At 70.5% G+C, this 52,498-nt stretch carries 63 protein-coding genes and 1 tRNA gene (1 of these 64 running past the window's edge); 31 read left to right on the top strand and 33 right to left on the bottom strand.

What is annotated here, in order from left to right; all coding sequences use genetic code 11:
* A protein-coding gene (gene ccoN, locus A2790_RS07270) for a cytochrome-c oxidase, cbb3-type subunit I (RefSeq protein ID WP_293389310.1) crosses the window boundary here: on the bottom strand, positions 1 to 368 show its beginning. 1,120 nt of this gene lie to the left of the window's left edge; 368 of the gene's 1,488 nt are visible here — the first part of the coding sequence; it begins with the start codon at positions 366 to 368; its stop codon lies beyond the left edge, outside the window.
* A gap of 308 nt (positions 369 to 676) precedes the next feature.
* On the opposite strand from ccoN, the gene A2790_RS07265 reads away from it, so the two are divergent.
* The 5 genes from A2790_RS07265 to A2790_RS07245 all read left to right on the top strand — a co-directional run bounded on the left by A2790_RS07265 (position 677) and on the right by A2790_RS07245 (position 3,565).
* On the top strand, positions 677 to 952 hold the full coding sequence (locus A2790_RS07265; protein ID WP_293389288.1) for a hypothetical protein: 276 nt from the start codon (positions 677 to 679) through the stop codon (positions 950 to 952).
* Between the two features lie 58 nt (positions 953 to 1,010).
* Complete coding sequence (locus A2790_RS07260) at positions 1,011 to 1,658, top strand: OmpW family outer membrane protein (protein ID WP_293389286.1); 648 nt, start codon at positions 1,011 to 1,013, stop codon at positions 1,656 to 1,658.
* Positions 1,659 to 1,728: 70 nt separating this feature from the next.
* The gene (locus A2790_RS07255; protein WP_293389284.1) at positions 1,729 to 2,496 is read left to right on the top strand and encodes a glucose 1-dehydrogenase; all 768 of its coding nucleotides are present in this window, start codon (positions 1,729 to 1,731) and stop codon (positions 2,494 to 2,496) included.
* Positions 2,497 to 2,504: 8 nt separating this feature from the next.
* Positions 2,505 to 2,960, top strand: coding sequence for a hypothetical protein (locus A2790_RS07250; protein ID WP_293389282.1), 456 nt, complete (start codon positions 2,505 to 2,507; stop codon positions 2,958 to 2,960).
* Positions 2,957 to 3,565, top strand: a complete 609-nt coding sequence (locus A2790_RS07245) for an NAD(P)H-dependent oxidoreductase (RefSeq protein ID WP_293389280.1) — start codon at positions 2,957 to 2,959, stop codon at positions 3,563 to 3,565. The genes A2790_RS07250 and A2790_RS07245 overlap by 4 nt, the downstream gene beginning before the upstream one ends.
* A 213-nt stretch (positions 3,566 to 3,778) precedes the next feature.
* Here the strand turns inward: A2790_RS07245 and A2790_RS07240 are convergent, their stop codons facing one another.
* A complete protein-coding gene (locus tag A2790_RS07240) occupies positions 3,779 to 5,209 on the bottom strand; it encodes a L,D-transpeptidase family protein (protein ID WP_293389278.1) in 1,431 nt (476 codons plus the stop codon).
* An 81-nt stretch (positions 5,210 to 5,290) separates the two neighbouring features.
* On the opposite strand from A2790_RS07240, the gene A2790_RS07235 reads away from it, so the two are divergent.
* The 3 genes from A2790_RS07235 to A2790_RS07225 all read left to right on the top strand — a co-directional run bounded on the left by A2790_RS07235 (position 5,291) and on the right by A2790_RS07225 (position 8,801).
* Entirely contained in the window at positions 5,291 to 7,984 is a 2,694-nt protein-coding gene (locus A2790_RS07235; RefSeq protein ID WP_293389276.1) for a GNAT family N-acetyltransferase, read from the top strand.
* A 69-nt stretch (positions 7,985 to 8,053) separates the two neighbouring features.
* Positions 8,054 to 8,368, top strand: coding sequence for a hypothetical protein (locus A2790_RS07230; RefSeq protein ID WP_293389274.1), 315 nt, complete (start codon positions 8,054 to 8,056; stop codon positions 8,366 to 8,368).
* 4 nt (positions 8,369 to 8,372) lie between these two features.
* Complete coding sequence (locus A2790_RS07225; protein WP_293389272.1) at positions 8,373 to 8,801, top strand: ATP-binding protein; 429 nt, start codon at positions 8,373 to 8,375, stop codon at positions 8,799 to 8,801.
* A gap of 6 nt (positions 8,802 to 8,807) precedes the next feature.
* Here the strand turns inward: A2790_RS07225 and A2790_RS07220 are convergent, their stop codons facing one another.
* Both A2790_RS07220 and A2790_RS07215 read right to left on the bottom strand, forming a co-directional pair.
* Positions 8,808 to 9,797 (bottom strand): zinc-dependent alcohol dehydrogenase family protein, encoded by a 990-nt coding sequence (locus A2790_RS07220; RefSeq protein WP_293389270.1) that lies wholly within the window; start codon positions 9,795 to 9,797, stop codon positions 8,808 to 8,810.
* Positions 9,798 to 9,810: 13 nt separating this feature from the next.
* Positions 9,811 to 10,290 carry a GNAT family N-acetyltransferase gene (locus A2790_RS07215; protein ID WP_293389268.1) on the bottom strand — a complete coding sequence of 160 codons (480 nt, stop codon included), beginning with the start codon at positions 10,288 to 10,290 and terminating at the stop codon, positions 9,811 to 9,813.
* A gap of 177 nt (positions 10,291 to 10,467) precedes the next feature.
* Here A2790_RS07215 and A2790_RS07210 point away from each other — a divergent pair, with 177 nt between their 5' ends.
* On the top strand, positions 10,468 to 11,067 hold the full coding sequence (locus A2790_RS07210) for an FxDxF family PEP-CTERM protein (RefSeq protein WP_293389266.1): 600 nt from the start codon (positions 10,468 to 10,470) through the stop codon (positions 11,065 to 11,067).
* Positions 11,068 to 11,276: 209 nt separating this feature from the next.
* On the opposite strand, the gene A2790_RS07205 is transcribed toward A2790_RS07210, so the two are convergent.
* From A2790_RS07205 to A2790_RS07195, 3 genes are all read right to left on the bottom strand, one after another.
* Positions 11,277 to 11,519, bottom strand: a complete 243-nt coding sequence (locus tag A2790_RS07205; RefSeq protein WP_293389264.1) for a helix-turn-helix transcriptional regulator — start codon at positions 11,517 to 11,519, stop codon at positions 11,277 to 11,279.
* Positions 11,520 to 11,619: 100 nt separating this feature from the next.
* Complete coding sequence (gene argS, locus A2790_RS07200; protein WP_293389262.1) at positions 11,620 to 13,392, bottom strand: arginine--tRNA ligase; 1,773 nt, start codon at positions 13,390 to 13,392, stop codon at positions 11,620 to 11,622.
* Positions 13,389 to 14,069, bottom strand: a complete 681-nt coding sequence (locus A2790_RS07195; protein ID WP_293389260.1) for a Tat pathway signal sequence domain protein — start codon at positions 14,067 to 14,069, stop codon at positions 13,389 to 13,391. Before A2790_RS07195 ends, argS begins: the two co-directional genes overlap by 4 nt.
* Positions 14,070 to 14,192: 123 nt before the next feature.
* Between A2790_RS07195 and ispH the strand changes: the two genes are divergently transcribed.
* The gene (gene ispH / locus A2790_RS07190; RefSeq protein WP_293389258.1) at positions 14,193 to 15,134 is read left to right on the top strand and encodes a 4-hydroxy-3-methylbut-2-enyl diphosphate reductase; all 942 of its coding nucleotides are present in this window, start codon (positions 14,193 to 14,195) and stop codon (positions 15,132 to 15,134) included.
* On the opposite strand, the gene A2790_RS07185 is transcribed toward ispH, so the two are convergent.
* Genes A2790_RS07185 through A2790_RS07175 form a run of 3 tightly spaced genes read right to left on the bottom strand, consistent with a single transcriptional unit; the run spans position 15,131 to position 16,051 of the window.
* Positions 15,131 to 15,535, bottom strand: coding sequence for a type II toxin-antitoxin system death-on-curing family toxin (locus A2790_RS07185; protein ID WP_293389256.1), 405 nt, complete (start codon positions 15,533 to 15,535; stop codon positions 15,131 to 15,133). The two genes, ispH and A2790_RS07185, sit on opposite strands and share 4 nt — an antisense overlap.
* A 4-nt stretch (positions 15,536 to 15,539) precedes the next feature.
* On the bottom strand, positions 15,540 to 15,767 hold the full coding sequence (locus A2790_RS07180; RefSeq protein ID WP_293389254.1) for a hypothetical protein: 228 nt from the start codon (positions 15,765 to 15,767) through the stop codon (positions 15,540 to 15,542).
* Between the two features lie 56 nt (positions 15,768 to 15,823).
* Positions 15,824 to 16,051, bottom strand: coding sequence for a hypothetical protein (locus A2790_RS07175; RefSeq protein WP_293389252.1), 228 nt, complete (start codon positions 16,049 to 16,051; stop codon positions 15,824 to 15,826).
* Between the two features lie 106 nt (positions 16,052 to 16,157).
* On the opposite strand from A2790_RS07175, the gene thrB reads away from it, so the two are divergent.
* Together thrB and rnhA are read left to right on the top strand one after the other, a co-directional pair.
* A complete protein-coding gene (thrB, locus tag A2790_RS07170) occupies positions 16,158 to 17,129 on the top strand; it encodes a homoserine kinase (RefSeq protein WP_293389250.1) in 972 nt (323 codons plus the stop codon).
* Entirely contained in the window at positions 17,126 to 17,581 is a 456-nt protein-coding gene (rnhA, locus tag A2790_RS07165; protein ID WP_068876137.1) for a ribonuclease HI, read from the top strand. Before thrB ends, rnhA begins: the two co-directional genes overlap by 4 nt.
* A 7-nt stretch (positions 17,582 to 17,588) precedes the next feature.
* On the opposite strand, the gene A2790_RS07160 is transcribed toward rnhA, so the two are convergent.
* Positions 17,589 to 18,128, bottom strand: a complete 540-nt coding sequence (locus A2790_RS07160; RefSeq protein ID WP_293389247.1) for a carboxymuconolactone decarboxylase family protein — start codon at positions 18,126 to 18,128, stop codon at positions 17,589 to 17,591.
* A gap of 66 nt (positions 18,129 to 18,194) precedes the next feature.
* On the opposite strand from A2790_RS07160, the gene A2790_RS07155 reads away from it, so the two are divergent.
* The 5 genes from A2790_RS07155 to A2790_RS07135 all read left to right on the top strand — a co-directional run bounded on the left by A2790_RS07155 (position 18,195) and on the right by A2790_RS07135 (position 21,902).
* Positions 18,195 to 18,533: a helix-turn-helix domain-containing protein gene (locus tag A2790_RS07155; RefSeq protein ID WP_293389244.1), complete on the top strand. Its 339-nt coding sequence runs from the start codon at positions 18,195 to 18,197 to the stop codon at positions 18,531 to 18,533.
* A 79-nt stretch (positions 18,534 to 18,612) separates the two neighbouring features.
* On the top strand, positions 18,613 to 18,897 hold the full coding sequence (locus A2790_RS07150; protein WP_293389242.1) for a hypothetical protein: 285 nt from the start codon (positions 18,613 to 18,615) through the stop codon (positions 18,895 to 18,897).
* Between the two features lie 231 nt (positions 18,898 to 19,128).
* Positions 19,129 to 19,665, top strand: a complete 537-nt coding sequence (locus tag A2790_RS07145; protein ID WP_293389240.1) for a Spy/CpxP family protein refolding chaperone — start codon at positions 19,129 to 19,131, stop codon at positions 19,663 to 19,665.
* 81 nt (positions 19,666 to 19,746) lie between these two features.
* Positions 19,747 to 20,478: a response regulator gene (locus tag A2790_RS07140; protein WP_293389238.1), complete on the top strand. Its 732-nt coding sequence runs from the start codon at positions 19,747 to 19,749 to the stop codon at positions 20,476 to 20,478.
* Positions 20,475 to 21,902: an ATP-binding protein gene (locus tag A2790_RS07135; RefSeq protein WP_293389236.1), complete on the top strand. Its 1,428-nt coding sequence runs from the start codon at positions 20,475 to 20,477 to the stop codon at positions 21,900 to 21,902. The genes A2790_RS07140 and A2790_RS07135 overlap by 4 nt, the downstream gene beginning before the upstream one ends.
* Here the strand turns inward: A2790_RS07135 and A2790_RS07130 are convergent.
* Both A2790_RS07130 and A2790_RS07125 read right to left on the bottom strand, forming a co-directional pair.
* Positions 21,899 to 22,654, bottom strand: a complete 756-nt coding sequence (locus A2790_RS07130; protein WP_293389234.1) for a Crp/Fnr family transcriptional regulator — start codon at positions 22,652 to 22,654, stop codon at positions 21,899 to 21,901. The genes A2790_RS07135 and A2790_RS07130 overlap by 4 nt on opposite strands.
* Positions 22,655 to 22,731: 77 nt before the next feature.
* Complete coding sequence (locus A2790_RS07125; RefSeq protein ID WP_293389232.1) at positions 22,732 to 23,454, bottom strand: Crp/Fnr family transcriptional regulator; 723 nt, start codon at positions 23,452 to 23,454, stop codon at positions 22,732 to 22,734.
* Between the two features lie 128 nt (positions 23,455 to 23,582).
* On the opposite strand from A2790_RS07125, the gene A2790_RS07120 reads away from it, so the two are divergent.
* Complete coding sequence (locus tag A2790_RS07120; RefSeq protein WP_293389230.1) at positions 23,583 to 25,262, top strand: sulfatase-like hydrolase/transferase; 1,680 nt, start codon at positions 23,583 to 23,585, stop codon at positions 25,260 to 25,262.
* A 4-nt stretch (positions 25,263 to 25,266) separates the two neighbouring features.
* Here the strand turns inward: A2790_RS07120 and A2790_RS07115 are convergent, their stop codons facing one another.
* From A2790_RS07115 to A2790_RS07105, 3 genes are all read right to left on the bottom strand, one after another.
* Positions 25,267 to 25,776 (bottom strand): hypothetical protein, encoded by a 510-nt coding sequence (locus A2790_RS07115; RefSeq protein WP_293389228.1) that lies wholly within the window; start codon positions 25,774 to 25,776, stop codon positions 25,267 to 25,269.
* A gap of 111 nt (positions 25,777 to 25,887) precedes the next feature.
* On the bottom strand, positions 25,888 to 26,304 hold the full coding sequence (locus A2790_RS07110) for a DUF1330 domain-containing protein (RefSeq protein WP_293389227.1): 417 nt from the start codon (positions 26,302 to 26,304) through the stop codon (positions 25,888 to 25,890).
* Positions 26,301 to 27,206, bottom strand: coding sequence for a haloalkane dehalogenase (locus A2790_RS07105; RefSeq protein ID WP_293389226.1), 906 nt, complete (start codon positions 27,204 to 27,206; stop codon positions 26,301 to 26,303). Before A2790_RS07105 ends, A2790_RS07110 begins: the two co-directional genes overlap by 4 nt.
* Positions 27,207 to 27,304: 98 nt before the next feature.
* Here A2790_RS07105 and A2790_RS07100 point away from each other — a divergent pair, with 98 nt between their 5' ends.
* The 4 genes from A2790_RS07100 to A2790_RS07085 all read left to right on the top strand — a co-directional run bounded on the left by A2790_RS07100 (position 27,305) and on the right by A2790_RS07085 (position 29,654).
* On the top strand, positions 27,305 to 27,901 hold the full coding sequence (locus A2790_RS07100) for a TetR/AcrR family transcriptional regulator (protein ID WP_293389225.1): 597 nt from the start codon (positions 27,305 to 27,307) through the stop codon (positions 27,899 to 27,901).
* 47 nt (positions 27,902 to 27,948) lie between these two features.
* The gene (locus A2790_RS07095) at positions 27,949 to 28,146 is read left to right on the top strand and encodes a hypothetical protein (protein WP_293389224.1); all 198 of its coding nucleotides are present in this window, start codon (positions 27,949 to 27,951) and stop codon (positions 28,144 to 28,146) included.
* Between the two features lie 271 nt (positions 28,147 to 28,417).
* Complete coding sequence (locus tag A2790_RS07090) at positions 28,418 to 29,110, top strand: EF-hand domain-containing protein (protein WP_293389223.1); 693 nt, start codon at positions 28,418 to 28,420, stop codon at positions 29,108 to 29,110.
* A gap of 145 nt (positions 29,111 to 29,255) precedes the next feature.
* A complete protein-coding gene (locus A2790_RS07085; RefSeq protein ID WP_293389222.1) occupies positions 29,256 to 29,654 on the top strand; it encodes a hypothetical protein in 399 nt (132 codons plus the stop codon).
* 922 nt (positions 29,655 to 30,576) lie between these two features.
* On the opposite strand, the gene A2790_RS07080 is transcribed toward A2790_RS07085, so the two are convergent.
* On the bottom strand, positions 30,577 to 31,137 hold the full coding sequence (locus tag A2790_RS07080; protein ID WP_293389221.1) for a hypothetical protein: 561 nt from the start codon (positions 31,135 to 31,137) through the stop codon (positions 30,577 to 30,579).
* Complete coding sequence (locus A2790_RS07075; RefSeq protein ID WP_363080541.1) at positions 31,134 to 31,367, bottom strand: hypothetical protein; 234 nt, start codon at positions 31,365 to 31,367, stop codon at positions 31,134 to 31,136. The genes A2790_RS07080 and A2790_RS07075 overlap by 4 nt, the downstream gene beginning before the upstream one ends.
* 403 nt (positions 31,368 to 31,770) lie before the next feature.
* On the opposite strand from A2790_RS07075, the gene A2790_RS07070 reads away from it, so the two are divergent.
* Positions 31,771 to 32,391, top strand: coding sequence for a glutathione S-transferase family protein (locus A2790_RS07070; protein ID WP_293389219.1), 621 nt, complete (start codon positions 31,771 to 31,773; stop codon positions 32,389 to 32,391).
* A 158-nt stretch (positions 32,392 to 32,549) separates the two neighbouring features.
* A complete protein-coding gene (locus A2790_RS07065; protein WP_293389217.1) occupies positions 32,550 to 33,368 on the top strand; it encodes a hypothetical protein in 819 nt (272 codons plus the stop codon).
* 42 nt (positions 33,369 to 33,410) lie between these two features.
* On the opposite strand, the gene A2790_RS07060 is transcribed toward A2790_RS07065, so the two are convergent.
* The 3 genes from A2790_RS07060 to A2790_RS07050 form a co-directional block, all read right to left on the bottom strand.
* Positions 33,411 to 33,487 (bottom strand) — tRNA-Arg (locus A2790_RS07060).
* A gap of 96 nt (positions 33,488 to 33,583) precedes the next feature.
* Entirely contained in the window at positions 33,584 to 34,864 is a 1,281-nt protein-coding gene (locus A2790_RS07055; protein ID WP_293389216.1) for a hypothetical protein, read from the bottom strand.
* 108 nt (positions 34,865 to 34,972) lie between these two features.
* Positions 34,973 to 35,995 carry a P1 family peptidase gene (locus A2790_RS07050; RefSeq protein ID WP_293389215.1) on the bottom strand — a complete coding sequence of 341 codons (1,023 nt, stop codon included), beginning with the start codon at positions 35,993 to 35,995 and terminating at the stop codon, positions 34,973 to 34,975.
* Between the two features lie 87 nt (positions 35,996 to 36,082).
* On the opposite strand from A2790_RS07050, the gene A2790_RS07045 reads away from it, so the two are divergent.
* Positions 36,083 to 37,792 (top strand): gamma-glutamyltransferase family protein, encoded by a 1,710-nt coding sequence (locus tag A2790_RS07045; RefSeq protein WP_293389214.1) that lies wholly within the window; start codon positions 36,083 to 36,085, stop codon positions 37,790 to 37,792.
* Positions 37,793 to 38,734: 942 nt separating this feature from the next.
* Here the strand turns inward: A2790_RS07045 and A2790_RS07040 are convergent.
* The 5 genes from A2790_RS07040 to A2790_RS07020 form a co-directional block, all read right to left on the bottom strand.
* The gene (locus A2790_RS07040; protein ID WP_293389213.1) at positions 38,735 to 39,244 is read right to left on the bottom strand and encodes a hypothetical protein; all 510 of its coding nucleotides are present in this window, start codon (positions 39,242 to 39,244) and stop codon (positions 38,735 to 38,737) included.
* 170 nt (positions 39,245 to 39,414) lie between these two features.
* A complete protein-coding gene (locus tag A2790_RS07035) occupies positions 39,415 to 40,890 on the bottom strand; it encodes a HAMP domain-containing sensor histidine kinase (RefSeq protein ID WP_293389212.1) in 1,476 nt (491 codons plus the stop codon).
* 61 nt (positions 40,891 to 40,951) lie between these two features.
* Positions 40,952 to 41,995, bottom strand: a complete 1,044-nt coding sequence (locus A2790_RS07030) for a quinone-dependent dihydroorotate dehydrogenase (RefSeq protein WP_293389211.1) — start codon at positions 41,993 to 41,995, stop codon at positions 40,952 to 40,954.
* Positions 41,992 to 42,324, bottom strand: coding sequence for a DUF952 domain-containing protein (locus A2790_RS07025; protein WP_293389210.1), 333 nt, complete (start codon positions 42,322 to 42,324; stop codon positions 41,992 to 41,994). Before A2790_RS07025 ends, A2790_RS07030 begins: the two co-directional genes overlap by 4 nt.
* Positions 42,325 to 42,327: 3 nt before the next feature.
* Positions 42,328 to 42,819, bottom strand: coding sequence for a histidine phosphatase family protein (locus tag A2790_RS07020; protein ID WP_293389209.1), 492 nt, complete (start codon positions 42,817 to 42,819; stop codon positions 42,328 to 42,330).
* A gap of 89 nt (positions 42,820 to 42,908) precedes the next feature.
* Between A2790_RS07020 and A2790_RS07015 the strand changes: the two genes are divergently transcribed.
* The gene (locus tag A2790_RS07015) at positions 42,909 to 44,066 is read left to right on the top strand and encodes a homoserine O-acetyltransferase (protein WP_293389208.1); all 1,158 of its coding nucleotides are present in this window, start codon (positions 42,909 to 42,911) and stop codon (positions 44,064 to 44,066) included.
* Positions 44,063 to 44,776 carry a methionine biosynthesis protein MetW gene (metW, locus tag A2790_RS07010; protein WP_293389207.1) on the top strand — a complete coding sequence of 238 codons (714 nt, stop codon included), beginning with the start codon at positions 44,063 to 44,065 and terminating at the stop codon, positions 44,774 to 44,776. Before A2790_RS07015 ends, metW begins: the two co-directional genes overlap by 4 nt.
* Before the next feature lie 2 nt (positions 44,777 to 44,778).
* Here the strand turns inward: metW and A2790_RS07005 are convergent, their stop codons facing one another.
* Genes A2790_RS07005 through A2790_RS06995 form a run of 3 tightly spaced genes read right to left on the bottom strand, consistent with a single transcriptional unit; the run spans position 44,779 to position 46,725 of the window.
* Positions 44,779 to 45,528 (bottom strand): hypothetical protein, encoded by a 750-nt coding sequence (locus A2790_RS07005; protein WP_293389206.1) that lies wholly within the window; start codon positions 45,526 to 45,528, stop codon positions 44,779 to 44,781.
* 22 nt (positions 45,529 to 45,550) lie between these two features.
* Positions 45,551 to 45,895 (bottom strand): P-II family nitrogen regulator, encoded by a 345-nt coding sequence (locus A2790_RS07000; RefSeq protein WP_068878660.1) that lies wholly within the window; start codon positions 45,893 to 45,895, stop codon positions 45,551 to 45,553.
* Between the two features lie 41 nt (positions 45,896 to 45,936).
* Positions 45,937 to 46,725 (bottom strand): methyltransferase domain-containing protein, encoded by a 789-nt coding sequence (locus A2790_RS06995; protein WP_293389205.1) that lies wholly within the window; start codon positions 46,723 to 46,725, stop codon positions 45,937 to 45,939.
* A 71-nt stretch (positions 46,726 to 46,796) separates the two neighbouring features.
* Between A2790_RS06995 and gloB the strand changes: the two genes are divergently transcribed.
* Positions 46,797 to 47,558, top strand: coding sequence for a hydroxyacylglutathione hydrolase (gene gloB, locus A2790_RS06990; protein WP_293389204.1), 762 nt, complete (start codon positions 46,797 to 46,799; stop codon positions 47,556 to 47,558).
* Positions 47,559 to 47,586: 28 nt separating this feature from the next.
* On the opposite strand, the gene A2790_RS06985 is transcribed toward gloB, so the two are convergent.
* The 3 genes from A2790_RS06985 to A2790_RS06975 form a co-directional block, all read right to left on the bottom strand.
* Positions 47,587 to 48,318, bottom strand: a complete 732-nt coding sequence (locus tag A2790_RS06985; RefSeq protein WP_293389203.1) for a DUF4908 domain-containing protein — start codon at positions 48,316 to 48,318, stop codon at positions 47,587 to 47,589.
* 85 nt (positions 48,319 to 48,403) lie between these two features.
* Positions 48,404 to 49,129, bottom strand: coding sequence for an acetoacetyl-CoA reductase (gene phbB, locus A2790_RS06980; RefSeq protein WP_293389202.1), 726 nt, complete (start codon positions 49,127 to 49,129; stop codon positions 48,404 to 48,406).
* 51 nt (positions 49,130 to 49,180) lie between these two features.
* Complete coding sequence (locus A2790_RS06975) at positions 49,181 to 50,356, bottom strand: acetyl-CoA C-acetyltransferase (protein ID WP_293389200.1); 1,176 nt, start codon at positions 50,354 to 50,356, stop codon at positions 49,181 to 49,183.
* Between the two features lie 174 nt (positions 50,357 to 50,530).
* Between A2790_RS06975 and phaR the strand changes: the two genes are divergently transcribed.
* The gene (gene phaR / locus A2790_RS06970; protein WP_293389198.1) at positions 50,531 to 51,160 is read left to right on the top strand and encodes a polyhydroxyalkanoate synthesis repressor PhaR; all 630 of its coding nucleotides are present in this window, start codon (positions 50,531 to 50,533) and stop codon (positions 51,158 to 51,160) included.
* A 34-nt stretch (positions 51,161 to 51,194) separates the two neighbouring features.
* Positions 51,195 to 51,527, top strand: coding sequence for a hypothetical protein (locus A2790_RS06965; RefSeq protein ID WP_293389196.1), 333 nt, complete (start codon positions 51,195 to 51,197; stop codon positions 51,525 to 51,527).
* On the opposite strand, the gene A2790_RS06960 is transcribed toward A2790_RS06965, so the two are convergent.
* Complete coding sequence (locus A2790_RS06960; RefSeq protein ID WP_293389194.1) at positions 51,524 to 51,838, bottom strand: helix-turn-helix transcriptional regulator; 315 nt, start codon at positions 51,836 to 51,838, stop codon at positions 51,524 to 51,526. The two genes, A2790_RS06965 and A2790_RS06960, sit on opposite strands and share 4 nt — an antisense overlap.
* 213 nt (positions 51,839 to 52,051) lie before the next feature.
* Here A2790_RS06960 and A2790_RS06955 point away from each other — a divergent pair, with 213 nt between their 5' ends.
* Complete coding sequence (locus A2790_RS06955; RefSeq protein WP_293389192.1) at positions 52,052 to 52,453, top strand: SRPBCC family protein; 402 nt, start codon at positions 52,052 to 52,054, stop codon at positions 52,451 to 52,453.
* Positions 52,454 to 52,498: the final 45 nt, after the last annotated feature.

Below are 52,498 nucleotides of genomic sequence, written 5' to 3'. Positions count from 1 at the left end.
TAGCCGGTGGCCGCCAGGACGATGAACAGCTGGTAGCCCCAGAAGACGAACCACGGCCAGGCGCCGCCCGCCAGGCGCGCCCGGCAGGTCCGCTGGACGACGTAGAAGGACGTCGCGATCAGGGCGTTGCCGCCGAACGCGAAGATCACCGCCGAGGTGTGCAGCGGCCTCAACCGGCCGAAGTTCAGCCAGGGCGCGTCAGGGAAATAGAAAAGGTTGGGCCAGCTCAGCTGCGCCGCGGCTGCCACCCCTGCGCCCAGACCGGCGATGGCCCAGAACATGGTGGCGATGACCCCGGCGCGGACGACGCCGTCGGCGTATCGACTCTGGTCGCTCCGGAACCGGCCGGATCCCAGGCCCACCGTCATCGTCAGGAACGCGACGAGGAAGCCCACGAGCATCACATAGCCGTGGAACCTGAAGGACGGATCCTTCGTGAATGCTGTGGCCAACAGCGCCGCAAGAGCGGCTAGGCCGGTGAAGGTGTAGAGCGCGATCGCGTCGAAGGGCGCGTCGTCGCTTCGGGCTGCAGCCTGCGTCATGGATCCCACGGGTGCTTAGAGAGACGGCCTGCTTTGCCGCACTGCAAAATGGCTCACCTTGATCTAGCTCAATGACCGACTTGCGAGCCTGCGACACCCTGGCGCGGTAGACGGAGACCCTCAGGATGCGACGATTGGCCCTGCCTCTGCCCAGCGAAGATCAGGTGATGCGCCTAGGCGCCGCCCTGACCGGCATGGTGCTGTCGGCGAGCGCCGCGCTCGCCGCCGATTTGGCCCAAGAGCATATGCGCACCCTGGGCGTCATCTGTGGCGCCAGCCCCCATCCCCATTGCGGCTGGTGCTTCGGTGCGGTGGGCCTCGGCCTGGCGGGGCTCACCGCGTTCGTCGTGGCGCTTCGGCCCCGGATGCTTTCGAAGCTTAGGTTTGTTCCAGATCAAGGTCGCGCTTGATCCTCCCTGGCAAACCCCTCGCCAAGCGGCGCAATGCCGCTCAAGAAGGGGATAGAAGATGACTACCAAGTTCGGAGCCGCGGCGCTCGTCGCCGCGCTCGCGGTCGCCGGCGTCGCCCAGGCGCAGGACTTCAAGCCGAAGGCCAAGGGCGACATCGTCCTGAACGTCCGCGTCACCGACGTTGCGCCGACCGGCAGCGACCCGATCGTCACCCTGGCCGGCGCCGCCACCGGCCTGCGCGCCAAGGCCAGCTACGACGTCATGCCGACGGTGGGGCTGACCTACTTCCTGACCGACAACATCGCCGTGGAAGCCATCGCCGGCACCACGAACCACACCGTCCGCGCCAAGGGCCCGGGTGTCGATGTGAAGGTCAAGGAAACCTGGGTCCTGCCGCCCATCGTGACCCTGCAGTACCACTTCGCGCCGCAGGCCCGCGTCAGCCCCTATGTGGGCGCGGGCGTGAACTACATGCTGTTCTACAGCGGCTCGGACAAGAACGGCTTCAACCTCCACATCGACGACGGCTTCGGCGCGGCGCTGCAGGCAGGCGTCGACATCGCCATGCGCGACCAGTGGACCATCAACCTCGACGCCAAGAAGGTGTTCTTCGAGACCGACGCCGTGGATCGCACCAACGGAATCAAGACCAAGGTCACCCTGAACCCCTGGGTCCTCTCGGCGGGCGTAGGCTACCGCTTCTGACGCCGTTGATCCTGCGCAAGGCGGCGCGCTGAGCCCAGCCTATCGTGGTCCTCAAAAGGGAGGACCGACGATGAACCGGCTCAAAGGCAAGGTCGCCGTGATCACGGGTGGCGCGCTCGGCCTCGGGCGCGCCACCGCCTTGCGCATGGCGGAAGAAGGCGCGGCGGTCGCCATCACCGACGTGCTGACGAAGGAGGCCGGCGACTTCGCCGACGACCTGGCCGCCCGCGGATTCCAGGCCTGCAGTTGGCCGCTCGACGTCTCCAAGGAAGCGGACGTCCAGCGCGTCATGGACCAGGTGGCCCAGCGCTTCGGGCGCATCGACATCCTGGTGAACAACGCCGGCGTCGCCGGTGTCAGCAAACCGACCCACGAGGTCACTGAGGCGGAGTGGGACTTCGTCCAGGCGATCAACGTCAAGGGCGTGTTCTTCTGCACCAAGCACGCCATCCCGCACCTGCGGCGCGCGGGGGGCGGCAGCATCATCAATCTCAGCTCCATCTACGGCCTGGTCGGCGGACCCGACGTGCCGCCCTATCATGCCTCCAAGGGGGCGGTTCGGTTGATGAGCAAGACCGACGCCTTGATCTACGCCCCTGACCGGATCCGCGTGAACTCGATCCACCCGGGCTTCATCTGGACGCCCATGGTCGAGGGCTACCTGAAGGACGCCGGCGACGACCCGGCCGGCCGGGCCGGGCTGGATTCGCTTCATCCGCTCGGCCACATCGGCGAGCCGGACGACATCGCCTGGGGCTGCGTCTACCTGGCCTCCGACGAAGCCAAGTTCGTAACCGGCTCCGAGCTGGTGATCGACGGCGGCTACACGGCGCGCTGAGCCCGGCCTTGCCCGCCTTCAGCCTTCCGGCCCTGCTTCGCGCCCTGGTGGTCTGGGCCCTGATCCTGCTGGCCGAGAGCGGCCAGGGCGCGCTGCGCCGCCTGGTCGCCGACCCGGACCTGGAGTTCGCGATCCGCCAGCTGTCGGTCGTCACCGGGGCCGTGATCATCTTCGCCATCACCTGGGCGAGCCTGCGCTGGATGCGCATCCGGACGGCGGGCGGCGCCCTGGCGATCGGCGGCCTGTGGGTGGTCCTCACGCTCGCCTTCGAAATCGGTCTGGGCCGCATCCTGGGCTTGAGCTGGGACCGCATCCTGGCCGACTATGATCTCCTGCACGGCGGGCTGATGCCCCTCGGCCTGCTGGCGATGGCCCTGACCCCCTGGGCGGCGCGCCGACTCCAGGCCGGGCGGACGCGGCCGACGCCGGACACGGTCGCCCCCGGTCCCCGGAGTACGCCATGAAGCACGCCGTGATCCTCGCCCACCCGGCCCGCAAGAGCCTCAACGCCGAGATCGCCCGGACCTACGCCGAGGCGGTGGAGCGGCTGGGCCAGGAGGTGCTGGTGCGCGACCTCTACGCCATGCGCTTCGACCCGTGCCTGAAAGCCTCGGAGATCCCCGGACCGAAGGCGCCGAAATTCCGGGACGACGTGATGCGCGAGCGCGAGCGGCTGGCCGACGTCGATGTCTTCGCCTTCATCTATCCGATCTGGTTCAACGCGCCCCCGGCCATCCTGAAGGGCTATGTCGACCGCGTCTTCGGTATGGGCTTCGGCTTCGAACCCGGTTTCGGGGGAACCGAACCGCGCCTCGCCGGCCGCCGCCTGATCAGCTTCTCCACCTCCGGCGCACCCGACCACTGGGTGCGCGAGACCCACGCGCTGAGCGACCTCACACGCCTGTTCGACGCCCACCTGGGCGGGACCTGTGGGCTGAAGGTGGTGGACCACGCCCACTTCGGCGGCATGGTTTCGGGCATCACCCAGGAGGCGTTCGAGGCGGTGATCGCCAAGGTCCGCACCGCGGCCGCCGCCCATTTCCGCGCCCACCCGCCGCGCACGGCCTGAGCCCGACAGAAGCGCGCCCCAGCCGCGGAACGGCTGGGGCGTTCAGTTTGCCATCCGGGAAGCGGGGGCGCCGTCCGGACGGGATTCACCGGCGCGAACCTCAAGGCCTGCTTGCTTTGGGGGCGAGGGCAGGCCTCTGGTCCAGGACCAGTACGGATAGCTGATCACCGATAATCAGCGGCCGCTTTGCGCGAGGTCAAAGCCCACCCGCGATCAGACCGGAGCCCGGCGCGATGGGAGCACGGACGCTTGGCTGGGCGACGTCGCCGCCTTTGGCAGGGCGGCCGCCAGCTTGCGGTCCCAGCCGTAGATGTCCGGCCGGAAGCCGACGCGGCCGTCGGGCTCGACCCGCACGGTCCAGTGGACCACGTAGAGCGGCAGGCGGTGCGCCAGTCCGATCCGACGCGTGACGCCGGCGGCGATCCCTGCGTCCAGCGCCTCGGGGGACATTCCCGTGGGCGCCAGCAGGTTCAGCGCCAGCGCCCGGGGTTCCTGCAGCCGCATGCAGCCGTGGCTGAAGGCGCGGACCGGCTGGGCGAACAGGCCCTTGGCGGGCGTATCGTGCAGATAAACGCCGAAGCGGTTCGGCACGTCGAACTTGATCACCCCCAGCGAATTCTTCGGGCCGGGGCGCTGCTGCAGCCGCCCGTCGACCCACCGGATGCCCATGCTGGCCAGGTACCCCGGCCGCCGCGCTTCGGCCGGCAGGAGCTCGTTGCGGGCGATCGAGGTCGGCACGTTCCACGGCGGATTGAGGATCACCGCCTCGATCTGGGCCGAGAACATCGGCGTGGGGTGCTTGGGGCTGCCCACGATCACCCGCATCCGCTGGACCGCCGCCCCTCCAGAGTACAGCACGGCCTCCTGCCCGCCGGTGTCCACCTCCAGCCGGTCGCCCGGCGGCGCGTGGGGCATCCAGCGCCACCGCTCGAGGTTGGCGTCGATCTGGGCCAGCCGCTCGGCGGCGGTGACGTTCAGCGCGGCGCGCGTCGCCGGACCCAGGACGCCGTCGACCTCCAGGCCGTGCACGTCCTGGAACGCGCGCAGCGCCGCCTCCAGCTCCGTATCGAACAGCGCCAGATCGCCCGACCCCGCGCCGAACCCCTCGGCCGCCAGCCGCGCGCGCAGCGCCGTCACGCCGCCGTCCCGGTCGCCGAGGCGCAGGGTTGGCCCGCCGGGCACGCTGGGCCAGCCGCCGACGCCCACGGTCATGGCGTAGCGGCCCCGCGCGGCGACGAGGGCGCGGTAGGCCGGCGCGGGCGGGGCCAGCGCGGCGAGCCAGGCGTCCAGCCGCCCCGCCGCACGCGCTGCCGCCAGTTCCGCCGCCAGGTCGCGCACCGGCGGGGCCAGGGCCCAGTCGGAATCGACCCGCGAGGGGCGGACCCGCTGGCCCGCCTCCACCCGCGCATAGTCCAGCACCCGGCGCGACAGCGCCCGATCGTCGAGATCGAAGCGGTGGTCCCCTAGCCCCAGCGCCGCGCCGATGATCACGCGCTCTGCGGCGCTGAACGGCGGCGGGTCGGCAGCGGCCCGCGCCGCCGGCGCAACAGCCAGGGCCGCAAGCAGGGCGCACAGCAACCGTCGCCGGCTACCGGCGGCGTATTTCACGAGCGCCATCATGCCGCCGACATAGCCCCTTGGCATCCTGTGGTCCGTGATCCAGATCAACGGGGCCGCTTGCGACCGATCAAGGACGCAGGCCGTCGGAGGCGTCATGAGCCGCGCATGACCACCCGAAATTTCGAAGCTCTGTTCTCGCCGAAGCGCATTGCGCTGATCGGCGCCAGCGACCGCGCCGGCTCGGTGGGCGAGGTGCTGGCCGCCAACCTCCTGGGCGGCGGCTTCCGCGGCGAGCTGTTGTTCGTCAATCCGAAGGGCCGCCCGGTGCACGGCCACGCGGTCTTTCCCTCGGTCGCAGCCCTGCCCGAGACGCCCGACCTGGCCGTCATCGCCACGCCCGCGCCCACCGTCGCCGGCGTCATCGCCGAGCTGGGCGCCCGCGGTTGCCGGGCCGCGGTGGTGATCAGCGCCGGCTTCGAGGGCGACGATCCCGAGAGCGCCGCCCGGCGCCAGGCCATCCTCGACGCCGCACGGCCCCACCTGCTCCGGATCGTCGGCCCGAACTGCCTGGGCCTGCTGTCGCCGGTCCATGGGATCAACGCCAGCTTCGCCCGCACCACGCCCCCCGCAGGGGGTCTGGCCCTCGTCGCCCAGTCGGGCGCCGTCGCCGCGGCGGCGCTGGACTGGGCCCCGCCCCACGGCCTCGGGTTCAGCCACGTCGTCACCCTGGGCGATTCCCTCGACGTCGACGTGGGCGACCTGCTCGACTTCCTGGGCCGCGACCCGGAGACCCGCGCCATCCTGCTCTACGTCGAGAGCCTGCGCGATGCGCGCAAGTTCATGAGCGCGGCCCGCTACGCCGCCCGGGCCAAACCCGTAATTCTCTTGAAGGGCGGCCGCAGCCGCGCCGGCGCCAAGGCCGCCTTCTCGCACACGCGGGCCCTCGCGGGCGCCGACGACGTCTACGCCGCCGCCTTCCGCCGCGCGGGCGTGCTGCAGGTGGACGGCCTGGACGACCTCCTGGACGCCGCCCTGGTCTTCGCCGGCGGCCGCCCGCCCCCGGCCCGGGGCCTCACGATCCTGACCAACGGCGGCGGCGCCGGCGTGCTGGCGGTGGACGCGCTGGAGCGGACGGGGGCCAGGCTCGCCGGCCTGGACCCGGCGACCCAGGAAACCCTGCGGGGCCTCACGCCCGCGCACGGCGCCGTCGGCAATCCGGTGGACATCCTGGGCGACGCCGGCCCTGACCTCTACGGGCGCAGCCTCGGCGCCCTGCTGGCCGCGCCAGAAGTCGACGCCGTGCTGGTGATCAACTGCCCCACGGCCGTGGCCGACAGCGGCGAGGCCGCCGACGCCGTCATCGCCGCCCGGACCGCCGCCCGGGGCCGCAAGCCGGTGCTGGCCGCCTGGCTCGGCGAGCCCAGCGTCGCCCTGGGCCGCGCCCACCTGACCGCCGCCGGCGTTCCGACCTACCCCACCGCCGAGGCCGCCGTCCGCGCCTTCGCCACCTGGGACCGTGCGCACGCGCTGCATGCCCTGCTGCTGGAAGCGCCCGACGGCGCCGACGAGCCGCCGGACGTGGCCGGCGCCCGGAAGGTCGTCGAACGCGCCCTGGCCGAAGGACGGGCCGCGCTCGACCCGCTCGAGGTCCAGGCCGTGCTCCAGGCGTATGGGATTGCGACCGCGGCGGCGCGCCTTGCGCGTACGCCCGCAGAAGCCGGCGAGGCGGCCGCCGCTATCGGCCCCGACGACCCGGTGGCGCTGAAGATCCAGTCGCCGGACATCAGCCACAAGTCCGACGTGGGCGGCGTCGTGCTCGGCCTGCGCGGGGTCCCGGCGGTGGAGCAGGCCGCCCAGGCGATGCTGGACCGGCTGGCCGCGGCGCACCCCGATGCGCGCCTTGAGGGCTTCCTCGTCCAACCCATGATCTCGCGGCCCAAGGCCCAGGAGGTGCTGGCCGGACTGGTCCGCGATCCCACCTTCGGCCCGGTGGTGGTCGTCGGCCATGGGGGCGTCTCGGTGGAGGTGGTGGCCGACCGCGCGCTCGGCCTGCCGCCCCTGAACGCCGCCCTCGCCCGGGACATGATCGGCCAGACCCGGGTTTCGCGCCTGCTGGCCGGCTACCGCGACCGGCCCGCGGCCGACCTGGACGCCCTGGCGGCGGTTCTCGTGGCCCTGGGCCGCCTCTCCACCGACCTTCCGGAGATCGCCGAGCTCGATCTCAACCCCGTGCTCTGCGATGCGCAGGGCGCCCTGGCGCTGGACGCCCGCATCGCGGTGCGCCGTCCCGACGCCACCACGGCCCGGCCGGCGATCCTCCCCTACCCCGAGCACCTGGCCCGCGACATCGTGGCCGACGGCGAGCCCCTGCGCCTGCGCCCGATCCGGCCCTCCGACGTCTCCCGCCTGATCGAGATGGTCGACCGCTGCACGCCCGAAGATATCCACCTGCGCTTCTGCAGCGGCATGGGCCACCTGAACGAGGAACTGGCCACCCGCCTCTGCCAGATCGACTACGACCGGCACATGGCCTTCGTGGCGGAGACGGCGGCCGGCGACCTTCTGGGCGTGGGACGCCTCGTGGAGGACCCGGAGGGCGAGACGGCAGAGTTCGCGCTGATGGTGCGCAGCGATCGCCAGCATCATGGCCTGGGCGGGATCCTGCTGCAGGCCGTGCTCGACTACGCCGCGATCCGGGGGCTGCGCGAAGTCTGGGGCGACATCGCGCGGGAGAACAGCCGGATGCTGGACCTGGCCCGGGCGCTGGGCTTTTCGACCGCGCCCAGCGTCGGCGACTTCGCCCGCGTCTGGGCCACCAAGGCCATCCCCGCTGGCCAAGCCGACGCCGTGCCCGCCTAGGGCCGTTGATCGAGGTCAAGGCGGCGGTGGCCCGGAGGCGCACGGTCGGCCCGAAACGGGAGACCGGCCATGACCGTCCAGTTCGCGACGACCTCGACGACCCCCACCGCCTTTGACTCCGCGGCGCGCGATGCGCTGGGGCTCTGGTCGCAGGCCTGGGGCGTCGACGGCTACGCCTTCACCCGCGAGGCCATGGGCGCCTGGGCGTGCGCCACCACGGCCTGGATGAACTACCTCGGCCGGCTCGCGACCAGCACCACGCCCCTGGCCGCCTTCGACGCCGGCTCGGCGCTGATGACCGACTGCCTGGAGATCTGCAGCCAGGCGGCCAGCGATCGCCTGAAGGACGCCGGGCTCGCGACCCCTCTCCTCAACGATGCGTGACCCCATGACCAACGCCGCCCCTCTTCCCGAGTCCTCCGCCCTGGCCCTGCCCGCGCTGGCCGGCTTGGCCACCGCCTCCTCCAGCCCGCTGCGCGACGTCCAGATCGAGTGCGACCCGGAGCTGCGACTGCCGGCATCGGAAATCACGCCCATCGTGACGATCACCGGCGAGGCCATCGCCTATGCCCTGCAGCACGCCTTTCCCGAGGGCCGCCACGGCCACATCTGGGTCAAGCTCGCCGAGAAGGAAGGGCGGCGGATTCTGACGGTCCGCGACGACGGCATCGGCATGCCCGACGACCTGCCCGAGGAGCCCTCCAACGGCTTCGGCGCGATCCAGGCCCTGGCGCGGCAGCTCGGCGGCTACGCCCGGATCGGCAGCGCGCCCTTCGGCGGCGGCCTCGTCAGCGTCATCTATCCCCGCACCCACTGACCCGCGTCACGGGATCAGCACCGCCGCGCCCGTGAACGCGCCGCGACGCAGGTCGTCCAGGGCCGCGTTCGCCTCCGCCAGGGGATAGCGGCGGACGTGGGGGCGGACCACGGCCGCGGCGGCCAGCGGCAGGTACTCCCGCGCGTCCTGCCGCGTCAGGTTGGCCACCGAGACCAGCCGTCGCTCCTCCCAGAGCCGGGCATAGGGAAAGCTCGGGATGTCGCTCATGTGGATGCCCCCGCAGACCACCGTGCCGCCCTTGCGAACGGCGGCGAGCGCCAGCGGGACCAGGTCGCCGACCGGCGCGAAGATGATCGCCGCGTCCAGCGGCTCGGGCGGCGCATCCTCCGACCCGCCCGCCCAGACGCAGCCGAGCCCGCGGGCCAGCGACTGCGCCGCCTCATCGCCGGTCCGCGTGAAGGCATGGACGGCCTGGCCGTCGTAAGTGGCGAGTTGCGCGAGCAGATGCGCCGCGGCCCCGAAGCCATAGAGCCCCAGCCGCCGCACCGGCCAGTCCGCGCACGCCAGGCGCCAGGCGCGGTAGCCGATCAGGCCCGCGCACAGCAGCGGGGCGGCCGCCTCGTCGGAAAGGCCCGGGGGCAAGGGGAAGCAATAGTCCGCCCGCGCGATCACGCTGGACGCATAGCCGCCGTCGCGGGTCCAGCCGGTGAACTCGGGCGAGTCGCAGAGGTTCTCGCGGCCCTCCCGGCAATAGCGGCAGGTCCCACACGTCCCGCCCAGCCAGGGCACGCCGCGCCGCTCGCCAAGCGCCACGCCTTCGACACCGGGACCGACGGCGTCGACCACGCCCACGATCTCGTGCCCCGGCACGACCGAGGAGCGGCGCGGCGGGAGATCGCCGTCCACCACGTGCAGGTCCGTGCGGCAGACGCCGCAGGCGCGGACGCGCAGCCGCAGCTCGCCCGGTCCGGGCTCGGCCGGCTCGCACGCCTCCGCCACGAGGCGCGTTCGCGGCTGCCGCAGGACCATGCGCATGGCCTCATCCTTCCTAAAGGGTCAGCGCCATGAAGATGGTGCCGGGCGGCGTCGGGGCGTAGTAGGCGGCGATCCGCGCGAAGCCCATTCGCTCGTACAGCGCGATCGCCGACGCCATGCCCGGCAAGGTGTCCAGGCGCAGCTCCGAATAGCCGATCGCCCTGGCCTGCCCGACGGCCGCCTGCGCCAGCGCCCGGCCCAGCCCCAGGCCCCGGGCGGCCGGCGAAAGGTACAGTCGCTTCATCTCGCAGCAGCCGGCCGGCGCGAGCGGCCTTAGGCCTACGCATCCGAGCGGCGCGCCCCCGGCGTCGCGCGCCAGCAGCAGCGCCCCGGCCGGCGGCGCATACTTTCCCGGCAGGGCGGCGAGTTCGGACCGGAAGTCCTGGTAGCCGAGGTCCACGGGCAGGGCGGTGGCGTAGGCTTCGAACAGCGCCGCCACCGCGCCGAGGTCGTCGGACGAGGTGGCGGGACGGATGACGAACGCCTCGGGCATGGACGGACATGAGCAGGCGCCGGGCCGTCCGGCAACGGTGCGACGTACGGTCGGGCTTCCGACATTTTTGGCGCCCGAGCCAGGAACAATCGGGCGGCGCCCCGGTTGACGGGGCGGGCCAGCAGACCGCGGCGATGCGTCCGGGTGCGGCCCGTCTCACCTGAAAAAGGGCTGTACATGACAACGCGTACCCAACTTCTTGCGCTGACGGCGGCTGCCGTCTCCCTGGCGGCGGCGGGCGGAGCGGCGGCTGCAACCTACGTCGAACCCTGGACCACCTCGCCAACCGGCGGCATCTCGGTGGCGTTCGGGGACAATGGCCTGGGCATCGACGGCGCAGAGAGCATCGCCGGCCAGACCAGCTCGACCCACGTCTACGACGCCGGGACCGGCGCCTTCACCGACACGTTCGCCTTCGAACTTCCGACCGGCGTGGTCGGCTTCACGCTGAGCTCGATCGGCTTTCTGGAGAACAGCGCGCTGACGGTGACCTCGTTCACCTTCAATGGGGTGGTCATTCCGGTCAGCAACCTGCCGGTTGGCGAGGGCGGCAATATCGTGCTCGGCGCGAGCGGACCGCTGACCGTGAACCTGGGCGGGCCCCAGGTGCTGACCATCTCAGGCTTCGGCGGCAGCGAAGCGGTGTTCGGTAGCACCGCCACCTTCAGCGCCGCCCTGGTTCCGGAGCCGGGCGCCTGGGCCCTGATGATCATGGGTTTTGGCGGCACGGGCGCCGTCCTTCGCAAGCGCCGCAATCTGCTGGCCGCCGCCGTCTGACGACGAGGCTACGGCATGCGGGGGCCCTGGCGGCGACGCCGGGGCCCCTCCCGCTTGGAGCACCGGAAAAAATTATGGCCGCGGGAGGAAACCTTCTCGCCTCAGTTGAAGTTTTCTCGTTGACGGTGAGACATCCAGCCCCCCGTCACAGCCCCAAAGCCCCCGATCCTCACAGCCCCGGATCGGGGGCATCCCCTTTTTGGGGCCTCTCAGGCCTCGACCTGGGCCAGAGCCTCCAGATCCTGGAAGAAGTAGCTGACCGGCACGCCGAGGCATCGGGACAGCCGGTACAGCATCGGCGCCGAGATCGTGCTCTGCCCGCGTTCGTACTTGTGGATCTGCTGCAGGCTGACCCCGCAGCGTTCGGCGACGTCGGCCAGCGAGAGGTCCAGGTCGCGGCGCCGTTCGGCGAGCCTGCGGCCGATCTGCAGGGTGATGTCGTCGTTCGTCACGATGTACTGTCCAGGATCGGTGTTCCTGGCGACAGGCGTGCAAACCTCGCGCCAGGGCCGGGCAGATAGCCGCCCGGTCCTGACCGCAGGATGAACGGCGTTACATCCGCTCCGGCGTGGCGATGCCCAGGAGGTCCAGGGCCAGTTCCAGCTGCCGCAGGGTGGCGCTGGCCAGGGTCAGGCGCGAGGCCTTCACTGCCGGCGCCGACAGCATGATCGGACAGGCCGCATAGAATTTCGAGAACGCCTGGCTCAGCCGATAGGCGTGCTCGGCCAGGGCGTTGGGCGCCTTCTTGTCGTAGGCCTCGGCCAGGGCCGCGTCGAACGCGTCCAGCGTCAGCACCAGGTCGCGCTCGGCCGGCTCGGCCACGGTGACCGGACCGGCTTGCGCGCCCTCGTCGGCGGCCCGGCGCAGCAGGCTCTTCACGCGCACCGCCTGGTACAGCAGGTACGGCCCGGTCTTGCCCTCGAAGCTGGTGAAGCGGTCCAGGTCGAAGACGTAGGACGTGCCGCGGAAGTTCTGCAGGTCGGCGAACTTGAGCGCCGCCACGGCCACCTTGCCGGCGATCTCTTCGAACTCTTCCGTGGGCAGGTTTTCGCCCAGCCCCGCCTCGTGCAGGCGCTCGCGCGCCTTCGTCCGGGTCATCTCGATCAGGTCGTTCAGCTTCAGGACACCGCCCTCGCGGGTCTTGAAGGGCTTGCCGTCGGTCCCGTTCATGGTGCCGAAGCCGATGTGCTCCAGCTGGCCCTCGGTCGCGTAGCCGGCCAGGTAGGCCGCGCGGAACACGATCTCGAAGTGGTCGGCCTGGCGCTGGTCGACGCAGTAGATGACCAGGTCCGGCCCGAACTGGCGCTTGCGGTCCAGGATGGTGGCGAGATCCGTGGTCCCGTACATCGCCGAGCCCTCGGACGAGACGACCAACAGGGGCGGCAGTTCGCGCTTGTCGCCATCTTTCGCCACGCGGATGATCCGCGCGCCCTGGTCGTCGACCAGCAGGCCTTTGGCGTCCAGCTCGGCGACCATGTCCTCGATCAGCGGATCGGCGTCGCTCTCGCCCTTCCACCAGTCGAAGTCCACGCCCAGGGCATGGAAGTCCCGCTCGAGCGCCACCTGCGTCACCGCCCGGAACTGGCGCCACAGCACGTAGCAGCCGGGCTTGTGGCCCTGCAGGTCGGCGGTCAGCTTGCGGGCGCGATCACGATAGGCCGGATCTTCCTTCCCCTTCGCAGCGGCCAGGGGATAGAGCCGGTCGAGATCGGCCAGCGTGATCTTCTCGAAGGCGGCCGGGATCGGCGCGTCCTTGTCGTCCAGCGTCTCCACCAGGGCGGCGATATCCGGATGCTCGTCCATGACGGCCCCGATCAGCAGGCCCATCTGGTAGCCCCAGTCGCCGAAGTGAGCGTCGCCCACCACCGTATCGCCGCGGAAGCGATAGAGGCGCTTGATGCTCTCGCCGATGATCGAGGCGCGCAGGTGCCCCACGTGCATCGGCTTGGCGACGTTCGGGCCGCCATAGTCGACGATCACCTTGCGGGCGTGCGCCACCGTTTCGGCGCCCGCGCGCGGGTCGCTGGCGATGGCCTCGGCGCGCGCCGACAAGGCGGCATCCGCAACCTTCAGGTTGATGAAACCCGGTCCGGCGATCTCGACCGAGCTGAGCCGGGGATCGCCCGCCAGCTTCTCCACCACCGCTGTGGCGATCTCGCGCGGATTCTTGCCCAGCCGCTTGGCCGCGGCCAGCGCGCCGTTCGACTGGAAGTCGGCGAGGTCGGGCCGGTCCGAGGGCGTGACGCGGCCGAGTTCGGCAGGCGCGCCAATGGCGGCGAAGGCGGCCTCGACCGCCTCGCCCAAGGCCGATTTCAGGTCGCTCATGGGTTCGGAGTGTTGCTCGCCTGGCCGACGTTCAGGCGGAAGCGCTTGCCGTCGCGGTTGAAGGCCGCCATCTGCGGCGTGACCTCGAAGCCGATCAGCACCTCGAAGTTCGAACCGGAGGTCGAGATCGACGCCCGCGGGATGGTGATGTTGTTGATGTTCTCGGTGACGTAGAGCCGGTCCTCGCCCTCGGGGAAGGTCACCGGCAGGTCGAACGTCTCCTTGGCCAGGACGCTGCGGTTACGGTCGGTCACCGCCACCCAGTAGCGATAGGTCTTCTGGCGACCGTCGGCCTGCGGGCCCTTGCCCACCTCGAACAGCACCTCCATCCGCAGCTGGATCGGCTCTTCATCCTTGTACTGGCAGCCGGCCGAAATGCCCTGGATCTCGCCGGACCAGGCGACGTTGGCCGACGCCTCGCGGCCTTCCTTGAACTCGACGTAGCGGGCCGCATCGTACAGCGACTTCACGAACGGGCACGGGCCGGCGTTGCGCAGGGCCTGCAGCGGCGCCTGGTTGTCGCCCCACTCCTCACGCTGCCTGCGCTTCTTGGCCGCCTCTTCCTGCTGCTTGCGCTGTTCGGCCTCAGGGTCGCGGCGTCCCTGCGCGTACGACATGGCCGGGACGGCGGTGAAGGCCGCCACGACGGCGGCGGCAAGGAGCATCTGGCGGCGCATGGAAAAGCGTCTCGAAAATCGGCCCGCGAGGAGTTCGCGGGGTCAAGCCGCTAAGTACAGCCTGAGGACTATGGCTGCAACGCGGCCTAGCGATTGCGGCGCTGCGGCACTAGGTTCCGGCCCATGTCGACCCGCCCGCCCCTCACCGTCCTGCTCGCCAGTCCTCGCGGCTTCTGCGCCGGGGTGGACCGCGCGATCCAGATCGTCGAGCGGGCGATCGAGAAGTACGGCGCGCCGGTCTATGTCCGCCACGAGATCGTCCACAACCGTCACGTGGTCGATCGGCTGAAGGCGCTGGGCGCGATCTTCGTGGAGGAACTGGACGAGTGTCCGGCCGACCGGCCGGTGGTGTTCTCGGCCCACGGGGTGCCGAAATCTGTCCCGGCCGACGCAAAGGCGCGGAAGATGCTCTACCTCGACGCCACCTGCCCGCTGGTCTCCAAGGTCCACGTCGAGGCCGGCCGCCATTTCGACGCCGGCCGCGAGATCGTGCTGATCGGCCATGCCGGCCATCCCGAGGTCGTCGGCACCATGGGCCAGCTTCCCGAGGGCGCCGTGGCCCTGATCGAGACGGTGGAGGATGCTCGGGCGTTCCAGCCGCGGGACCCGGCCAACGTCGCCTTCGTCACCCAGACCACCCTGTCGGTGGACGACACCGCCGAGATCGTCGCCGCGCTGCGGGCCCGCTTCCCGCAGATCGCTGCGCCCCACAAGGAAGACATCTGCTACGCCACCACCAACCGCCAGGAGGCGGTGAAGGCCATCGCCGCGCGGTCCCAGGTGCTGCTGGTGCTGGGCAGCGCCAACTCGTCCAACTCGGTGCGCCTGGCCGAGGTGGGACGCCGCTCGGGCGCCGAGGCCTATCTGATCGATGACGCCTCGGCCCTGGACCTGTCCTGGATCGACGGCGCCCGCACGGTCGGCGTCACCGCCGGGGCCTCCGCGCCCGAGGTGCTGGTCCAGGGCGTCATCGACCGCCTGGCCGACAGCTTCGACGTCACCGTGGAAGAGATCGACACGGCCCGCGAGACCGTCACCTTCAAACTGCCCCGCGCGGTGGCTTAGGGCGCCCGGCCGATCCGGAGCGTTCGGCTTTGCAGCCACGCGGCCAGAGCCGCGATGTCCGTCTTGCCCGTCGCGACCGACAGCATGATTTCGGTCGCGTCGTCGGCATTCGCTGTCAGGACGATCCCGTTGTCTTCCAGGAACTGGCCGAGGGCGATGAACGCCATTCGCTTGTTGCCATCGACGAAAGGGTGGTTCGAGGCGATCCCGACAGCGTAGGTCGCGGCCAGTTCAAGCAGGTCGTCGACACCTTCGTAAGCGCGCCGGTTGATGGGGCGCGCCAGCGCCGACTCAAGCAAGCCCTTGTCCCGCAGTCCGGCCGCGCCGCCAGACGCTACGACCACGTCATCGTACAGGGCAAGCATCAGCGGCTTGTCCAGCCAGACGGGTTCCGCGGTCATCGGACTATTTCGCGAGAGCCTGGAAGGTCTTGTCGTAGCGCTTGAGAAAGGCCCGTCCGCGTGCTCGCCGGGCCTCGAAGCTCATATCCAGCGTCCCGATCGTGAGCTGGCCGTCTTCCGAAACCTGAAAGCCGACACTCTGCCCATCAGCGGCGCCCAGGAGATCCTGAGCTTCCGGATTGAGAACAATGGCGAGGCCTTCGTCGGTTTGTTTGACTTTCAGAACGATCATCTGCGGCTCCAGGCGCACAACCGTATCATGACCCGCTCCGGTCGTCTCCGTCCGCCCTACCCCTCGAACCGCTCGAACGTGCGGTTGTAGCGGCGAAGGAAGGCGCGGCCGCGGGCGTGGGGATCGTCGATCCAGCCTTCCCGCCCCATGGCCTGCAGGCCGCCATCGCTAGCGGGCGTGAGCTGCAGCGTGTCGCCCACATTGAGGTGGAGGGCCTTGAGCACCTCTTCCGTGAGGACGACCGCCACCTGGTCGCCAATCCGCTCGACCTTCAGCTCGATCATGTATTCCTCCCGTGAGGGTCCCCGTCTTGTACCACAATCGCGCGGTTCCGCGGAAAGCGCCGCAACGTCCTTGACCGACCGCCCGCCGTCGCCCATCGGGGGGCCCATGGCGGTCTACACCGACATCACCGACGACGAACTGGCCGCCCTCCTGGCCGACTTCGACCTGGGCGCCCCGCTGGCGTTCAAGGGCATCGCCGAAGGCGTGGAGAACTCCAACTTCCTGCTGGAGACCGAGGCCGGGCGCTACATCCTCACGGTCTACGAGAAGCGGGTGAACGAGGCCGACCTGCCGTTCTTCCTGGAGCTGATGCGCTGGCTGGCCAGGCACGGCTATCCGTCGGCCGAGCCGAAGGCGGACCGCCGCGGCGACCTGATCAAGACCGTTCGCGGCAAGCCCTGCGCCATCGTGGAGTTCCTGAACGGCCTTTCGGTCCGCCGCCCGACCGCCGCGCACTGCCGCGAGGCGGGCGCTGGCCTCGCCGGCCTGCACCTGGCGCAGGCGGGCTTCCCCGGCCAACGCGCGAACGACCTGGGCCAGGCCGCTTGGTCGCCGCTGTTCGCAGGCCTGCACGCAGCGGCCGAGGCGCTGAAGCCCGGCCTGTCCAAGGTGATCGCCCAGGATCTGGAGATGCTGGCCCGGCGCTGGCCCACGGGCCTGCCGACCGGCGTGATCCACGCGGACTACTTCCCGGACAACGTGTTCTTCGCCGGGCCGAAGTTCGCCGGGACGATCGACTTCTATTTCGCCTGCGTCGACGCCTTCGCCTACGACGTCGCCATCGCCCTGAACGCCTGGTGCTTCGAGCCGGACGGCAGCTTCAACATCACCTCGGCGCGCCAGTTCCTGGCCGGATACGAGAGCCTGCGGCCGCTGTCCGACGCCGAGCGCGCCGCCCTGCCGGTGCTGGCGCACGGCGCGGCCATGCGCTTCTTCCTGACCCGCCTGCACGACTGGGGCGCGACGCCCGCTGGCGCCCTGGTCCGGCCCAAGGACCCGCTGGAGTACGAGCGCAAGCTGGCCGTCCACCGGTCCTCGCCCGACCTCGTCCTGTTCGGGGCGCCGGCCGCACAGTGACCCCGGGCGTGGTGATCTACACGGACGGCGCATGCTCGGGGAATCCGGGGCCCGGCGGCTGGGGCGCGATCCTGATGCACGGATCGACGACCAAGGAGCTGTCGGGGGGTGAGCTGGCCACCACCAACAACCGCATGGAGCTGATGGGCGCCATCGCCGCGCTCGAAGCCCTCAAGAAGCCCTGCCAGGTCGAGCTGCACACCGACAGCCAGTACGTGATGAAGGGCATTTCGGAGTGGATCCACGGCTGGAAGCGCCGGGGCTGGCGGACCGCCGACAACAAGCCCGTCAAGAACGACGACCTCTGGCGCCGCCTCGACGAAGCCCGCGCCCGCCACGATGTGAAGTGGCGCTGGGTCAAGGGCCACGCCGGCCACGAGCACAACGAACGCGCCGACGAACTGGCGCGCCAGGGCCTGCGCGAGACGGTCGAGGCGGCCGCCTCGCAATAAGGCCGCGTCAGGCCGGGAACCGCGCCGCGCCGGGCTCCGGCGGCAAGGCGAGCGCGCCGACCACGTAGGACACCGTCCGGTAGAAGCCGCAGAGCAGGATCGCCTCCAGCACCTGCGCCTCGTCGTAGTGCGCACGCAGGGCCGCGAATTCCGCCTCGCTCAGCGCCGCCCGGTCATGCAGCGCCTCGGCGGCGGCCAGCAGCGCACGTTCCGCCGGGCTCCAGCAGGCCGCCGCCGAGCCTTCGCCCACCGTGGCCGCGACCTCCTCCGGCGTCAGCCGCGCGGCCGCGGCGAAGGCCGAGACGTGGACGCCCCACTCGTACTCGTTGCCCGCCAGGGCGCAGGTGCGGTCGATGACCAGTTCGCGTTCGCGTAGTCCCAATGGCCCCCGGTCCAGCAGCGAGCCGGCGCGGAACTTCCGCCAGGCCCGCTCCGACGTGGCCAGGGTGCGGAACAGCAACAGCGGCGGCGCACCCTGCATGATGGCGTCGAAGTTGGCCTGGATGTCCGCCGGGTACGGCGGCTCCAGCGGTGCGATCCTTGGCATGGCTTCCGCTCCTTGCTACGACTTCGATAGCATGAACGCTACATTTTCCGTAGCGCCGGTCAAGGCATGACGGATCGGCGTGTCCGCGGCTCCCGCACCGGGCGGCCGATCATGGTGCTGCTCGACCTGCTCGGGCGGCGATGGGCCTTGCGCGTGCTCTGGGAGCTGCGCGGCGGGCCGCTGACCTCCCGCGCTCTCCGGAGCGCCTGCGACGAGGCCTCGCCCACCGTGTTGCAGGGCCGGCTGGCCGAGCTGCGCGAGGCGGGGCTGGTCGATCATTCGACGGGCCAAGGCTACGGTCTGACCGCGCGCGGACGGGAGCTCCTGGACGCCTTCGCGCCCCTCTACGACTTCGCGGAGCGATGGGCTGGGGATAAGCCCGCCAGCTCAACCACGCCGGGTTGAGACGACTCAAAAAAACAGCCGGTATGGCGTAGTCGCGTCCGAAAAGTTCTGCTTTTGTTCGCACCAAGGAGTCTCGATCATGGCGGACGGAAACAGACAGTTTGCGCGGGAGTGGAGCTTCGGCGAGGCCCGCCTGGGTTGGGCCACGGCCGCGCGGTCCAGCCTGTGGGCGCGCTGCGCCTGCGGGCGCGAGGCGGCGGTCGATCCCAAGCCTTGGCTCGCGCAAGGCCTCAGCCGCCAGACCCTGCACGACCTGGAGCACCGGCTGCGCTGCGCCTGCGGCGCCCGGCGCGCGCAATTGGAGATTCGGGGCCTGGCCGAGGCGCCCGGCGGCGGCGCGGGCGGCATCCACGTCTTCCGCTGACCTAGAGCCTTTCTGGTTCAGATGGGATCATCTGAACCAGACAAAAAGGCTCTAAATCAAAGGTTTAGAGCGCGTCGGGCGGGTTAACCGGCTTCCACTTAACCCTGACGCGCTCTAGCGCGGAGCCCGCTGCTTTTCCCGAACATTTCAGGGATGTCGCCCGGGTCGGCATCATGGGCGCGGTCGCCCGTGAGACATTCCTCCGCCTCAGGGAAGAGGAGAATGCCCCCGATGACACGCCGACTGATCCTGGGCCTCGCCCCGGCAGCCCTCGCGCTGGCCAGCTTCGCCCATGCCCAGCCTGCGCCCCCCGGCCTGCGGGATGAGCCGCCGACGGCCGAGCTGAAGGCGCGCCACGAGGCCATGCAGAAGCAGCACATCGAGGACCTGAAGACGGTGCTCCGCCTGCGGCCGGACCAGGAGCCCGCCCTGGCGGCCTTCGTCGAGGCCCACAGGCCGAAGATCCACGAACGCAGGGGCCCCGCCGAGCCCAGGCCGCTCACCACGCCCCAGCGCCTGGAAGAGATGTCTCAGCACGAGGCCGAGATGCGCGCGCACCTGGACGGCATGCGCCAGGCCCTGGCCAAGTTCTATGCCGCCCTGTCGCCCGATCAGCAGAAGGTGTTCGACGCGCTCCAGCGCCTCAAGGGGCCGCGGGGCGGTCCGGGCCAGCACATGATGATGGGAATGCCCGGCGGACCCGGCGACGGCCCTCACATGATGATCCGCCGCCGTGGCGGCCCGGACGGTCCCTTGCCGCCCCTCTAGGCGCCGCCCCGATCAGCCCTTGCGGCGAATTGTGGCGAAGTCGCTATGACGGCGCCACAGTTCGCGGCGAGAGGACCCTTCATGATGGCCCAACCTTCGGTCCTGCCGGCCCGCCACATCCTGGTTGTCGAGGACGACACCCAGCTGCGCGAGCAGGTGAGCGCCTATCTCGCCGATCACGGATTCCATGTGCATGCCGCGGCGGACGCCCGGGCGATGGACCGCGCCCTGGCCCAGGCCCCGGTGGACCTCGTGGTCCTCGACCTGATGCTCCCCGGCGAGGACGGCCTGTCGATCTGCCGGCGCCTGTCGGCCGAGGGCGGCCCGGCGATCATCATGGTCAGCGCCATGGGCGAAGAGATCGACCGGGTTCTCGGTCTGGAGCTGGGCGCCGACGACTATCTGCCCAAGCCCGTCAGCCCCCGGGAACTGCTGGCCCGCGTCCGCGCCGTGTTCCGGCGTCTGGAGGAGGTGCGCGGCGGCGCGCCCCGCAAGGGCAAGGCCTATCAGTTCCAAGGCTTCGTGGTGGACGCCCTGCGCCGCCAGCTTCGGGCGCCCAACGGCGCCACGATCCTGCTCACCTCGGGCGAGTTCTCGCTGCTGTCGGCCTTCCTGGATCACCCCCAGCGGATCCTGTCGCGCGACCAGCTCCTCGACATCGCCCGCGGCAACGACGCCGACGTGTTCGATCGCGCGGTCGACGTCCAGATCAGCCGCCTGCGGCGCAAGCTGCACGCCTGCAGCGAGACCGAGATCATCAAGACCGTGCGCGGCGCCGGCTACATGTTCGACGTGGCGGTCACCCGGCCATGAAGCTTCCGGCGCCGCCGCGCGCCTCGATCGGACTGCAGCTCGTCGCCCTGATCGTCGCCTGCCTGTTCGCGACGCATCTGCTGGTGTTTTTCGCCATAGCCCTGCTGCCGCCGCCGCAGCCGCCGCTCTACCGCCTGACCGAGATCGCTGGCGCGCTGCAGGGCGGCCCGCTGACGGCCCGCTTCGGGCGGCCCATGCTGCGGAACGTGGCCGATGCGCCGCCCCCGCCGCCCGCGGCCCGCCGCCACGCCGCCGTACATGGCGAAGCCGCCCTCGCCGCCGCCCTCGGCCGGCCGGTCCAAGATGTGCGGTTCGTTCCGCGACCGCTCGCGCTGTTCGAGCGGCTGCTTCACCCCCGGATGCGGCGGATGGTGTTCGAGGACCGCCGCACGCCGGACGGCGCGCCGCCCGGCCCGCCGCCACAGGGCGCGGGCCTCGATGGGCCGCCGGGCCCGCCGCCGCAGTTCCGCTTCCGCGGCCCGCGCGAGATGGTGCTGGGCGACTTCACCGCCGCCGTGCGGCGCGCGGACGGCCGCTGGGTGGTGGTGCGGTCCAGTCCCGAGCCCTTCCCCACCGACTGGCAGAAGCGCATCTTCCTGCTGCTGGCCACGGGATTTGCCGTCGTGGCCCCGGCGGGCTTCCTCTTCGCGCGCCGCATCACCGCGCCCTTGAAGCGCTTTTCGGAGGCCGCCGAGCGCCTGGGCCGCGATCCCCACGCGCCTCAAATGGCGCTTTCCGGCCCAGCCGAGATCGGCGCCGCAGCCGAGGCCTTCAACGCCATGCAGGGCCGGCTCAAGCGCTACGTCGATGACCGCACTGCCATGGTCGGCGCCATCAGTCACGACCTGCGCACCCCGCTGGCCCGTATCCGGTTCAAGTTGGAACGCGCCCCGCCCGCGCTCAAACAGACGGTCCTCTCCGACGTCGCCCAGATGGAGCAAATGATCCAGGGCGTGCTCACCTTCATCCGCAACGAGAGCACCCCACGCCATCGCGAACGACTGGACCTGCTGTCGCTCGTCGAGTGCGTCGCCGACGACGCGGCCATGGTCGGCGGCGACGTGGAGATCTCCGGGTCGGCGACGGTGACTGTGGACGGCGACGCCGTCGCCCTCCAGCGCCTGTTCGTGAACCTCGTAGACAATGCGGTGAAGTACGGCGGCCAGGCGCGGATCCGCGTCGGCCGCGAAGACGACCATGCGGTCGTGGAGATCGACGACGCCGGCGAAGGACTTTCCCACGACGACCTCGAGCGCGTGTTCCAGCCGTTCTACCGCGCCGATGTCTCGCGCAACCTGGACGCCGGCGGCATCGGCCTCGGCCTGCCCATCGCCCGCTCGACGGCCCGCGCCCACGGCGGCGACGTCGAGCTGGTGGCGAGGCCGGAAGGGCTGCGCGCGCGGGTCACCTTGCCCTTGGCCTAACCACGAGCGGCCAAGCCGCCGCCGGGCCGCGCCATGGCCACCCGCTCCGCTGCGCCCTGCAGGTAGGCTGCGTCGAACTCGCCCGCCGCCACAAGGCCTGCCCAATCCCGCACGATCAGCTCGCGCGAGCGCAGCTCGATGAGGCCGTTGGCCCGGAGCGCCTGCAGCACCCGGTTGGTATGCACGCCCGACAGCCCCGCCGCATCGGCCAGGTGGTTCTGCGTGATCGGGAACCGGCAACGGTTGTTCTGCACCAGGTCCGCCCGCTGCATCCGCGCATAGACCTCGCACAACAGGTGGGCGACGCGGGCGTAGGCCGTCCGCCGTCCCATGCCGAACATCCACTCGCGCTGGATCGCCGCTTCGAGGAGGCTGAGACGCCAGAAGGCCTGCCCCAGCCGGGGACGCAGCGCGATCAGGTCCGCCAGCCGTCCGCGCGCGATCGGCGCCACGCGGCACATCGCCAGGGTCGAGACGCTGTAGTCCACCGGCATCCCCGCGAGCTGCAGGTCCAGGATGTCGCCGGGGACATGGAAGAAGACGATCTGGCGCCGCCCATCGGGCAGCGTCTTGTGCCGGAACGCCTGGCCCTCCATCAGCACGTGGCAGTCGGGTGCGGCCTCGCCGTCCGTCACCAGCTCCGTATCGGAGGGCAGGGTCTTCATCGGGCCCACCAGGGCCTCCACCGCGGCGCGTTCCTCCTGCGCCAGCGGCCCATGACCTTCCAGGTTTGCGATCAGTCTCCCCGCCATTCCGGTTTGCAGACCATGCGCCGCGGGGTCTGCGAATTAACTGGGTTAAGGTCGCTCACAATTGCAGCGTGCAGCCCTCAGCGATCCATCGACTCCAGCATCAGGTAGGTGGGATCGAACTCGGCCAGCGCCTGCAGCCCCGGCCAGTCCAGGATCCGCACCGTCTCGTCTCGCCAGGTGACGAGGCCGCGGCTTCGCAGCTCGCCGACGACGCGGTTGGCATGGACCTGCGAAACCCCCAGCGCATCGCCCAGCTCGGCCTGGGTCAGGGGCAGGTTGAACACGCCGTCGGGGGCCGCGCCCACCACGTCCAGCCGGGTGAACAGCTCGCAGATGAGGTGAGCCGCCCGTTCCAGGGCAGATCGCTGGCCGGCCCCCAGCAACCATTGCCGAAGGATGGCCGCGTCGATCAGCGTGGCCATCCACAGCAGCCGCGTCAGGTGCGGCATCGTCTCGCTCAACCGGCGCAGATTCTCGTGCGGATAGACGGCGATGCGGCAGCGGCTAAGCGTCGCCACGGTGTGGTCCATGCGCTTCAGCGGGAAGCTCTGCAGGTCCACGAAGTCCCCGCTGACGTGCAGCGCCAGGATCTGCCGTCGGCCGTCCGGCAACGCGCCGTACCGGCAGGCCCAGCCCTGTTCGAGGAGCAGGGACTGGTGGCTGATCTCGTCCTGGCGGACCAGTTCCACGTCGGCGTCCACCTCGATCCGGTGCGAGACGGCCTCGTCCAGCGCCCGCGCCTCGGCCTCCGTGAGGCTGCGGTCGCGACGCAGAAGCTTGCGGAAAAACGGGTTCGTCACGAAGGCTCCAGGTCGTCGACGTCCTGCCCCTCGCTCCCGAACGCGTCCGAACGGTTAAGGTTCGAACGATCTAGCGGCACGCATAATGTCACTATATGCTATGTCCAACGAAAGACGGGGAGGACGGCATGCGGCTCTGGAAGTGGCTGGCGGCCCTTGTGCTGGTCGTGCTCGTGGGATTGGGCGCGGCCTATCTGAACCGCATGACGATCTTCGCCATGATCGCCCGCTCGCGCCTGCCGCCGGTGGAGCCGAACCGGCCGGTCACCTGGGCCCAGGGCCCGGCCACCGCGCCCGAAGGCGAGCGGCCGCCGAACGTCGTCTTCATCCTGGCGGACGACCTCGGCTACAACGACATCAGCTTCAATGGCGGCGGCGTGGCGAATGGCGCGGTCCCGACGCCCAACATCGACGCCATCGGCCGCGAAGGCGTGGCCTTCGCCGCGGGGTACGCCGGGAACGCCACCTGCGCCCCGTCGCGCGCGGCGATCATGACCGGTCGCTATCCCACGCGCTTCGGCTTCGAATTCACGCCCGCGCCCGTCGCCTTCGAGCGGATGGTCGGCACCGAGGCCGAACCCGGCGCCCTGGTGAAGCCGAAGTTCTTCGCGAACCGGCTCAAGGACATGCCTCCGGGCAGCACGGCGCGGACGCCCGATGCGGTGAACACCCTGAGCATGCCCGCCGGCGAGATCACCATCGCCGAGGTGCTGAAGACCCGCGGCTACCGCACCATTCACCTCGGCAAATGGCACCTTGGCGGCAAGAAGGGCTCGCGGCCCGAGGACCAGGGGTTCGACGAGAGCCTAGGCTTCATCGCGGGCGGCGCCATGTACCTGCCCGAGAAGGACAAGGGCGTGGCCAACGCCAAGCAACCCTGGGATCCCATCGACCGTTTCCTGTGGCCGAACCTGCCCTACGCCGTGCAGCACAACGGCTCGCCGATGTTCCAGCCCAAGGGCTACATGACCGACTACCTGGCCGACGAGGCGGTCCGCGCGATCAAGGCCAATCGGAACCGGCCCTTCTTCCTCTACTTTGCGCCGAACGCCATCCATACGCCGCTGCAGGCGAAGAAGGCCGACTACGACGCCCTGCCCCAGATCAAGGACCATCGCCTGCGGGTCTATGGCGCCATGGCCCGGAACCTGGACTGGAACGTCGGCCGCATCCTCCAGGCGCTCAAGGACGAGGGGCTGGACGACAACACGCTGGTGATCTTCTCCAGCGACAACGGCGGCGCCGGCTATGTCGGCCTGCAGGAGGTCAACCGGCCGTTCCGCGGTTTCAAGTCCACCTTCTTCGAGGGCGGCATCCACGCCCCGTTCTTCATGCGATGGCCCGCCGCGATCCCGGCCGGCTCGCGCTATCCCTATCCCGTCGGGCACGTGGACATCTTCGCCACCGCCGCCGCGGTGGCCGGCGCCGCCGTCCCGACCGACCGCAAGATCGACGGCGTCGACCTCTTGCCCTACGTCCAGGGCAAGACGTCGGACCGGCCGCACCAGGTGATGTTCTGGAGGTCGGGCCAGTACAAGGTCGTCCGCGACGGGGACTGGAAGCTCCAGTCCAGCGAGGCGCAGAACAAGGTGTGGCTGTTCAACCTCGCCGCCGATCCCACCGAGCAGCACGACCTGTCGAGGAAGGAGCCGGCCCAGGTCCAGCGCCTGCTGGCCCTGATCCGCGCCCAGGACGCCGAAAGCGTGAAGCCGCTATGGCCGTCGCTGCTGCAGGGCCCCGTCTTCGTCGATCGCCCCAGCGGACAGCCGCAGAAGCCCGGCGAGGAATACGTCCTCTGGGATAACTGAACCGCTATCGCTTCGCGTAGTAGTCGACGGCGGCCTGAGCGGCCTGATCGTAGGCCGCCAGCAGCGGGTCGGTCTTGGCCGAGCCCGCGCCGTCGCGAGCGGTCAGAAAGTAGTTCGCGTAATGGCCGTACGCGACGCGGCACAGCCGGTCGCGCTCGGGATCCCCGTAGTTGGACACGAAGGTGCGATAGTTCTCCCAGGCGTAGCCGACGCAGGCCACCTCATGCGCCAGCCAGTCGAGACGCCCGCCATGCGCGTCCGCGATCCGCTTGGCGAGGCTGGGCGGCTCGACCGCCACCGGCGCCGAATAGCCGCCGTCGCGCACGCCCTGCTCGATCTCCTCGGCCTGCCGCAGCAGGTCGGCGACGTCCTCGGGCGGCAGGCTGTCCTCCATCTGCGCCGCCTGCGCGCGCAGCTGCCGGGCCAGGTCCAGCATCTTCTGTGGCGTGTCCTGCGCCTGCGCGGCGGGCGCCGCGACCAGGGCGAAGGCGAGAGCGAGATGCAGGAGACGCATCCGGAAATTCCTGTGCTGCTTGGACCAATGAGCGCCCGCGCGGGGCCGCTGACATTCTACGCAGGAATGCCGGTTTCGGACGACACGGCCAAGCTTGCAGTTCGCAGGCCGTTAAAAGCCCAGGCCCGGCTTGGTCCGAATGTTCAGCTGGCCCGCCAGACCGGCCTTCCGGTGGTGCTCGATGGCGGCCATCTGCGGCGACATGGCCATGTTTCGGAACGCCTCCAGCGAGGGGTATTCCGCCAGGGCCACCATGTCCCACAGCTCCTCGACCTCGCCCAGCAGCAGGCCGGTGACGTGGCCCGAATAGCGGATCTTCCCGCCCAGACCCTCCACCAGCTTGCGCACCTCCTCACCGTAGCGGGCGTAGGCCTCCGCGCCGGTCAGGTGCGCGTCCGAACCGTCGGCGTACTCGGCCTTCGGCTTGAACTTCAGCAGGTTGACCATCACGAACGGGCCGTCCTCGGCGCCGCCAAAGAACGCCATCGCCTGCTCGGGCTGCGGGAAGACCGCGTTCTCGACCTTCACGACCGCGCCCTTTCGATCAGCCCGTCGATCGCCTCGACGATCTCTCGCGGACTGTCCTCCTGCAGGAAATGGCCGCCGCTCAAGGTGACGTGCGGCTGGCCCTTCGCCCCGGGCACCCGCGACTGGAAGACAGCCTCGCCGCCGCGGGTGATCGCATCGCCGTCGCTGAATGCGGTCAGGAAGGGCTTGTCGAACGCCTCCAGCACCTTCCACGCCGCCAGGTTCTCGGCCACCGAGGGGTGCTCGGCGGTGACGGGCACCAGGGTCGGGAACTGCCGCGCGCCTTCCTTGTAGGTCTCGTCGGGGAACGGGGCGTCGTAGGCCGCGATCTCGGCCTCCGAAAGGTTCCGGCCGCTGCCGCCGTTCAGCAGCATGCCGATCGGCATCTGCGGCACGTTCTGGCTGAACTCGAGCCAGGCCTTGAAACCCTCGGTCATGCCGCCGCCCGTGGGCAGGCCGGTGTTGGCGACCACCACGCCCGCGAACCGCTCGGGAAAGGCCGCCACCAGGCGCAGGCCGATCAGCCCACCCCAGTCCTGGCAGAAGAGCGTGATCCCCTTGAGATCCAGCCCCGTGAGCCAGGCGCTCATCCAGGCCACGTGCCGCTTGTACGTATAGTCGGTCCGTTTCGCTGGCTTGTCCGAACGGCCGAAGCCCACCAGGTCCGGCGCGATCACCCGGCGCCCGCGGGCGACCAGGCCGGCGATGATGTGGCGGTAGAGATAGGCCCACGACGGCTCGCCGTGCATCAGCAGCACCACCGCCCCATCGCGCGGCCCCTCGTCGACATAGTGGATCCGCAGGACCGTCCCGTCCGCGTCCCGGACTTCGGCGTAGCGCGGCGCGTATGGCCAGTCCGCCAGCCCCTCGAACCGCGCGTCCGGCGTCCGCAGGATGTCCATGCCGTCCTCCCTCTTTGATTAATGACATTATGCGTGCCATTATATCGCCGTCAATGCCGCCCTCTCGACAGGCCGGCTGACACGGGCGAGATGAGGGCATGAGCACCGCTGCCAAGGCCAAAGCCCCGACCGAGGTCGCCGACGGCCGCCGCCGGCGCGGCATGGACAATCGGGCCCGCATCGTCGCGGCGATGATCGAGATGGTCCGCGCCGACGAGGTCGCCCCCAGCGCCGAGCGGGTGGCGGCCCGCGCGGACGTCGGCCTGCGCACCGTCTTCCGTCACTTCCAGGACATGGACAGCCTCTACCGCGAGATGTCCTTGGTCATCGAGGCCGAGCTGCGGGCCATTATCGAGCAGCCGTTCCAGAGCGGACCGGGGCCCGAGCGGGCGGTCGAGCTCGTCGCCCGCCGCGCGCGGGCGTTCGAGACCATCGCGCCCTTTCGCCGGGCCGCCGAGGCGGTGCGCCACCGCTCCAGGTTCATCGGTTCGGACTACGCCCGCCTCGTCCGCGAACTGCGCGCCATCCTGGAGCGCGAGCTGCCGCCCGAGGTCGCGGGCGACCCCATGAAGCTGGAGGCGCTGGACCTGCTGCTCAGCTACGAGGCTTGGTCGCGCCTGCGCCGCGACCAGGGCCTGACTCCCGAGCGCGCCCAGGCGGTGATCGAGACGGCGGTGCGCCGCGTGATCGGCTGATCGGAACCCCCGGCCCCTCAGGCGATTGATCCAGCAAGGAGATCGCCATGCTTACACCTGAAATCCTCTGGGGCCTCGGCGCACTGGTGCTTCTGGCCGCCCTGGTCTGGGGAATGACCCAGTACAAGCGGCGCAACCGCGCCAACGACCCTATCACCGAGCGCGCCACCCGCGCCGAGTACGACCATCCCGACACCTACCAGCGCGAGGAAGAGAAGTTCCGCGACCAGGTCAGGCCCTCGTAGGAAATCGCCGACGCGCCGTGGGAAATAACTGCCCACGACCGAAGCCCGGATGACTATCGTCGCGCCGACGATTATTTCGGCCCAGGCTGCTTTTTGCGCATCCTGCGCCGCCGCAGCCTGTTCCATGTCCGGATCGTTTCATTCGGACATTGCGCCATGAAACAATCGGACCGCCGCCCGCCTGCTGCTCGTCTTGCAGGTCCAGGCCTGTCCCGGCCGCGTCGAACGGCGCGCGCCAGGGCGTCCCAGTGACCACAGCGAGGCAACGACAGTGCAGATATCGACGACGTCCGCGACCAGCGGAGGGTCCCAGGCGCAACGCGTCCTGGCCACCCTCCTCCAGCAGACGAGTGCGACGGATGGGCCGGAAAAGCCCACCGGCCCCAAAGGCGCGGGCGGTCCCCCGTCCGGACCTCCGCCCGGCCCGCCCCCCGGCGGCGGCGCCCAACAGTTCGCCGCCAACACCCTGGGCAGCCTGCTGGGGGTCCAGGAATCCTCGGATGCGGGCGACCTGGCCGCCCAGCTCATCGAGAATGCCGACAGCGACACCGACGGCGCGCTCGGCGTGGAGGAGATCCAGACCGCCCTGGGCGCCGAGGCCTCCGAGGAGCTATCGGCTGCGGTCTCGAACCTCGATACCGACGACGACGGCAAGCTCAGTTCCGAGGAGCTCTCGGCCGGCCTGGAGGCCAACCGGCCCGAACGCCGCGGTCCGCCGCCGAGCGCCGCCGTCGCCTCGCGCCTGATCGACGAGGTCGACGCCGACAGCGACGGCGCGCTCAGCCTGGCCGAAATCCAGTCGCAGTTGGAACTCGACGCGGGGTCGGACCTTGCCGGCGCCTTCGGCGGTCTGGACGCCGACGGCGACGGCCTGCTGGGCGCCGCCGAGCTGACCGCTGCGCTCGACGCCTTCCAGGCGGCCCGCGGCGAGGGCCGACAGCCCCAGGCCACCGTGACCGCCTGAAGCCCCGCGGCCGGACCGCCCGCCGGTCCGGCCGTTTCGCTGCGATGAACGGGAGCCGACCGCGCGGCTCAGAGGGCTGTCAGGCGGCGCATGGTCTTATCCGGTCACAAGGTCGGCCACAGCCGATCAGAACTGGAGACAACAGATGAAGACCATCATCGCCACCCTGGCCGCCGCGGCCGCCCTCACGGCGGTCGCTGGTCCCGTCGCCGCACAGCCGTATCGCGACCACGATCGGTACGAACAATCCGGCTACCGTGACCACGACCGTCACGAGCAACGCCGCTGGCGCACCAGCGAGCGCGTCGAGACTGCGGAACGCCGGATCGAGTCCGGCCTGCGCAATGGCGAACTCAGGCCTCGCGAAGCCGCCAGGCTGCGGGCCGAGGTGCATGAGTTCGCCCGGCTCGAAAACCGCTACCGCGCAGGCGGCCTGACTCGCCGCGAACGGCTCGAGCTGGACGACCGCCACCGGGCGCTGATCGCCGACATGCGGGCCGCCCTCTACAATGAATACGGTCAGGGCTACGGCCGCCGCCGCTAGCCGGCCAGAGCCCCGCCTTGCTCGCAAGGCGGGGCTCGACGCCTCCGACACCGAATTCCTGCCGGCTGGACCCAGCAGCCCCTTGGAGTGGGGTGTCGGACGCCGCCCCGGGTCAGCGCCTGACCGATCCCGCTAACAGTCCGCGACACGCGTATGGGGTACGGCGGAACAGTGGTTCACGTCCCAGGCCATACTCCGCGTTGCGCGGCGGACGAGGCCCCCCGACGCCCGCGCCACGCGACTCCAAAATCAGCCGCACACCGTATAGGTCCGTCCCGTAAAATCGCCTCACAGTGCGGCCGGTGTCATCGCGCGTTTCATCGATCACCGCTCGTGCATGAACACGCTCAGCTTCGACCTTCAGTCGCGCAACGCGCGACCGTGCGTCATGAATGATCGGCGACGCATCGGAAGCTCGAGCCCTGTCCGCTTCGAACAGGGCGCGGGCAGCCTCGAACTCGGAGCCGAGGAAGGCGGCGACGACGGGACTTAAGGGGGAGGCGGGGCCCACTTCGTGGGTCAGAGCCTTCGCGGCGGGGAGGGCTTCCACTTACTTGGCGAGGGGACGGGCGGGTCGCATTCGGCCATCAAGGTTGGGAAGCTCATCGGTGCGACGGCCTTGGCGGCCGCTGACGCAGCCAGCGGAGGCCCATCTCGGGGGGAATCTAGCGGAGGCTCATGGCAGAGGTTGTAGCGAGCGTGAGCGCGCGCCGGGAGGGCCGTCTTTGGCGCGCTCACCGTGGGGCGTGCCTGAGGCCCCCTGCACCGCCTCGCGGTCGCCTCCCCCCCTCGTCTTCGCGACAGGACGGCGGGAGGCGGAGTGACCGCCGAGTTTATTCGCCCTCGCGGCACGGGGGCACGCAAAGATCGGGCGCTAGCCCGCCCTTTCAAGCGCCCGACGCGCCCGGCCCCGGCCGAATGCTCAGTCGGCCCCTGCGAGCACGCCGCGCAGACGGGTGATGAAGGCCTGGATATTGGCGCGCACCGTGGCTTCGTTCGCCAGCCTCAGCCGTTCCACCGCGATGAGCGCCTCGCTCATCTTGGCCGTACCGCTGGCCGCGATCGGCTCGTCCATCAAGGTCTTGGAGGTGGCCACCTCGACCACGCTGTAATGCACGCGGGACTTGACGGTCAGATCCAGGCCGGCCAGCGGGCGCTCGAGTTCGATCAGGCGGGCGGAGACGCGGACCTGGCCCGGAGACCCGTCGGGCGCGAGGAAGCCGGCGCCTTGCAGGGACGCCTTCAGCGCAGCGTCGAACTGGTCGGCGGAGACGTTCGACATCCAGAGGGGATTGGTCGCCGATCCACCTTGGCTCGGGGCGACCGTGACCGCCTGGAACCCCGGCTGTCCAGACTGCACCTGGTCCTGGGCGGAAGCGACGGGCGCGATCATCTGCGTGGAGCGACCGCCGGACGCGCACCCGGCGAGGAGGAGCATCGCGGCCACGGCGGCGGCGGCATGGGAATGGCGCAGGATATTCATTGGGCGGTCTCGCCTTTTCGAGGTTCAAGCGTCACGATGACAGGATTGGGTGTGAGGCGCTGAGTGGCGCCGGTGTTCGCGTCGATGACAGCCCCGATCACGCCGCCCAGGATCAAGTTTCCGGCCATCCCGGCGCCGCCGGCGCCCGCGGTCGTATGCGTGACCGAGACCTTGACCGGCTCATAGCCCGGCTTGGTGATCTCGGCCGAGAACTCCGCCTCGCGCTTCATGCGGATCGAACACGGCGTAGACGCGCAAGAGTCGCCCAACGAGGTCTTGACGCTGGCGCCCGGTGGCGTGGTTTGCACCTCTCAGGCCTCGTGCTGGCCGCGCGTAATCGTCGCGCAAGCGGACAGGCTTGCGCCGGCGGCGACGACCGCCGCGACTAGATGGAACTTCATGTACTCCCCCGAACACACCGGCCGCGATCCTGCTGGATTCACGCCCTTCCCCGCAGCCATTCTGCATGGTCAAGCTATGAGTGCAAGCGGGTGAACTGCGCGGTGTGCGGGTGACTAAGTTTTAGGTGGCCGCGGTCTGACACCGACGGCGCGCAAAAGTGTCGGCCGGGGCGCGGCCGGTTCGTCCTTTGCCTGCGGCCCGATGGGGGCCGCGGTTTCGAGGACCGCCCCGATGTCGATCACCCTTTATGAGTTGCAGCCGACCCGTTCGGCCCGTGCGCGCTGGACGCTGCTGGAGCTGGGCGTGCCGTTCGAGAGCATCGCGGGGAGGGAGGTGTTCGAGATGCCGGAGCTGGCGCAGATCCATCCGCTGAGCAAGCTGCCGGCGCTGCGCGATGGGGGGCGGCCGCTGTTCGAGTCGGCCGCCATCTGCAACTGGCTGGCCGACAGCCATCCGGAGGCGGGGCTTCTGGCGCCCTCGGGCACGTGGGCGCGGGCGCTGCACGACCAGTGGGTGGCGTTCACGCTGTCGGAGATCGAGGCGTTCCTCTGGCATACCGCCCGCAACATGTTCATCCTGCCGGAGGACGAGCGGCTGCCGGCGGTGTTTCCCCAGAACGAGGCGGCGGCGAAGCGGGGCCTGGCGGTGCTGGACGCTCATCTGAAGGACCGGGACTGGCTGGTGGACGACCGGTTCTCGCTGACCGACATCTTCACCGGCTATGCGGCCTGCTGGGGCGTGTGGCAGGGGATGGCCGAGGACCTGCCGCATCTGACCGCCTATGTGGAACGGCTGCAGGCCCGGCCCCTCTGCCCCTACCACCAGGACGTCCCGGCCGCGGTCCCGGCCTAGTTGCGGCCGCGGCCGGAGCGCCTTTCCGGCCGCGGCTGTCGTTCTCTTTTTGTTCTTGACATTCGCGCGCGTTTCTGAGAAGGTTCGGTCAGGGTCTCGATCTGCGCCTGGCGGCGTGGCGGGGCCCTTTTCGTTTTCCGGACATCAGGGGTGGACCCGTGGATGAGGTGGTGGTGGCGGCCGCGGCCGCGGAGGCGCCGTCGCGGCGGCATGGGCGGACGGGGGTGCGGTTTTCGGCCGAGCTGGGGCGGGCGATCTGCCGGCGAGTGGCGGCGGGGGAGACGATCCAGCGGATCTGTTCAGAGGCGGACATGCCCAACCGCGGAACGGTGACCGCCTGGGCGAAGGCGCACGGGCGGTTCGGCCGGGCGCTGGCGCGGGCGCAGACCCTGGGCGGGTGGGACCATGAGCGGGGCGGCGGGCGGCGCTCGTCCTATTGCGAGGCGACGGCGATGGAGATCTTCGCGCGGCTGTCGCTGGGCGAGTCGATGAGCGCCATCTGCCGCGACCCGGCGATGCCGTCGCAGTCGACGGTGGCGCTGTGGCGGGCGCGGTATCCCGAATTCGCCGAACGGGTGGCGCGGGCGCGCGGGGTGCAGGCCGAGCAGTTCTGCGACCTGGGCTGGGAGATCGCCTCGGCGGTGACGCCGGCGACGGCCTATGCCACCGAGGTGAAGCTGAGGCAGCTGCGCTGGACGGCGGCGGGGCTGGCGCCGGCGCGGTTCGGGCGGCACCGGCCGGTGGAGGCGGAGACGACGCTGGAGCGGGAGGCCGCCTCGCCGGCCCAGCAGGCGGGGCCGGTGGTCTGGACCGTCCGCCACTTCAAGGTGGAGCCCCAGCCGGACGGGACGCGCAAGGTGGTCGCCTATCTGCGCGACAGCCGCACGGGCGAACTGCGGCGCGAACATCCGGAGGACGGCCCGGCGGACGGGGACGAGGCGCCCGCGAGCCTGAAGGAAGGGAAGTGGGTGTTCTGACCGCCGGACCACCCGGGCTCCGGGAGGTCGGCAGGGAAGAAATGGCGCGCCCGGAACGATTCGAACGTCCGACCCTCAGATTCGTAGTCTGATGCTCTATCCAGCTGAGCTACGGGCGCGCATTGCCTCTCGGCGAGGGCGCGGAACCTAGTCGGGGGCGGGACGGAGCGCAAGTCCCCGTCCCGCCGATTTTTTCCAGGCCCGCGTCCTCAGCCCTAGCGGCGGGGGAACGGCAGGCCGCCGAGGATGCCCTGGCGCAGGATGTCGGAAGCGCTGGGGGGCTTGGGCGGCTGCTGCTGTTGCTGCGGGGCGGGGGCGCCGGGCATGCCGGCCCGGCCGCCGCGGCCGCCGCCGCTCATGTTCGGCATCTCCTGGCCGAGGATGCCGCCGGTGGCCGAGCGGTAGCGGACCTTGACCGCCCACTGCTGGTTCCAGGTCACCTTGGGATCCTGCGGGCGGGGCGGATAGACGAAGTTGGCCTCGCCGCCGTAGGCCACGAGCTGGGCGATGGCGCTGGGGGCGGCGTCCAGCACCTCCTTGGGCACGGCGCAGGTCTTCTGGGTGGGGCCCATCAGGGTCTTGTTGGCCACCAGGCGGTTGATGTCGGACTGGCTGAGGAAGTCGGGGTTGGAGAAGCCGGCGGCCTGGGTCTCGGACGAGGTCCACATGACCACCGTGTCGCCGTCGCCGCCCATGGCGCTGGCGTAATAGGCCTGGGCGTTGCCGACCAGGTTCCAGCCGAGGTTCACCCAGCCGCCCGGGGCCTTGGCGTTGGTGGTCAGGTTGATGGGGCCGAGGAAGTCCTGGTCTTCCTCGAGCGTGAAGTTGATCTCGGGGCTGTAGTTGCCGCGGATCGTGTGGGCGCCCACCAGCGAGCCGTTGGAGGGGACCATGTCGCGGGTCTTCTCGTTCGGCCACTCGCCGTAGGTGCGGTTGCGCTGGACCGACGGCGGCTGCATCGGGCGGTAGTCGATGCCCTTGAAGAGGTTGGCCGGGTTCTGCTGGCCTGAGGCCATCTTGGCGAAGTCGATGACATAGGGCTGGCCCGGGCGGGCGCGCTCGCCGCAGCCCCAGAAGATCAGCATCTTGCCCTTGGGCTTCTGGTACTCCTGCGGGACGTTGTCGTAGCGCTCGGGCCGCTCGGTCTGCACCGGCTTGGGCGTCAGCAGCGGCAGGGCCGGGCCGGCCTGCAGACCCGAGGGCGGCAGGTGGTCGGCGGCGGGCGCGGGGTTGGTCTGGCCCGAGCCGAGCTGGAGCTGCAGCGTCTTGGAGGCCCCGCCCCCGCCCATCATGGCGCGCATCATGGCCCCGGTGTCCGGTCGGCCGCCGCCCCCGCCCATGGCGGGCATGCCGAAGCCGGTCTGGGTCTGGGCGCTCATCCAGTAGACGGCGACCGGCCCGGTGACCTTCTGCTGGGCGAGCGCCGTCGAGGCGACGGTGGTGATGGCGATGGCGGCGGCGCCGGCGAGCAGCGCCAGCTTAGGTCCCGGACCCATGGAAAATCTCCCCTGAACAAACCCGGCCGAACGCTAGTCCGCGAACGGCGAAAGTGAAATCCGCTTTTCTGGCGGACCCCGCTGCGGATTTGCGACGAAAGCCGCCGTTCAGTCCGCCAGGTCGCGCCAGCAGGGAACATACGCCCCCGGCCACGGCTTGGCTTCAAATACCCCCCGGGCCACGGCGCGGGCCAGGCAGTCGGCCGCCAGGGCCCCCAGGCGGGCCAGGGCGTAGGGCGCCGGCTCGGCCAGCGGCCGCACGCCCGTGGAGATCGCGAACACCACGTCGCCGTCGAACGGGGCGTGGACGGGCCGGATGGCGCGGGCGAAGCCGTCCTGGGCCATGACGGCGACCCGCTTGGCCTGGGCGGGCGTCAGGACGGCGTCGGTGGCCACGCAGGCGATGGTGGTGTTGCGCTGTTCCGCCGGGCGCTTGGCCGAGCCCCATTCGTCGGGTCCGGCGCGCAGGCCTGCGGAGCCCAGGCCGCCGAACTCGTCCTCCAGCTCGAACGGCGCGGCCCAGAAGGTGCGGCCGCCGGGGGCGATCACCGAGCCCCAGCTGTTGACGCCGACGATCGCGCCCACCGTGTAGCCGTCGGCCATCACCGCCGAGGCCGAGCCCACGCCGCCCTTGAGGCCCCCGGCCATGGCCCCGTAGCCGCAGCCCGCCGTGCCCAGCTCGACGTCGAGGCCCGCCGCGGCGACGGCGCGCCGGCCGAGCTCGCGATAGGGCGGCTCCTCGCCCCAGCCCTTGTCGCCGCCGTTGGCCATGTCGAACAGGATCGCCCCCGGCACGACGGGCGACTTGGGAATGCCCTCGACGAGGCCGAAGCCCCGCCCCCGGGCGCCCAGCCAGGCCACCACGCCGTCGGCGGCGGCCAGGCCATAGACCGAGCCGCCGGACAGCACGACCGCGTCCACGGCGTCGACGAGGTTCTCGGGCGCGAGGGCGTCGGTCTCGCGGGTGCCGGGCGCCCCGCCACGCACGTCGGCGGCGCAGACGGCGCGCGCGTCGGGCAGGATCACGGTCACGCCGGTGCGGACGCCGACGTCCTGCGCCTGCCCAACCCTTAGGCCGGGAACGTCGGTGATCAGGTTGCGCGGGCCTGGACCTGGGCTCTTTCCGTCCATAGGAGGGACGTCGCACGTCCGGGCGTTTGTTGTCCACGCGGCCGGCCCGCTATGGTCAAGTCCGTTGTTCAGGAGCGCGCCCGTCCCGTGAAGTTCAAGTCGCCTTTCGCCGCCCTCGCGCTGGCCGCCTTCGTGTCCGCCTGCGCCACGCCGCAGCCGGCGGTGTCCGAAACGCCGCCCGCGGGCGCGCCCCGGGCCATGGTGGCCGCGGCCAATCCCATGGCGGTGGAGGCCGGGCTGAAGGTGCTGCGCGCCGGCGGCACGGCCGTGGACGCGGCGGTGGCGGTGCAGGCGACCCTGGGCCTGGTGGAGCCGCAGAGCTCGGGCCTCGGCGGCGGCGCCTTCCTCACCTACTACGACGCCCGGACGAAGCAGGTGACCGCCTACAACGGCCGCGAGACGGCGCCGAAGGCGGCGACCCCGAAGCTGTTCTACGGCGAGGACGGCAAGCCGATGAACCGGACCGCCGCCATCCTCTCGGGCCGCTCCACCGGCGCGCCGGGCGCGGTGGCCATGCTGGCCCTGGCGCAGTCCCAGCACGGCAAGCTGGCCTGGAAGGACCTGTTCGGCGAGGCCGAGCGACTGGCCGACCAGGGCTTCCCCGCCCCGCGCCGGATGGCCGCCGCCGCCTCGGGCCGCGCCCCCCAGGCCGCGACGCCCGACGCCGTCGCCTATTTCACCAAGCCGGACGGGACGAAGATCCAGCCCGGCGACACGGTCCGCAACCCCGCCTACGCCGCCACGGTGCGCAAGATCGCCGCCGAGGGCCCCAAGGCCCTGCTGGAGGGCGAGATCGCGCAGGCCATCGTCGCCAAGGTGAAGGCGGGGCCGAACCCCGGCGAGCTCAGCCTGGACGATCTCAAGGCCTATCGCCCCAAGGCCGAGGCCGCGCTCTGCCGCCCCTACCGCGCCTATCTCGTCTGCACGCCGGGCGCGCCGTCGGGCGGGCCGGCGGTGCTGGAGGCCCTGGGCATCCTCGAGCACACCGAGATCGCCAAGCACCCCAACAGCGTCGAGGGCTGGTACCTGTTCAGCCAGGCCAGCCGGCTGATGTACGCCGACCGCGACCGCTACATCGCCGACCCCGACTTCGTGGACGTGCCGGTGCAGGGCCTGCTGGACCCCGCTTACCTGGCCGAGCGGGCGCGGCTGATCGGCCCCTCCCCCGCCGCCAGCGTGCCGCCCGGCAAGCCCCGGGGCGCCGGCGTTCGCGCGCCCGACCGCACCCAGGAGGTCTCGGGCACCACCCACCTCGTGGTGGTCGACCGGTGGGGCAACGTGGCCTCCATGACCACCACGGTGGAGAGCACCTTCGGCTCGGGCCGGATGGTGCATGGCTTCTTCCTGAACAACCAGCTCACCGACTTCTCGTTCAGCCCGGAGGACCGCGACGGCGCCCCGGCGGCCAACGCCGTGGCCGGCGGCAAGCGGCCCCGCTCGTCCATGGCCCCGGCCATCGTGCTGGACAAGGACCGGCGGTTCGTGGCGGCGGTGGGCTCGCCCGGCGGCCCCTCGATCCTGGCCTACAACCTCAAGGCCCTGGTCGGCATGCTGGACTGGAAGCTGCCGGTGCAGGAGGCCATCAACCTGCCCAACCTGATCGCCGGCGGCAGCTTCTACGCCGCCGAGGTGGACAAGTTCTCGCCCGAGCTGACGGCGGGGCTGGAGGCCCGGGGCATCAAGCTGACCTCGGGCTTCGGCGCGGAAGGCTCGGGCCTGCACGGGATCGAGGTCACGCCGCAAGGCCTGCGCGGCGGCGCCGATCCGCGTCGCGAGGGCGTGGCGAAGGCGCCGTAGGAAGGCTCTTTCCCCTCCACCTCTCTCCTCCCCCGATTTGCTCGTCATCATCGCGCTTGTCCCCGGGGATCCATCCCTCCCCACGGCGAGCGCGCAGCCGGCGGCGCAGCGCCCCGCTCGCCCGGTTTGGCAGCCGGGGATAGGTCCGCCGGGGCAAGCCGGGCTATGACGAGTGACGCATGTTCGCTTTTTGTTCTTGACTACCCGCAACGACCGTGAGATGATTTCCTCGCGTAGATCACTGCACTCCGCCACCCGCCGCTGAGCGGACAAGGCGCCGCCAGCCAGAGCCACGCACTCCCAGTCCATCCGCCGTAGCGGAGCCACCGCTGCGCGCACCCGCGCGGCTGTGGCTCACGGATCAATCCCTGTGAGGAGAGCATGCATGGCCTATGGCCAAATCGATCCCGCACGCCTGGAAGGTGAGGCGCTAAGACGTTGGTATCTGCGATCTCCAGCCGACATCGAGAACGAACGGCAAGACGCGGCCGCGCAGAGATACGACACCTTCTTTTCGCGAAGTGGCCCTTCCCTTGACGCTGCAAGCCGACCTCAAGATGCCACCCGCTCTCAGAAGGCGCCTGCAAGTGAGGCCCGTCAGGTTGCACCCCACGCGGCGGACGAAAACTGCGTCGGCTGTCACGGCCGCCTCCCCCGCCCTCCGTTGCCGCCACCGTTCGGCACATTCCCGTTCCCAAGCGGTCCATTGTTTCGCGATGTCCCCAATAGTCCGCCAGGAGCCGGCGGCTCTGATCGCAAGCAATGTGAAATCCAGGCCCAGAGTGATGATCGGATTTGCGGCAGTCAGCCGCGACCTAAGGACATCGCCATATGTCGTGCGTCAGCGTCCAGGCGACGTGCGCATTGTCAGCGATCTGGTGAGGTGGGCTTCCCATCATTGGACACCGCGGGCCGCATCGGTGGTTGGTGAGGAAAGGCCAATTAGCGCGCCTCCAGCGGTTCTCCGGCCCAATCGATCAGGTTGGGGTGGATCGAAGCGGAGAAGCTGAATGCGGTGACGCTTGCCCGGTCTTTAGGGTCGTCAACGGTCCAGATGTCCAGATACTTCCAGACCGAACTCAGGCAGGTCACCGCCGGACCGAGTGCGCTTTCTGGCAGATGAAGCGACAGCTCGAAATCCGATCCGTACGCATCGCCCGAGCGCTCATAGAACCGCCCGACGTCATCCAATCCATCCGAGCCGAAGGAGACCTCGGGTCCGAAGGGCGAGATCCAGATGCGCATCAGCTTGCCACGGTGGGTGCTCGGCGCCCTCACCCGCGCCGCCATCTCGATACTTCGCGCATAGGCAAGGCCGCCCTGGAATCGATACTCGACAGGCGTGGTGTCGTGGCTGAGGCCCACATGAAGCCCCCAGTTCCAATCGGTTATTTCGACCATGTATCGGCCGTCGAAGAAGCCGGGGTCAGTGGTCGCGTTTGGGGCGGTCACAAGAGTTCTCCACTCACTCAGACGAGATGTACTTATTTTGTTCCGGCCAACAAGGCCAATGCTCTTGCCCATAGCCGCACGACCGCGCCGTCAAGGGGTGGGTCCTCGGGGCAAGCCGGAGGATGACGAGCTTTGGAGTGGGTGGGCACCAGCTGGCCCACCGTCGTGGCCTATCCCTCCGCCTTCGCCCGCCGCGCCCGCGCCTTCGGCGGTGGAGCGCCCGGCAACCGCAGTTCGAACACCGTGCCCTGGTCGCCGGTGACGGAGAGGGTGAGGTCGCCGCCGTGGCCCTGGGCCAGTTCGCGGGCGATGGCGAGACCGAGGCCGGTGGAGTCCGGGCGGCCGGAGCCGGCGAAGGGCTGGAACAGGCGTTCGCGCATGCGCATCGGCACGCCCGGGCCGTCGTCGGAGATGCGGATGAGGCTGGCGCCGGCCTGGGCCTCCATGGAGACCTCGACCCGGCCGGGCGCCGTGCGGCCCTCCTGGTGCTCGATAGCCTGGCGGGCGTTGCGCAGCAGGTTGACCAGGATGCGGTGCAGCTGGTCCGGGTCGGCGATCACCTGGTCGGCGCCGGTGATGCGGGACACCAGCTTCACCCGCGCGTCCGCCAGCCGAGCCTCGGCGGCGGCTTCCTTGAGCGCGTCGGCGAGGTTGACCGTCTGGGTCTCGGGCGCGGCCTCCTCGGTCTTGCCGTAGACCAACACGTCGGCGGCCAGCTTCACCGCACGGTCCAGGGCCCGTTCGAGGCGCGGCAGGGCCTGGCTGACCTTGGGGTCGTTGGAGGCGGCCAGGCGCTCGGAGGCGAGCTGGGCGCTGGTGAGCATGTTCTTGAGGTCGTGGTTGATCTTGGCGACCGCCTCGCCCAGCGCGGCCAGCCGGGCGCGGGAATTGAGCGCGGCGCGCAGGTCGGCCTGCATGCGGTCGAGTTCGGCCTCGGCGCGGCCGATCTCGTCCCGGCGTCCGGAGAGCTGGATCTGGGCGGCGGGGTCCTCGGGGTCGGCGCGGAACCGTTCCATGGCGAAGGTGATCCGCTGCATGGGCCGCACGAGGAAGAGGTTCAGGGCGAAGAAGACGATCACGCCCGCCAGCGCCGCCACCCCGGCCACGATCGCCACCAGGCGCCAGAGGTAGCTGGCCAGGGCGCGCTTCAGCTCGGTGTCGGTGGCGACGAACTCGATGAAGTCGGCCTCCTTGCGGAAGCGCGGCTCGGCCATGACCCGCACGCGGCCGCCGTCGCCCAGCAGGGTCTGGAACGGGGCGAACAGGGCCAGGCCCGCGGCGCGGGGGCGCAGGTCCACCAGATAGGGCGCGCGGCTGGGCCGGCCGGCGGAGAACACCAGCGAGCGGGCGCCGTCGATGGAGACCGCCACGATCTCGACCCCCGCGCCTTCGAGGAGCTGGGTCTTGAGCTGTTCGGAGACCACGCGGTCGGGGGCGACCTCGGGCGCGAGGGAGGCGAGCTCGGCGGCGCGCACCCGGTCCAGCAGCCACTGCTGCTCATAGGCGGCCATGGCGGGGGGGATGGCGAGGGTTCCGCCCAGGGCCGCGAAGACGACGGTGAGGACCAGGAGGCGCGCGGAGAGGCCGCCGGGCCAGAAGAGGCGGCGCCGGTTCCGCTCGGGAGCTTCGGTCGGTGCGTCCGCCATTGTCCTCCCGAATTAGTGCAGCGGAGCCGCTGCGGCAACGTAAGGGCCCGGGATGGCGAGGCTATCGCGCCCCGACCGCCTCCGCCACCGAGCCGAAGCCGTCCGCGCGCAGCCGGGCCGCGAGGTCGCGCTTGATGCGCACGACCAGGCCCGGCCCCTCGTAGGCCAGCGCCGAATAGAGCTGCACCGCTGCCGCGCCGGCGCGCAGCTTGGCGTAGGCGTCGGCGCCCGAGGCGATGCCGCCCGCGCCGATCAGCAGGAACCGTCCGGCCCCCGCCTCGCGGAACTGGCCCAGCACGCGGGTGGAGAGCGCGGTCAGGGGGGCGCCGGAGAGGCCGCCGGGCTCGTCCCGGTGGCGGGACTTCAGCGGCGGGCGGCTGATGGTGGTGTTGGAGACGATGACGCCGGCCAGGCCGTGGTCGGCCACGCTGTCGGCGATGGCCTCGATCTCGGCGTCCTCCAGGTCGGGCGCGACCTTGAGAAACATGGGGACGGCCACGCCCTGGGGCAGGGAATCGGCCGTGTCCATCAGCCGGCCCAGCAGTTCGTCCAGCGAGGCCTTGGTCTGCAGCGCGCGCAGGCCGGGGGTGTTGGGCGAGGAGATGTTGATGGTGAAGTAGGACGCCATGCCCCACAGCCGGCGCAGGCCCGTGGTGTAGTCAGCCAGGCGGTCCTCGGAATCCTTGTTGGCGCCCAGGTTGGCGCCGACCACGCCGCGACCGCGATGGGCGAGGCGCGCGGCGAAGGGCTCCAGCCCCTCGTTGTTGAAGCCCATGCGGTTGATCACGGCCCGATCCTGCCACAGCCGGAACAGGCGCGGCCGCGGATTGCCGGCCTGGGGCAGCGGGGTGACGGTGCCGCATTCCACGAAGCCGAAGCCGGCCCGCAGCATGGGGCCGAACACCTCGGCGTTCTTGTCGAACCCGGGGGCGAGGCCGACCGGGTTGGGCAGTGTCAGGCCGGCCAGGTCGGTGGCCAGGATGGGATCGTCGGCCGGGGCGCGCGGGCCCAGGCCCAGCTTCAGGCCCTTGATGGCCAGGGTGTGCGCGTCCTCGGGGTCGAGGTTGCGCAGGGCGTAGGTGGCGAGGCCGTGCAGGTCCTTCATCGGGGCGTGACCGGGACGCCGTCCGGATCCAGCGGGGCGTCGTGGACCCGCAACACGTCGGTTGCGGCCAGGGGGCCGTAGAGGTGCGGGAACAGGTCGCCGCCGCGCGACGGTTCCCAACGCAGGGCCTCCCCCAGGTCCTCGGCTTCGATTTCCAGGACCACCAGGTCGGCTTGCCCGGCGAAGTGGCGGCGGGCGGTCTCCGGCGCCTGGGCGGCGGTGGAGAAGTGGATGTAGCCGTCCTGGCGGTCGACCGCCGAGCCGTCGAAGCGGCCGGCCGTCTGCGCCAGCTTCCACTCGGCGCGCGGCAGGATCTTGTAGATGCGCACGGCTCAGCGCTCCGGGAAGAACAGGCCGTCGAAGTGGGGGCGGCCGTTCGAATCGAACAGGAACACCGCCGCCGCCGCCGGGGGAAAATGGCGCTGGGCGCGCGCGACTAGGCTGGCCGGGGCCGAGCCCTCGATCAGCAGCTGGATCGTCAGTTCCTGCAGGCCCGGATTGTGGCCCACGACCATGACGGTGGCGCAGCTTTGGCCCGCCGCCTGGGCGGCGCGGCGGATGGTGCCGGAATCGGCGTGGTAGAGCTGGTCGTCCAGCCGGGTCTCGGCGCCCGGGAAGGCCGGGCCGGCGCTTTCCCAGGTGCCGCGGGTGCGGGCCGCGGGCGAGACCAGGGCCACGTCCGGCCGAAAGCCCATATCGGCGAGTTGGGCGGCCATCTCGGCCGACTCGCGGATGCCGCGCGGGGCCAGCCGCCGGTCGAAATCCTCGCCGCTGTCTGAATCGGCTTCGGCCTTGCCGTGCCGCAGGAGGATCAGCCGATCCATGGACGCTCCCTTACCCATACCCTCCATAGCCTAGGCGCGCCCGGCTGCAAGCCATTGACACCGCACGGGCGAGGCGGTCCAACGCGGCCATGACGGCGCAGGCCCCCATCACGGCGGGGATCGAGATCGGCGGCGGGACCTGGCGGTTCCCGGCGAGCCAACCGCTGCGCCTGGACTCCGGCGCCAAGCTGGCTCCGCTGGAGATCGGCTACAAGACCTATGGCCGGCTGAACGCGGACAAGTCCAACGCCGTGCTGGTCTGCCACGCCCTGACCGGCGACCAGCACCTGGCCTCCACGCACCCGGTGACGGGCAAGCCGGGCTGGTGGGACCGGTTCGTCGGACCCGGCCTCGTGCTGGACCCCGAGCGGCATTTCATCATCTGCACCAACGTGATCGGCGGCTGCATGGGCAGCACGGGGCCGGCCTCGCTGGATCCGGCGACCAACGCGCCGTACGGCCTGAAATTCCCGGTGATCACCATCGGCGACATGGTGCGGGCCCAGGCGATGCTGATCGAGGCCCTGGGTATCGAGACCCTGTTCGCGGCCATCGGCGGGTCCATGGGCGGGATGCAGGTGCTGCAGTGGGCGGCGGACTATCCGGAGAAGCTGTTTTCGGCGGTGGTGATCGCCGCGGCCGCGCGCCATTCGGCCCAAAACATCGCCTTCCACGAGGTGGGGCGCCAGGCGATCATGGCCGATCCCAACTGGCATCAGGGCGCCTATCTCGCCGCCGGCGTGCGGCCGGAGAAGGGGCTGGCCGTGGCGCGGATGGCCGCGCACATCACCTATCTGTCCGAGGCGGCCCTGCAGCGGAAGTTCGGGCGCGAGCTGCAGCGCGACGGCCTGTCGTGGGGCTTCGACGCCGACTTCCAGGTGGAGAGCTACCTGCGCCACCAGGGGACCAGTTTCGTCGACCGCTTCGACGCCAACAGCTATCTCTACATCACCCGGGCGCTGGACTACTTCGACCTGGCCGCCCAGTACGGCGGGGTGCTGGCCGAGGCGTTCGTGAAGGCGCGGCACGTGAAGTTCTGCGTGCTCAGCTTCTCCTCCGACTGGCTGTATCCGACGCCGGAGAGCCGCGACATCGTCCGGGCGCTGAACGGGGCCGGCTGCCGGGCCAGCTTCGCCGAGATCCAGACCGACAAGGGCCACGACGCCTTCTTCCTGGACGAGCCGCTGCTGGACCAGACCCTGCGCGGCTTCCTGGCGGCGCAGGCCCAGGCGCGAGGGCTTCCTTGACCGCCATCCGCGAGGATTTCGCCGAGATCCTGAAGCTGGTCCGGCCCGGCGCCCGCGTGCTCGACATCGGCTGCGAGGACGGCGAGCTCTTGGAGCTGCTGACCCGCGAGAAGGGCGTCGACGGCCAGGGGCTGGAGATCAGCCCCGAGGGGGTGGCCGCGGGCCTGGCGCGCGGCCTCGCCGTGGTGCAGGGCGACGGCGACCGGGATCTCGACCACTTCCCCACCCGCGCCTTCGACTACGCCATCCTGTCCAAGACCCTGCAGCAGATGCGCGAGCCGCGGCACGTGCTGTCCGAGCTGCTGCGGATCGCCGACCAGGCGGTGGTGTCGGTCCCCAACTTCGGCCACTGGAAGGTGCGCTGGGCGCTCTTGTCGCGCGGCCGGATGCCCGAGACCGGCGCCCTGCCCGAGCCCTGGTGGTCGACACCGAACATCCACCTCTGCACCCTGCGCGACTTCACCGTGCTCTGCGACGAACTTGAACTGCGCATCGACGCCTGCGCGGCCCTGGCCGAAGGCCACCCCGCCCGGCCCATCGACCCGCGCCAGCCGATCGAGAACTGGCGCGCCGAGACCGCCCTCTTCCTGCTGAGCCGCAAGGCGGAGCCGGAGGCGGCCCCAAGCGTGCGCGCGCAGCAGAACCTGTTCGGCGAGTTGGAAACGCCGAAGGTCGAGGCGCCGGCGGCGAGGAGGAAGCGCCGGCGCTAAAGTCAGCGCACCGCCACGACGCGCGTTTCGCCGTAGCGCTGGATGAGGCGGCGGAGCTGGATGGCCACCGGGCCGCGGGCGACGGGGGTGACCACGTAGCGCTTGTAGGCGCCGCCGGTGTAGCTCATCGGGTCGCCCGAAATCAGGCCGATGCGCAGCACCTCGCCCGTGTCGTGGCGCCAGGCGAACGTTTCCGGATAGTCGGTGTTGAAGTTGGCGAGGGTCATTCGCACCCCGCCCCGCGGCGCGCGCCGGCCCCAGGTGGCAAGGGCGGTTGAGAGGCTGCTGGCGACCAGCGCCTTTATCTCGGCCTTTACCGGTCCCTCGGGGTCGAACTTGGGATCGCAGGTGGCGGGCAGGTCGACGCGCATCCGCTGGGGCTGGGCGGCGTAGACCCGGCGGCGCTCGCGCTCGTAGGCCGGGTCGCCCCGCAAGAGCTCGATGTTGTAGCCCGAGCGCTGCACCACCACCGGCCCGGCCGAGCGGCCCACCACCGCGTAGCTGTCGGCCCAGCGGCGGACGCGCGGGACGGCGCGCATGTCCTCGCTCCACATGTAGGCGAACCGGCCCTCGATCCGCAGGTCGACGGTCACCGTCTGGCCGAGACGCACATAAGGGTCGCCCCACCAGGTGCGGCTGAAGCAGACGTGACGCACGAGGGCCTCGACCGCCGTAGCCGCGGTCAGGTCGGCCGCCGCGGCGGGGGCGGCGGTCAGGACGGTGAGGACGATGGCGAGGAGCCCGGCCTTCATGGGAGGCTCCCGGGGTTTGCGGTCAGCCCGCGATGGCGGCGGCGTCCTCTTCGCCCGTGCGGATGCGCAAGGCCCGCTCCAGGTCGAGGACGAAGATCTTGCCATCGCCGATCTTGTTGGTGTTGGCCGCCTGCTGGATCGCCTCGACCACCGGCTCGACGATGTCGGACGGCACGGCGATTTCCAGCTTCACCTTGGGCAGCAGCTTCACCTCGTACTCGGCGCCGCGGTAGACCTCGGTCTTGCCCCGCTGGCGGCCATAGCCGCGGACCTCGGTCACGGTGAGGCCGGACGCGCCCGCCTCGGTGACCGCATCCAGCACGGCGTCCAGGCGGCTGGGCTTGATGACCGCGATGATCAGTTTCATGCGCCCCGACGCCTCCGATGGAACTCGAATCCTGGATACAGCTAAGACCTTCGCCGCGGCGGCGCCAAGCGGTCTCGCAGGATGGGAGCGTCAGGCGCCCGAGAAACCGGCGCCGCCCCGGGCGCGGGGGCCAGCAGGGGCCGCGCATTGCGGACCCGCACGCGCGAGCCCTGGGGTTTCACGGCGAAGGTCTGTTTCACCGCCTCCATCAGGAGCAAGCCCGCGAAGCCGGGCCACAGGCGCGAGCCGGCCTGTTCGAAGCCCTCGGCCCAGCGGGCCATCCAGCCGACGGGGGGCACATAGAGCGCGCGCGTCCATCCAGAGGGTTCCAGGTCGGCCTCGCGCAGCAGTTCGGCCAACTGGCTGCGGCTGTAGGGGCGGCCGTGGCCGAAGGGGGTCTTCTCGGTGTTGGCCCACAGGCCGTTGCGCGAGGCCACGGTGACGATGGCGCGGCCCGAGGGCGCCAGCACGCGCCAGACCTCGCGCAGGAAGCCCACCGGATCGGCGCTTTCCTCGAGGCCGTGGACCACCAGGATCCGATCGAACAGGGCGTTGGGGAACGGCAGGCTATCCTCGGGGGTCAGGGTCGCCAGGTTGCGCCCGTCGACCGGCCAGACCTCGACCCCCTGCTGGGCCGGCATGGCGGCGACGACGCGGCGCGCCCGGGGCCGCAGGCCGGCGGCGAACGGCGTCGCATAGCCCTGCACCAGGATGTCCAGGCCCGCGACGTCGCCCCAGGCCTCGGCGAGCTTGCGCTCCACCATGGCGCGCGCCGCCCGCCCCAGGTCGGAGGCGTAGAACTGGCGAAGCTCGAGCACGTCGCGGCGCATGGGCGGATGGCTATGCTCGACCGGAGCGGCCGACCAGCCTAAATCGTTGCGCGACCATCGGGAGTTTCGCCATGCCGCTGACCGTCCATCAGTTTCCGTGCCTCTCCGACAACTATGGATTCCTCGTCCGCGACGAGGCTACCGGCAAGACGGCCTGCATCGATACGCCCGACTCGGCTGCCATCCTGCGCGAGCTGGAGACGCTGGGGTGGGAGCTGGACATGATCCTGAACACCCACTGGCACCCCGACCATGCTGGCGGCAACACGGACATCAAGGCGATCACCGGCTGCACCATCGTGGGGCCCGCCGAGGTGACGCGCATCGCCCCGCTGGACCGCGAAGTCGCCGGCGGCGACACGGTGGACCTTGGCGAGACCCGGTTCCGGGTGATCGAAAGCGGCGGTCATACCCTGGGCCACATCGCCTATTTCGACGCCGCGGACCGGATCGCCTTCGTGGGCGACACCCTGTTCGCCCTGGGCTGCGGGCGCCTGTTCGAGGGGACGGCCGAACAGATGTGGGAGAGCCTGCAGCGCCTCGCGGCCCTGCCGGACGACACCACCGTGTACTGCGCGCACGAGTACACGGCCTCGAACGCCCGCTTCGCGCTGTCCGTCGACGACAGCCCTGCGCTGAAGGCGCGGGCGGACGAGATCTTCGCGGCGCGCGAGCGCGACGAGTGGACCGTGCCCACCACCATCGGCCTGGAGAAGGCGACCAACCCGTTCCTGCGCGCGCCGCTCCTGGCGGGCAAGGTCGGGGCGGCCGGAGCGCCGGATCACCTCGCCTTCGGCGCGGTGCGCGAGGCCAAGGACAACTTCAGGGGCTGACGCGCGCGCCGATCACCGCGCGGCGCGGTCACTTTCCGCGCGCGACCTTGATGATGCGGTCGGAGGACGGCCGCCCCGCGAGGCCCTCGGCCGGAGTCACCACGATGGTCAGGACGCCGTTCTTCAGAGTCGCCTGAGGCTTGCGCCCCTCCTGGAAGCGCACGCGGTTGACGCGGCTGAGCAGCGCCCGGCCGTCCTTGCGCTGGGACAGCCGGATGATGGCCACGCTGGTGACGACGGCGGCGTCGGCGATCAGGGCCGAGGAGGCGGGCGTGGCCTCGGCCTCGAACAGCATTGGCCGGCGGGCGGCTCGGCTGGCGCGCAGGGAGGCCTGAGCCATCCGTTCGAAGACCGCCTGCGGGCTCAGGGGCGCCAGCCGCAGCGGCGCCCCGCCCCCGGCCAGCGACACCGCCTCGCCGCTGGGCCGCTGGTCGGTGAAGAGGGTGAACCCGCCCAGGCGCGTGACCCGCAGCACCGGTTCGCCCAGGTCGTTCTTGTAGATGGTGTCGCCCCGGGGCGCGGGATTGGGCGCCAGGGCCCACACCTCCGGGCTGTCCTCGAACTTGAGCATCGGGACCGGCTGGGTGCGGTCCAGGATGAAGACGCGGCCTTCCTCGGAGACGTAGCGGGCGATCTGCGGGCGCGACGCCTCGGCGCCGCGATGCTTGAACAGGCCCTCCCGCAGGCGATCCACGGGCCCGGCCTCCGCCGGGTGCGCGAACGCCAGGGCGGCCACGCCAAGCAGCGCCGCGCAGATCACCCCCCTCGACGCCGTCCGCTCACCTGTCATGCCAAGCTAGCAGATGCCTGTTGATCGGGGCGCTTTTTGGACGTCGCCGTGACCTTCACCCGACCAGGTACTGACCGCCGTTCAGTGAAAGAGTGGTTCCCGTAACATAGGCCGCCCGCTCGCCGGCCAGGAACGAGACCGTGTCGGCGATCTCCTCGCCGCTGCCGAGCCGGCCGGCCGGGATCTGGGCGATGATGCCCTCCAGCACCTTGGGCGGCACGGCCTGGACCATCTCGGTGTCGATGTAGCCCGGCGCCACGCAGTTGACGGTGACGCCCTTGCGCGCGTTCTCCAGCGCCAGCGCCTTGGTGAAGCCGATCACCCCGGCCTTGGCGGCCGAATAGTTGGTCTGGCCGATCTGGCCCTTCTGGCCGTTGATCGAGGAGATGTTGATGATCCGGCCCCAGCCGCGCTCGCGCATGCCCTCGATCACCTGCCGGGTCATGTTGAAGAGCGAGTCCATGTTCACGCGGATGACCTCGCTCCACTGCTCGGAGGTCATCTTGTGGAAAACGCCGTCGCGGGTGATGCCGGCGTTGTTGACCAGGACGTCGATCGGTCCCAGCTCGGCCTCGACCTTCTCGACCGCATGCTTGCAGTCCATGAAGTTGCCGACGTTGCCCTTCACGACCATGACGCCGAGGCTCTTGGCGCACTCGGCCGCCGCCTCGTCGTTGCCGGAGTAGCCCGCGGCCACCAGCATCCCGTCGGACTTCAGGCGTTCGACGATCGCCCGACCGATGCCACGGGTTCCACCCGTGACCAGCGCAACCCTGGCCATTCCCGTCGTTCTCCCTAATCCGCCGTGGCCCGTTGATTCAGGCGTTCGGCATCAAACCTTTTCCACGCACATTGCGACACCCATACCGCCGCCGACGCAAAGCGTAGCCAGGCCCTTCGTTGCATCGGTGCGGTTCATCTCGTGCAGCAGGGTGGTCAGGATCCGGGCGCCCGAGGCGCCGATGGGGTGGCCGATGGCGATGGCGCCGCCGTTCACGTTCACCTTGTCCGGATCCAGGCCCAGTTCGCGCACCACGCAGAGCGACTGCGCCGCGAAGGCCTCGTTCGACTCGATCAGGTCGAGGTCCGAGACCTTCCAGCCGGCCTTTTCCAGGGCCTTGCGGCTGGCCGGGATCGGCCCCGTGCCCATGATCTCCGGGTCGACGCCGGCGTGGGCCCAGGAGGCGATGCGGGCCAGGGGTGTCAGGCCGCGGTTCTTCGCCTCGTCGGCGCTCATCAGAACCAGGGCCGCGGCGCCGTCGTTCAGGCCCGAGGCGTTGGCCGCGGTCACCGAGCCATCCTTGGTGAAAGCAGGGCGCAGGCCGGCGACGCTTTCCAGCGTGGCGCCGTGGCGGATGTATTCGTCCTTGTCGACCACCGTGTCGCCCTTGCGGCCCTTGATGGTCACCGGCGCGATCTCGCCGTCGAACTTCCCGGCCTTCTGGGCGGCCTCGGCGCGGTTCTGCGAGGCGACGGCGAACTTGTCCTGGTCCTCGCGCGTGATCTGCCAGCGGGCGGCGATGTTCTCGGCGGTCTGGCCCATGTGATAGCCGTGGAAGGCGTCCCACAGGCCGTCCTTGATCATGGTGTCGACGAAGGCCAGGTCGCCCATCTTCTGGCCGCCGCGCAGGTTCTGGGCGTGGGGCGACTGGCTCATGCTCTCCTGACCGCCGGCGATGACGATCTTGGCCGAACCCTCGGCGATCTGCTGGGCGCCCAGGGCGACGGCGCGCAGGCCGGAGCCGCAGAGCTGGTTGAGGCTCCAGGCCGGGCTCTCCACCGGGATCCCCGCATTGACCGCCGCCTGGCGGGCCGGGCCCTGGCCGGCGCCGGCCTGCAGCACCTGGCCCATGATCACCTCTTCCACGTCGCTGGCGGAAATGCCCGCGCGCTCCACCGCGGCCTGGATGGCGATCCGGCCCAGTTCATGGGCGGGAAGGCTCGACAGCGCGCCGTTGAAAGAACCCACCGGCGTGCGGGCGGCGGAGACGATGACGATGTCGCTCATGGCGGATCCTGAGGTTTCCTGGGGACGATCCAGGGCTCATCTATCAACCCCGCCCCGGGGGAGAGCAAGGCCGGTCGTGCAATTGGCGATGCCATTTGCTTATGGGCTCGCATCCGCGATACTGCGGTGCAGAAAGGCCGGTGAGTCATCGCCAGGCCGCACGAAGGATTAGGGATGGCCGACACCCAGGGAACCGGCGCCGACGCCAAGGGAAGTTCCGCCGGAGGCGAGCGCGTCGTCATCAAGAAGTACGCCAATCGGCGTCTCTACAACACCGCCTCCTCCAGCTACGTCACCCTCGAGCATCTGAGCGAGATGGTGAAGCAGGGCGTCGATTTCGTGGTCTACGACGCCAAGACCAACGAGGACATCACACGCACCGTCCTCACCCAGATCATCTTCGAGGAAGAGAGCCAGGGGCAGAGCCTGCTGCCGATCCAGTTCCTGCGCCAGCTGATCAGCTTCTACGGCAATTCGATGCAGGCCTTCCTGCCCAGCTACCTCGAGCTGTCGCTCTCCAGCTTCACCCAGCAGCAGGAGCGGCTGCGCAACCAGCTCTCCAGCTTCGGCCAGGCCGGCGGGATCGCGAACTACGAAGATCAGATCCGCCAGAACCTGCAGCTCTTCGACCGGGCGATGAAGATGTTCTCGCCGTTCGCCTATGCGCCCACCGCGCAGCGCGCCGAGGAACCGGCCCCCGCCCCTGCGACAAAAGGGGATGCCGGCTCGGATGAGGCGTTAACCCTCTTGCGCAAGCAGATGGCCGAGATGCAAGCTCAGTTGGACAAACTGGCGAAAGGCTGAGTTGCGGCCTGCGTCTTGCAGGTTGTGCGACACGATGTCCCGGATTGACCGCATCCAGCGCGCGGTCTCGGCGCGCAGAGCGTCGAAGACCGAAGCCGACCGGACCGAACAGGGCCGGCCCGCCGGCGCGTCCAACCTGCCGGTCCCGGTAAGCCCGGTGGAGCCGCCGCGCAGCTTCCGTGACGAGCGCCCGCGCGGCTATGCCGAGTTCGCGGCCCAGATCATCGGCCAGGGCGGCGAGCGCCGGGGCCTGCGGGCCGGCGCCTCGCTGCTGGACCACGCCCGCCACGCCTACAACCGCACCGAATGGTCGGGCAGCTACGACCGGCGCGCGCGCAAGGGCCGGGCGGCGCGCGAAGACATCTAGTCGTCGCCGCGCAGCCGCGCGACCTCTGCCTCCAGGGCCGCCACCCGCCGCTCCAGCGCCGCGATCCTCTGTTCCGCCGAAACGGCCGGCGTGGGCGTGGACACCCCCGCCCGATTGGCGATCTCTGCGGCGGTGACGCCCAGAAGTTCGGCGAAGGCCGAAACCTGCCCGGCGGAAAGTTCCCTCTGATCCTTGAAGACCAGGGCGAGCTCGGGCTCGCTCAGGCCGGCGACCGCCGCGAGCACGGTCCGCGACAGGCCCCGCTCCTCGAGTTTTCCGTCGAACCAGGGGGCGTCGAAGAAGAGGGCCATGGGCGGACCTAAGTTGGCGCAGGACTTGCTTAACCGTGTTGGTAACCCGCTGCCACGGACCGGCAAATGCTGCTCTTCCTCTCCCGCTTCGTCGATGTCGCGCTCGTGGCGATGATCCTGAGCGCCTTCACCTGACCCGGTGACCCTGGCCGATTCCCGCCAGCACGCCCGGCCCGGGATCGCCAGATTGCAGCTCAGGAGAAGGAGCTGCCCATGACCACCATCATCAAGACCGTCGAGATCGACGCCCCCGCCGACGCCGTCTGGGACGCCGTCGCGGACTTCGGGGCGGTGCACCGCCGTTTCGCCCCGGGCTTCGTGACGAACGTGGAGCTGATCCCGGGCGCCCGGATGGTCACCTTCGGCAATGGCATGGTGGTCAAGGAGCTGTTCCTGGGTTGCGACCACGAGGCCCGCCGCCTGGCCTATTCCGTCCGGGCCGAGCGTTTCACCCACCATTCGGCCAGCTTCCAGGTGACCGAGCCGGCCCCAGGGCGCAGCCGCTTGACCTGGATCGCGGACGTCCTGCCGGACGAGATCGCGCCGATGGTGGAGGAGATGATGGCGGCGGGCATCGCCGTGGCCGGACGGACGCTGGGACGCGTCCCAGCCTAGAGATTGTTAGGGACTGAGGCTATCCTTCACTTCTCCTCCCCCAGA

Source organism: Phenylobacterium sp. RIFCSPHIGHO2_01_FULL_69_31 (genome assembly GCF_001824475.1).
GTDB lineage: Bacteria > Pseudomonadota > Alphaproteobacteria > Caulobacterales > Caulobacteraceae > Phenylobacterium.
This window is presented reverse-complemented; position numbering and strand designations above follow the sequence as displayed.

Excerpts from the sequence above, each read along its gene's own strand:
- A2790_RS07230 (WP_293389274.1), top strand. The coding sequence starts at position 8,054 with ATGACCGTCCAGTTCGCGACGACCTCGACGACCCCCACCGCCTTTGAC.
- A2790_RS07255 (WP_293389284.1), top strand. The coding sequence starts at position 1,729 with ATGAACCGGCTCAAAGGCAAGGTCGCCGTGATCACGGGTGGCGCGCTC.
- A2790_RS07135 (WP_293389236.1), top strand. The coding sequence starts at position 20,475 with ATGAAGCTTCCGGCGCCGCCGCGCGCCTCGATCGGACTGCAGCTCGTC.
- A2790_RS07000 (WP_068878660.1), bottom strand. The coding sequence starts at position 45,895 with ATGAAACTGATCATCGCGGTCATCAAGCCCAGCCGCCTGGACGCCGTG.
- A2790_RS07100 (WP_293389225.1), top strand. The coding sequence starts at position 27,305 with ATGAGCACCGCTGCCAAGGCCAAAGCCCCGACCGAGGTCGCCGACGGC.
- A2790_RS06975 (WP_293389200.1), bottom strand. The coding sequence starts at position 50,356 with ATGAGCGACATCGTCATCGTCTCCGCCGCCCGCACGCCGGTGGGTTCT.
- A2790_RS07175 (WP_293389252.1), bottom strand. The coding sequence starts at position 16,051 with ATGATCGAGCTGAAGGTCGAGCGGATTGGCGACCAGGTGGCGGTCGTC.
- A2790_RS06995 (WP_293389205.1), bottom strand. The coding sequence starts at position 46,725 with ATGCGCCGCGACGTGCTCGAGCTTCGCCAGTTCTACGCCTCCGACCTG.
- ispH (WP_293389258.1), top strand. The coding sequence starts at position 14,193 with ATGTCGACCCGCCCGCCCCTCACCGTCCTGCTCGCCAGTCCTCGCGGC.
- A2790_RS07260 (WP_293389286.1), top strand. The coding sequence starts at position 1,011 with ATGACTACCAAGTTCGGAGCCGCGGCGCTCGTCGCCGCGCTCGCGGTC.
- A2790_RS07220 (WP_293389270.1), bottom strand. The coding sequence starts at position 9,797 with ATGCGCATGGTCCTGCGGCAGCCGCGAACGCGCCTCGTGGCGGAGGCG.
- A2790_RS07055 (WP_293389216.1), bottom strand. The coding sequence starts at position 34,864 with ATGGGTCCGGGACCTAAGCTGGCGCTGCTCGCCGGCGCCGCCGCCATC.
- A2790_RS06965 (WP_293389196.1), top strand. The coding sequence starts at position 51,195 with ATGTCCCGGATTGACCGCATCCAGCGCGCGGTCTCGGCGCGCAGAGCG.
- gloB (WP_293389204.1), top strand. The coding sequence starts at position 46,797 with ATGCCGCTGACCGTCCATCAGTTTCCGTGCCTCTCCGACAACTATGGA.
- A2790_RS06955 (WP_293389192.1), top strand. The coding sequence starts at position 52,052 with ATGACCACCATCATCAAGACCGTCGAGATCGACGCCCCCGCCGACGCC.
- A2790_RS07185 (WP_293389256.1), bottom strand. The coding sequence starts at position 15,535 with ATGACCGCGGAACCCGTCTGGCTGGACAAGCCGCTGATGCTTGCCCTG.
- A2790_RS07120 (WP_293389230.1), top strand. The coding sequence starts at position 23,583 with ATGCGGCTCTGGAAGTGGCTGGCGGCCCTTGTGCTGGTCGTGCTCGTG.
- A2790_RS07005 (WP_293389206.1), bottom strand. The coding sequence starts at position 45,528 with ATGAAGGCCGGGCTCCTCGCCATCGTCCTCACCGTCCTGACCGCCGCC.
- A2790_RS07235 (WP_293389276.1), top strand. The coding sequence starts at position 5,291 with ATGACCACCCGAAATTTCGAAGCTCTGTTCTCGCCGAAGCGCATTGCG.
- A2790_RS07095 (WP_293389224.1), top strand. The coding sequence starts at position 27,949 with ATGCTTACACCTGAAATCCTCTGGGGCCTCGGCGCACTGGTGCTTCTG.
- phbB (WP_293389202.1), bottom strand. The coding sequence starts at position 49,129 with ATGGCCAGGGTTGCGCTGGTCACGGGTGGAACCCGTGGCATCGGTCGG.
- A2790_RS07130 (WP_293389234.1), bottom strand. The coding sequence starts at position 22,654 with ATGGCGGGGAGACTGATCGCAAACCTGGAAGGTCATGGGCCGCTGGCG.
- phaR (WP_293389198.1), top strand. The coding sequence starts at position 50,531 with ATGGCCGACACCCAGGGAACCGGCGCCGACGCCAAGGGAAGTTCCGCC.
- A2790_RS07215 (WP_293389268.1), bottom strand. The coding sequence starts at position 10,290 with ATGCCCGAGGCGTTCGTCATCCGTCCCGCCACCTCGTCCGACGACCTC.
- A2790_RS07245 (WP_293389280.1), top strand. The coding sequence starts at position 2,957 with ATGAAGCACGCCGTGATCCTCGCCCACCCGGCCCGCAAGAGCCTCAAC.
- A2790_RS06960 (WP_293389194.1), bottom strand. The coding sequence starts at position 51,838 with ATGGCCCTCTTCTTCGACGCCCCCTGGTTCGACGGAAAACTCGAGGAG.
- A2790_RS07020 (WP_293389209.1), bottom strand. The coding sequence starts at position 42,819 with ATGGATCGGCTGATCCTCCTGCGGCACGGCAAGGCCGAAGCCGATTCA.
- A2790_RS07115 (WP_293389228.1), bottom strand. The coding sequence starts at position 25,776 with ATGCGTCTCCTGCATCTCGCTCTCGCCTTCGCCCTGGTCGCGGCGCCC.
- A2790_RS07080 (WP_293389221.1), bottom strand. The coding sequence starts at position 31,137 with ATGAATATCCTGCGCCATTCCCATGCCGCCGCCGCCGTGGCCGCGATG.
- A2790_RS07085 (WP_293389222.1), top strand. The coding sequence starts at position 29,256 with ATGAAGACCATCATCGCCACCCTGGCCGCCGCGGCCGCCCTCACGGCG.
- A2790_RS07240 (WP_293389278.1), bottom strand. The coding sequence starts at position 5,209 with ATGCCAAGGGGCTATGTCGGCGGCATGATGGCGCTCGTGAAATACGCC.
- A2790_RS07150 (WP_293389242.1), top strand. The coding sequence starts at position 18,613 with ATGGCGGACGGAAACAGACAGTTTGCGCGGGAGTGGAGCTTCGGCGAG.
- A2790_RS07140 (WP_293389238.1), top strand. The coding sequence starts at position 19,747 with ATGATGGCCCAACCTTCGGTCCTGCCGGCCCGCCACATCCTGGTTGTC.
- argS (WP_293389262.1), bottom strand. The coding sequence starts at position 13,392 with ATGAGCGACCTGAAATCGGCCTTGGGCGAGGCGGTCGAGGCCGCCTTC.
- A2790_RS07050 (WP_293389215.1), bottom strand. The coding sequence starts at position 35,995 with ATGGACGGAAAGAGCCCAGGTCCAGGCCCGCGCAACCTGATCACCGAC.
- A2790_RS07210 (WP_293389266.1), top strand. The coding sequence starts at position 10,468 with ATGACAACGCGTACCCAACTTCTTGCGCTGACGGCGGCTGCCGTCTCC.
- A2790_RS07030 (WP_293389211.1), bottom strand. The coding sequence starts at position 41,995 with ATGAAGGACCTGCACGGCCTCGCCACCTACGCCCTGCGCAACCTCGAC.
- A2790_RS07070 (WP_293389219.1), top strand. The coding sequence starts at position 31,771 with ATGTCGATCACCCTTTATGAGTTGCAGCCGACCCGTTCGGCCCGTGCG.
- A2790_RS07195 (WP_293389260.1), bottom strand. The coding sequence starts at position 14,069 with ATGCGCCGCCAGATGCTCCTTGCCGCCGCCGTCGTGGCGGCCTTCACC.
- A2790_RS07160 (WP_293389247.1), bottom strand. The coding sequence starts at position 18,128 with ATGCCAAGGATCGCACCGCTGGAGCCGCCGTACCCGGCGGACATCCAG.
- A2790_RS07180 (WP_293389254.1), bottom strand. The coding sequence starts at position 15,767 with ATGATCGTTCTGAAAGTCAAACAAACCGACGAAGGCCTCGCCATTGTT.
- A2790_RS07145 (WP_293389240.1), top strand. The coding sequence starts at position 19,129 with ATGACACGCCGACTGATCCTGGGCCTCGCCCCGGCAGCCCTCGCGCTG.
- A2790_RS07225 (WP_293389272.1), top strand. The coding sequence starts at position 8,373 with ATGACCAACGCCGCCCCTCTTCCCGAGTCCTCCGCCCTGGCCCTGCCC.
- A2790_RS07015 (WP_293389208.1), top strand. The coding sequence starts at position 42,909 with ATGACGGCGCAGGCCCCCATCACGGCGGGGATCGAGATCGGCGGCGGG.
- thrB (WP_293389250.1), top strand. The coding sequence starts at position 16,158 with ATGGCGGTCTACACCGACATCACCGACGACGAACTGGCCGCCCTCCTG.
- A2790_RS07075 (WP_363080541.1), bottom strand. The coding sequence starts at position 31,367 with ATGAAGCGCGAGGCGGAGTTCTCGGCCGAGATCACCAAGCCGGGCTAT.
- A2790_RS07035 (WP_293389212.1), bottom strand. The coding sequence starts at position 40,890 with ATGGCGGACGCACCGACCGAAGCTCCCGAGCGGAACCGGCGCCGCCTC.
- A2790_RS07155 (WP_293389244.1), top strand. The coding sequence starts at position 18,195 with ATGACGGATCGGCGTGTCCGCGGCTCCCGCACCGGGCGGCCGATCATG.
- A2790_RS07105 (WP_293389226.1), bottom strand. The coding sequence starts at position 27,206 with ATGGACATCCTGCGGACGCCGGACGCGCGGTTCGAGGGGCTGGCGGAC.